Below are 57671 nucleotides of genomic sequence, written 5' to 3'. Positions count from 1 at the left end.
TTTATTTCAGCGCACACCAGGTAAAAGTGGTTCACATTTTGACCCCAGAAGTTCCTTGTTTAAACCTTCAGAAAAGTGGGATATTCTCACCAGCACTATCCTTTGGATTGGGATGGTAGGTTTGTTAGGTTTCCTTACCTATCAATGGGGTTGGATGTGGTTAATTAAATACTACGCTGGTCCTTACGTTGTGTTTGTAATTTGGTTGGATTTGGTGACATATTTACACCATACTGAACAAGATTTACCTTGGTATCGTGGTGATAATTGGACTTTTTTAAAGGGTGCAATTTCTACCATTGATAGAGATTATGGCATTTTTAACCATATCCATCATGATATCGGTACTCATGTTGCCCATCATATCTTTTTGAATATGCCTCACTACAATTTGTTGAAGGCAACGGAAGCAATTAAACCTGTGATGGGTGACTATTACTATAAGTCTGATGTTACTATCTGGAAGGCATTACTGCATTCTGCTAAGGTTTGTCGTTTTATTCCTGATGAGGGTGGTAAAGTTTATCACACTTATTATCAAGAGAATGCGAAGTAATTTTTAGGTTTTTGATGTTTATTAAGTCCGCCGAGTGCGGGCTTTTTTGTCTGAATCAGGATGTCCAGGATGTAAGGATTTACAGGATTTTAAGTGATTCAGTTGGCTATCAACTCCGAGGACGTTCAGGTATTTTTAAGTCATATAAAAATAAATGTAAAATTTCCAATGGTGACATTGGGGAAGCATGAATCATTAAGTCATCGTTGCCTGGATGTATATGAAATCGTTTTCCTTTATCATCATTATTATGTTCTGGTAAGTTCAAATCAAATCGCAAAAATTTTGTTGGGTTGTTTTCTAAAAATCTGATTTCAAAATCAAATGCAATAATTTCAGCAGGTTTTATATTTTCATCTACTAAAATTGCAAAATCAAACCAGCAACCATCACATCTTTCAAAATGGGGAATTTCTCTAATACGATCAAAGTTTCGCTTTCCTCCAGTTATTTCAATAATTCCTTTATCTTTAGATGGTGTTTTTTTTAATAAATTATGAATTTGATGAGATTCTGTTTTTAAAAACTTATCATCACGGGCTGCGATTAAAGATTTAAGAATTTCACTTCTTAAAACCTTAGCACTTTTTACTGTTAAGGGAGTTATTTTTAATAACCGTGCTTGAACATCCTCACAAATTTGCACCCAGTCACTTTGGTTACTCAAATTAAATCCCCCCGTTCCAGTAAAACAAGCCATTCAGCATATTCAGGTTCAGGTGGTAAAGTTCGCGTTTCAGCCATTTCAATTATTTGATAGTCTGTTAAACCTGACCATTCTCTGAGTGCTGCTAGTCTTTCCTGAATTTCTTCAACGCTGAGTAATTCTGTATCTTTTAAAAAAGAATATACCCTAGAACCAAGCCAACTTACAATGTTGGGAGCATAAGAAAACATAATTTTTGCTGAGTCGGGAGATAAAACAAGAACTACTCCGCGTTTTCTCATCAGTAAACTTCGCATACAATCCAATTCATACCAATTATTTTTATTCCATTGTTCAAAGTTCCAAAGAATTAAATAATCTTCATTTGCTTGAATAATTTTCTCTACAAAAACATTAGTTGCATCTTGAGCAGATAAACAACCTACTTCACATTCTGTAAAAATGCTCAGAGTTTCTTGTAAATCATCTACTAATTGCTGAATATATAGATTTGAAGTAATCAATGCTGACCAAGTATTTCCTGATGTTGGTTGTGAGCCAATTCTTTGTAATAATTGATCTATAGAAAGTGATTTAAGTAAATTAATCATTGAAATCCATTTTAATCTAAAATTTGTTGAATTAATGGTTTAATAGCTGGATGAATTGCATAACGTAATTTTGGATATCTATATTCAAGAATTACTCTTCTCACCAATAATCGCAAATCTTCGTCAGTTATAGGAATAAATTTTTTAGTTTTAAGCATCTGCTTAATAATTTTTAGTTCATTATCTGATAGGCCAAGTAGTTGATTTCTACCAATTGAATCAACAGCTTTTAAAACTTGTTTTTCTTGTACTTTCTCGTCACCCGATATGTATGTTTCTTCAAGAGATGCTTGTGTTAGCGTAATAAAGTCTCGTAAAACGCCACCAGAAAATTGAATTAAAGCTTTCATTGCTGATTCTTCTATAAAATCTTTGGATGAGCGATTTTTAAGAATTTGTTCAAAAAAATTATAAGCATCTTGGTCATTTTCTATATCAAAAAATGGTTGATAATAGAAGTAATCTAAAATTTTATCAACGGTATCACGATAGTTACCATAAATAGCTGTTAATGGACCAACTAACACTAGACCAATACCCGCAGATGATATTGCTTTTGCATCTGAAAATACAAGCTGCATAAATTTTTGAGCATCGTTTATTCTATCTAATCCATCAAATAAAATAACCAGATTTCCATACTTTTCAGACATAACTTTAGATAAGTTATTGACAGTTTCTACTAACTCTAAATTTATCCCATATCCCTCTACTTTTTTAGGAATAATACCTTTTACTGTAATCAACGTTTCGTAATCGTTAGGTTCGTCATAGTAGTCATAATCATAGTATGTATAACCATTTGCTCGCTTACGAATTAAATCAATTGATTGTATAACATTTTCATCTTTACTGTCTTTCATTAATTCAGCAAGTTCTAGACCTGCAATTGCAGTTAGAACACCAGTGGTTATTTTGGAAATATATGTATATTGACTAACATCTACATATATGGCATGAATATCTTCTATCTCATTCATTTGCTGACAAGCAACTAACAATTGAGTGGTTTTTCCAGAACCAATACCTCCTAAAAGCAGATGTGAAGAAGACGGACGTAAAGCTATTCTTGCTGATATTTCATCTACAAGTAATTTTCCTGGTGCATGGACATAATAACCGCTTTCAATCGCTGCTGATGGATCTGCTGCACCCTCAAAAGCTGCCATTCTTTCCCGAAAAAGCTTGAGACGGTTAGACATATAACTTCAACTCTCTATACAATTTGTTTCTAATGCGAGAAATAACTGAATATCTTTATTGACTATCTTAACTGATCAACAGTTCTGTTTCTCACTTGTAACTTCTAAAACCTACCATTTCCCTGGATGATATGCTTCACCGTTGTCAAGGTTTCCAAACTAATAAACCCTCTACGGTGTCCTTTTTGATTGGACATTCCCAAAAATACGGAATCTCCCCGTGAAGGGTTACGAGAAAACCGAGGGGAAGCATTGATATAAGTAGAGGCGCTATTGACTCCTAATGCAAATTGGCGACTTTCTTGGTAAGAGTCTGTAACTATTGCATCCGCATGACCGCTACTATATTGATTAATCCAAGCGATCGCACTTTCTAAGCTATCTACTAATTTAAACGCTACGGTTTTACTTAAATACGGTGTTCCCCATTCTCCGTCTTTTGCTAATTGTAATTGGGGAAAGGCTTCTACTAATTCTGCATCTGCTTTGAGTTCAAAGCCTTTTTCTTTTAAGCTATTCCACAGCACAGGCAAGGAAGATGGTAAAGCTTGACGATGAATTAAAACTTTTTCAATGGCATTGACTGGATCTGGTTCACTTTTATGGCTATCTAAAATCATCCAGCGTACCATTTCTAAACTACCATTGAGGGACCAGTACAGGTAACAATTGCCCATTGCTGACTTTAACACGGGACAGGTGGCTTGTCTGACTACTTGCTGAATTAAGCTAGAACGTCCGTAGGGTATGACTAAACTTAAATACTGGTCTTGAGTGACTAAATCCCGTAAAGAAGTACCATGTTCAGTGGTGACTAATTCTATACAACCTGGGGGTAAACCAACTTCACTAATGGCTGTTTGCAGAACTTCGGCGATCGCCGCATTAGAATGACTAGCTTCTGTACTGCCTTTGAGAATCACAGTATTACCAGTTTTCAAACAAAAACCAGCAGTGATCGCCCCTAGTTCTGGAAAAGCCTCATAAATAAACCCAATTACTCCCAAAGGCATCAACTGGGTATAACTTTGAGAATCTTCCTGTTGATAATCAGCATTTCTCACCCGTCGCAAGGGATCGGATAATTCCCCCAAACGTTGGAGAATCTCAACAGTATTCTCTAACCGAGAGGGAGTTAATTTCAGCCAATCCAAAATTAATTCTGGTACTGCCATTTCCCGACTAGCTTCTAGATCCAGGGTATTGGCTTCGAGAATGTCGTCAAAGGAGCGTTTTAGCGCCCGTGCCATTGCCAACACAGCGCGACTTCGGTCTGCCCCTTTGGTAGTTCCTAACTTCAGGGAAGCTTGATAAGCGCGTTTGGCGCTGTTCATTGGTTCGGGATAATCATCAAAAGCTTCAACAGTCATCCGATTTTGGATTTTAGATTTTGGATTAGTTCCTCGGATAAATCCGGGGCGCTGATGCAGTTAACGTCTGTAAGTAAGCCAGACCATAATTGCTGGCAGAATAGCTAATAGCACCGCCACTATTGCCCAAGCAATAATACTCGAACCATTTGCCAAGCGTAATGCTAACGGTAGCCATATAATGACTAACACGAAAATAATGCCCAACGCTATCGGCAGATAACTTTCTGCCAATTTTGGTTGAATCAGATTCCAGCTTTTCCCTGTCCAGCGCCAAGCCCGCTTATAGGGATAAGTGGTAGAAAGTTGCTCCAGTACATATCCATTATCTTCAACGACAAATATTTGCTGACAGCGATCGCAGCCAAATGCTTCTGTCAGGGTAATGGGAATTAACCGCCCCCGACGACGACAAGGACAAGTATAATCCGTATTGAAGTCTATTTTTTCCGGTTTTTGAGATGGCACAAGCAGTCTAAATAACTTGAGCGAGTTTTTGTTAACGGTTTTGGGTGGGAATGCCAAAAATTACTTTTTGGTCAACATCCCCACACTTAGCATTATTTCTAGTATATTTCTGCAAGCATTGTAGCCGCTATTTTCAATTAGACAAAATAGGAAGCAGGAGGCAGAAGGCAGGAGTTTATACAATTAAAAATTTTAGGTCTGAAAATCTAATCATGATTTCCCAGACCTAATGACTTTTTTGGTTACTTATTCTATTTCTATGTTATTATTTTCAGAGCGGGTAACGCGATTCGAACGCGCGACATCAACCTTGGCAAGGTTGCGCTCTACCACTGAGCTATACCCGCGACCTCAACATAATCTTAGTATTTCAGATTTATCTAGGTTTGTCAACCCCTATTGGAAATTTTTTTTTGAGAAGTCAGAAGTCGTAGAGGCGAAGCATTCGGACAAAAATATTGGGGAAAAATCGAGAATTGATCACCCGAATGCTTCGCCCGTACAGGAGGCAGGAGTCAAGAGTCAGGAGGTAAATATTTCTCCCCATCTCCCCAAACTCTCTTTTAAACTACTTCTGACTGTACCAATTTTTGGACTGATGCTGGTAAAGACTGAGAGTTACTGGCATAAGGTTCTGCTAGGTTGGAACGTAGTTGACGCATCAAACTGGCCATTTCTATGGCATTCATGGCATAATCCCAGCCATGATTACTTTTAATCCCTGCTCTTTCCAATGCTTGCTGCATGGTATCTGTGGTCAAAATGCCAAAAATCACAGGTACACCAGTTTGAAAGCTGGCTGCTGCAATACCCTTGGCTACTTCAGCAGATACATAATCAAAATGGGGTGTTTGTCCTTTAATTACCGCACCCAAGCAAATTATGGCATCATAACGTTGAGAGAGTGCCAACTGACGAGCGACGGTAGGAACTTCAAAACTGCCTGGAACCCATACATAATCTACTTGATTGCCTTGGGGGTCAGGATCTATACCGTGACGTTTTAGGCAATCTTGACATCCTTCTAAAAGCTTAACGGTAACTAGATCATTGAATCGACCGATCACCATTGCAAACTTTAAAGGTTCTGTTTGAGTAAAGTTGCCCTCAAAAACTGCCATGACTGCCTCTTATAACTATACTTCTTAGCCAATACATTTTTCTGGATGGAAATAAAGGAGCAGGAAAGCAATATCAGCACGGAAAAAGAACAAAGAAATTTTTGCTTCCCTTTCCTGTGAGTTCAGCTTTTCTGCTCCTCTGGTTTTTATGTTATGTGTGAACGCTTGTGTGCAGCCGTTGTCTACACCACAAAAAAGTTTAATAAACCAACTAAAAGCACTAAAGCAATCCAAACACCAGAACCAACCCACAGCAGCTTTTTAGATTCCACCCAGTTTTGAGGGGTTGCGTAAGCAACAGGAACACCAATAACCAGGACGAAGGACATCAGAACGAGAGATACTAAAGCAAATTGGAATACTATGGTCATTTTTACTTTTCCCAACACAGCGAAATCGTAACTTTCACCAAGACTGTCACGATATGATAGACAGACTAGGCTGATCAGTGAACCATTTAATTTAGGTCTTCTGAACAATTAATATTTTAAAGCTGCTTTGTAACAGTTGATCAGTTATTAGGAAAGAGGTAATGGGTAATGGGTAATGGGTTATTAACCTCCCCCTGCTCTCTTTTCTGTCCCCAGTCCCCAGTCACCAGTCCCCAATCACCTATCATGGATATAATTCTTTGTCACACAACTGCTGATTTTGACGCTTTAGGGGCGGCTGTGGGGTTAACTTGCCTCAAGCCAGGAAGTAAGATTGTCTTAACTGGGGGATCTCATCCACCGGTACGAGATTTTTTGGCTTTGTATCGGGATGAATATTCACTGATTGAAAGACGTTCTGTAAATCCTGAAAAAATACGTTCTTTGATGGTTGTAGATACTCAACAGCGCGATCGCTTAGGAAAAGCTGCTGTATGGTTAGATTTACCGCATATTCAAGAAATCATAGTTTATGACCATCATTTAACACAAGATAGCAATATTCCCACCACAAAATTATATATTGATAAAGTCGGTGCAACGACCACTTTAATGGTGGAAGAATTACAAAAACAGCATATTTCTATTAATCCTGCTCAAGCAACAGTAATGGCTTTGGGTATTCATGTTGATACAGGTTCTTTAACTTATGATCAGTCTACGCCCAGAGATGCTTTGGCTTTAGCTTGGTTGATGCAGCAAGGGGCAAGTTTATCTGTAATTGCAACTTACCGAGATCCAGGTTTATCTCCCCAACTACAAAAATTATTAACTCAATCTTTGGAAAATTTAGAATATATTTGTTTCCGGGGATATACCATTGGACGAGTTACTCTCAAAACTGATAATTTTGTACCTGGTTTATCAGCTTTAGCATCAGAACTGGTAGAATTAACAGAAATAGATGCTTTACTGTTAGCCCATGAATATCTTTTAGAAGATGGAGAAGTTAGATTAACAGTAATTGGTAGAAGCCAAATTACCCATACCAATCTTAATCTTTTATTTCAACCTTTCGATGGTGGTGGACATTCTCAAGCTGCATCTTTCAATATTAGAACCACTGATTCACAATCAATTTTACAACAACTATTAGCAGGGTTAAAATCACAAATTCCCCATCCTCCCACAGCCAGAGATTTAATGTCTTCTCCTGTGCGAACTATTCGCCCAGAAACCACTATTGCTGAAGCTCAAAGAATTTTACTGCGTTACGGACATTCTGGTTTATCTGTTGTCAATCATCAAGATAAATTAGTGGGTATTATTTCTCGACGTGATTTAGATATTGCTTTACATCACGGATTTAATCATGCACCAGTTAAAGGTTACATGACCACTAATTTAAAGACCATTACGCCAGACGCTACCCTACCACAAATTGAGTATTTAATGGTTACTTATGACATTGGACGTTTACCAGTTTTAGAAAATGAAAATCTCGTTGGTATTGTCACTCGTACTGATGTTTTAAGGGAACTGCATCAAAGTGATATAAGTGATGAAGAAATAGATCAAAAAAGCGAAAATAATATTACATTACCACAATTACAAGCTAAATTAAAGCCGCAACTTTGGCAATTATTAAATATAGCATCTCAAGCAGCTGAAAAACGTGGTTGGCATCTTTATTTAGTAGGTGGTGCAGTACGTGATTTACTATTAGCAGAAGGACAAACTGGCACATTAATGATTAATGATATTGATTTAGTGGTAGATGGTTTTCATCAAGCAGCGGATGTGGGTGCAGGTGTGGAACTAGCAAAAGTATTGCAGGAAGTTTATCAAAATGCACGTTTAGAAATTCATGGTGCATTTCAAACTGCTGCTTTATTATGGCATAAACACCCAGAATTAAATTCATTATGGGTAGATATTGCCACTTCAAGAACAGAATTTTATCCTTATCCCGCAGCTAACCCAGAAGTTGAAGCTAGTTCTATTCGTCAAGATTTATATAGAAGAGATTTTACAATTAATGCAATGGCATTAAGGTTAACATCTCCCCGTAGCGGTGAATTATTAGATTTTTTTGGTGGTTTATTAGATTTACAAGCTAAGGAAATCAGAGTTTTACACCCTAACAGTTTTATTGAAGATCCTACTCGTATTTATCGCGGAGTTCGCTTTGCTGTGCGGTTTGGATTTGCCATTGAACAGCGAACAAAAGAGTATATTAACTATGCCATAAATAGCGGAGTTTATGACAGAACAACTCAAGAAAATGTCAAAACTCCCGCTTTACAAACTCGGTTAAAAACTGAATTAAAACATATTGTAGAAGCTCCCTATTGGCAATCTGCTTTACAATTATTAGATGATTTGGGTGCTTTACAATGTATCCATCCTACCCTAAAATTAGATATTTATATTTTACGAGAATTACGTTTATTGGAAAAATTAATTATCATATATTTGCGAAGCTGTGAAAAACAACAAATATTACATCCTTTTTTACATCCTTGGCAAATGCGTTTAGATTTATTAATTGCCCATTTAGAACCGCAATATAGAACAAAGGTAGCTAAAAATCTACAATTAGCTGATGATAGTATTAATAGATTAAAGAAATTAGCAGAAATGCAAACAGAGGTAATTTCATTATTACCAAGTTGTGAATTACCGAGTCAAATAGTCCACTTATTGAAAAAATATGATGCACCAACTTTAATGTTAGTTGCCTTGAAAAGTCCCCGCCAAGTTAGACGGAAAATCTGGTATTATTTAACTAATTTGGCAAATGTCCAACCTTTGTTAAATGGCAATGATTTAAAACAATTGGGGTATAAACCCAGTCCGATTTTTAAACAAATTTTGGATGATTTATTGACTGCTACTCTTGATGGTATCATTAAGGATGAATCTGAAGCGCGGGAATTTTTAGCTAAACATTATCCTCGTTAATTTTAATATTGCCAGAATCAGGATGTCCAAGATTTGAGGATTTTCAGGATGTTGATTTAATGTTGATTTAAAAATTAGTAATTTGAATTAGTAATTTATATGTGAAAAAGTGCTGTTACCTAATTCTGAAAAATTCCACCTTAAACACCAACAAAAAATTAATCAATTACCATCCTGTACATCCTTTAATCCTGGTTATCCTGATTCTGACAAATTCTATTTTTTAAAACGAACCACAGAGTCACATAGAACACAGAGAAAAACAACATCATGTAAATCCTTAAATCCAGGAAATTCTGATCATGATCTAAAAATCATCTGCGTTCATCTGCGTTTAATTTTTGATATTTAATATTTAATCCTGTAAATCCTCTAATCCTGGACATCCTGATTCTGACAAATCCTGATTGTGACAATTTAAATTTAATTATTCTACTTAATTTAAATTGAACTAATAAATAGTTAATATTAAATTAAATATATTGCAATAAATATTTACGTATGTATTCATAATTATTTAGATATTAAAATTATTTAATAATTCCAGTATTTGAGGGATTACCAGCTAAAATTATACAAATTCATTAGCGTCCCAATACTGATAAAATTCTGAATGATAGTCAACACCTGATGCTGAATGCAAGTTATAATTTTCTTGCGGAGCAACTTTACAAAAATTTATGAGTAATCCTCTTGTGCAAGCCTTTTTTGTAGGCAGAGCAGTAGCAGAAGTAATTAATGAGCGTGTAGAAGTCGCCTTGACCGATGCTTTGAGCGAACTGGGTAAATTTGATGCTGAAGCCAGAGAACAGTTACGCCAGTTTACAGAGGAAGTCATAGCACGAGCTAATCGGGCTGCCGAAGCCTCAGCAACTGGAACAACCAAAGGTAGCGGTGCATCTGGTGTAGGTTCAACAGACTTACAAGCAGAAATTGACGAATTGCGGGCAGAAATCGCCTTATTACGCACTGAATTACAAAAATATCGCAGTGCGTCAAAATAGATAAAGGGAACGGGGAACGGGGAACAGGGAACAGGGAACAGGGAAAAATAACATTTATTACCCATTACCTATTACCCATTACCCATTACGAAGAGTGTCTGTTATTAGTGGAGATTCCGTGAATACCCAACGGTACGAAAAAAATATGGAACAAGGTTATTCAGGTAAGGCTTACCGTTGGAATCGGGAAAAATACTCTAGCAAACGCCGTTTTGTGGATATTTGGTCTTTTGTTCTGACTTTAATGTTCAAAATTTGGCGGTATAATAAAGCTTGGAGTTATCCTGGGGGTGTAACGGAAGCTAAACAAGCTGCTAGACGTAAAGCCCAAGCTATCTGGATTAGAGAGACCTTTTTAAATTTGGGACCGACTTTTATTAAAGTTGGTCAGCTGTTCTCTACCCGTGCTGATATCTTTCCTAGTGAATACGTGGAAGAGTTATCTAAGTTACAGGATAGAGTACCAGCCTTTAGCTATGAACAAGTAGAGGCAATTATTGAGCAGGAGTTAGGTAAAAAAATTCCTGAACTATTCCACAGTTTTGAACCAGTTCCCCTGGCTGCTGCTAGTTTGGGACAAGTTCACAAAGCTGTGTTACATTCTGGAGAATCGGTAGTTGTCAAGGTGCAACGTCCGGGACTCAAAAAGCTGTTTGAAATAGATTTACAAATTCTCAAAGGTATTGCCCGCTACTTCCAAAATCATCCTAAATGGGGACGGGGACGAGATTGGATGGGTATTTATGAAGAATGTTGTCGCATTCTCTGGGAGGAAATTGATTACCTAAATGAAGGGCGCAATGCTGATACTTTTCGCCGCAATTTCCGCGCTTATAACTGGGTGAAAGTACCCAGAGTTTATTGGCGTTATGCTACTTCTAGGGTCATTACTTTGGAATATGTTCCCGGAATTAAAGTGAGTCAATATGACGCTTTAGAAGCTGCGGGTGTGGATCGGAGAGCGATCGCTCGTTATGGCGCTCAAGCATATTTACACCAATTACTAAATAACGGTTTCTTCCACGCTGATCCCCACCCTGGTAATTTGGCAGTTAGTGCCGATGGTGCTTTGATTTTCTACGACTTCGGGATGATGGGAACAATTAAATCCAATGTCCGCGAAGGATTGATGGAAACTTTGTTTGGCATCGCTCAAAAAGATGGCGATCGCGTGGTACAGTCTCTGATTGATTTGGGTGCGATCGCACCAATAGACGACATGGGTCCGGTGCGGCGTTCTGTCCAGTATATGCTGGATAACTTCATGGATAAACCTTTTGAATCTCAATCAGTGGCCGCCATCAGCGAAGACCTGTATGAAATAGCTTACAATCAACCATTTAGATTTCCAGCAACTTTTACCTTTGTCATGCGGGCTTTTTCTACCCTGGAAGGGGTGGGAAAGGGTTTAGACCCAGAATTTAATTTTATGGAAGTTGCCCAGCCTTATGCAATGGAACTTATGACTAATAGTAGTGGTTCAGAGGGGAATAGTTTCTTGAATGAATTAAGTCGTCAAGCAGTACAAGTCAGTAGCACTGCTTTAGGTCTACCACGTCGATTAGAAGATACACTGGATAAACTAGAACGGGGTGATATTCGTCTGCGGGTTCGTTCCCTAGAAACAGAACGTCTGTTAAGGCGACAAACTAGTATTCAAATGGGAATGAGTTATGCTTTGATCATCAGTGGATTTACAATTTCTGCTACGATTCTTTTGGTGAATCATTATGTATGGTTAGCAGCAGTAGCAGGTTTAATTGCTGCCGGAGTTTCACTTGTACTTCTCCGCCTAATTTCACGCCTTGACCGTTATGATCAGAAGTATTAATTATTGCTGCACAAATTTATGAAACTTAACTTCGTCGGTTTGACCGATCCAGGACTTATTCGTTCTAATAATCAAGATGCTTACTATATAGACCCGGAAGGACGGTTTTTTATAGTTGCTGACGGTATGGGCGGTCATGCAGGAGGAGAACAGGCCAGTCACATTGCTACCCAAGAAATTCGGGGATATTTAGAAAAAAATTGGCAATCTTCTGAATCTACGCCAGAATTATTAAAAAACGCTTTATTGTTCGCTAATGAAGCAATTTTGCAGGATCAGCAAAATCATCCTGAACGTGCTGATATGGGGACTACTGCTGTTGTAGTGGTTTTTCGTGATTCAGATTTACCTTGGTGCGCTCATATCGGCGATTCAAGATTATATCGTTATCGGAAATCCCAATTAGAGCAAATCACAGAGGATCATACTTGGGTGGCCAGAGCTATCAAAATAGGCGATATCACTGAGGAAGAAGCTAGAGTTCATCCCTTCCGTCATGTTTTATCTCGCTGCTTGGGACGTGAAGACTTGCATCAGGTTGAAGGACAACCACTAGATATCCAGGTTGGCGATCGCTTACTTTTATGTAGTGATGGACTCACGGAAGAACTCGTCGCTCCCCAAATTAAAACTTGCCTTGACAATTTTCCCGTATTGGATAAAGCTGCTTTCTCTTTGGTTGAAGCAGCAAAAGAGGAAGGTGGACACGACAACATTACTGTTGTCCTTGTAGTTGTTGAGGAAAATTCATAATAGGGAATAGGGAATAGGGAATTAGGGATTGCTGATAGCGTAGCGTGGCGTTAGCCATATAAATATGAAAACTTTACGAAACTGTCACCTGTCACCTGTCACCTGTCACTGGTCTTTCACAGATAACTTTTTCAGCAAACCCTAATTATCTATTCTTCCCATATCCCTATCTTCCAATGCCCAAAAACCAACAAAGTAAATATACTCAGCATTTTGTTCAATTTGAGCATTTTTTATGTTAGCAAATTGCTAAAAATATCTTTAAGCCTTTCAATTCACCTGATGAGGCTAAATTTACATTAGACTTCTCCGAAAAAGACGTAGAGACAATTCATGAATTGTCCCTACCAAAGGCTTCAGGTTATGCTTATGTAATTCTCGGAGATATCTATTATTTAGAAAATTGAAATTTTGAAATTATCGCCCTTGTTAGTCCCAACTGCAAGGATCAACAATCAAGCTCAAATAAATCTACTGTAAAAATCCTTGATTGGTCCATAAGTCTATTTACATAAAACCTGCTTTCAGGAATCATGGGCTTAAAACATTAGATTTAAACGCAAGATTTAGAAACAGAAAAATTAACCGCAAGGTACTGGGCAATTTGTCAAACAATTGTTATCTTTCTTAATACAGAGGAAAAACAAATGCTGAAAACAAATATCAGCCCAAGTCTCACACCCTTGGCTTTTCTGTCACCAATATCACTGTTAAGCGTTGTTTTTTGAGGTTTTAACTATGAATCAACCAATAGAGCTTTCCTTGGAACAGCAATTTAGCATTTGTTCATTTGCTACACAGGTCAAGAACATGAGCCATGAACAAGCACAAGAGTTTTTGGTTAAACTCTATGAACAAATGGTTGTAAGGGAAGCAACTTATAAAGAGCTTCTCAAGCATCAGTGGGGATTAGATTCAGGTTCCACTATGGCATAGAGTAGGTTTGCTTTTGTCGCAGTGGGCGACCTCCTTCTCTTGCTTGGTTCCACCAGCGGAAAAAAGCTGGGGATGTTGGGGCGTCAACTTCGATTACCAGTCACCTAACTCTTGATCTCATAGGATCTGACACAGGTAAATTCAGTAATCATATTTCAGTCTAATAATGCCCAGACCAATTTTGTAGAAGATGCTATTGTATATAGCTGAAACTAATTTAGTGGAATACAAAAATTACCCAAAAAGCTCATATCTCAAAGAATAGAGCCGTTTGTTGTTTGCTTCCTCCTGCTGCCAAGGATGTCGACATCTTTTTATTATGTCGAGAGTGCAGTTAAGTTTAGCTTTCCATTTTATATAACTATAATTTGCGTTAATCAAGAAATTTTATTTACAAAACTTTACTTATTATCCAGATATATCAAAGGATGAACCAGTATCACTTGTTTGCAGTTTAGCTAATATTTGCCGTTTTATCTTTTCATACTCCTGTTTGAGAAAATTTTTACTAACTTGAGCATCTGCGGATGATGTCAATACTTTGCTGATTTCTAGCCACTCTTGCAGTCTTTCGCGTTGAATAGGGGCAATACTAGAGGAAAGAACATGAGTGCAGTGACCTTCCAGGAGTGAGTTTAGTGATTTGTTTCTGCCACGGGAGGGGATTGTCATTAACTGGAGTTTAGACTAGCTTTATTTGGACCTGTTTTCTCTGTGGTTAGTGGGGGAATAGGTACGATTTTGGTGGTGGTTGTGACGGCGATGATTTGGCCGGAGATCCGCAATTTGGGGGCGTTGCATGAGGATTTATAGGGGAAATAATCTCACGCAAATACGCAAAGAAAGAAGGAGTCTGAGAAATGAACTATTCATGACTTCTCTGGTTGAAAGTTGATGAATAATGAATTACATTAAAAATAATGCAATATAATGTTGTGCATTATTGAGGTAATTTCATGAGTACCACGAGTTTTCGGCTTGATGATGACTTACAAGAGAAACTTGAAATCACTGCCAACCGTACTAAGCGTTCTAAAGGTTGGATAATTAATGATGCTCTCCGTCGGTATATTGAGCAGGAAGAACTTAAACAAAGGATATTGGAAGAAACTCAAGAAGCTTTAGCTGATATTGAAGCCAGTCGCGTGGTATCAGGAGAAGAGGTGATGAAATGGTTGGAGACTTGGGGAACTGCGGCTGAAACTAAGGCTCCTTTGCTATGAAATTAGAGTTTTCGGAAAGTGCAGTTCAAGATTTGATTCGTCTACGAGAGTTTATCGCGGTTCATAATCCCAAAGCGGCAGAACGCATATCTCTGCGGCTGCGACAAGCGATCGCAAAACTTGTACTGCATCCCGATATAGGGCGTTCTATACCGGAACTTGAAAATGTCCGTGAACTTGTAGCTGGTGATTATGTTGTGCGATATTTACGTCTTGAGGATGGGATTTTTGTATTAAGAATATGGCACGGTAAGGAGTTTCGTGATTTTGGGTAAAAACTGAATCAGGTTAGAAAAAGCTCACACCAACTTGTATAATTCTATATGTTATGTTTATCTTGAGTAACCCAGTATGACTCAGCACCCAGAAATAGATTACAAGCACGTTTTATCTGAACTTTCGGTTAACCGTAAAGATCCTTGTGAGGTTATTCGTGAGTTAATATCTAATTCCTACGATGCTCAAGCATCAAGAATCGAGATTTATCCTCTGTTGCAGTATCAAGGCTTTATATTCTTTGATAATGGTATTGGTTTAAGCGAAACAGAAGAAGTTAATAGAATAACTCCCTATAGAGCATTTTTTTCAATTGGTAAATCTACTAAAATTCAAGGTGACTTTATTGGTTACAAATGCCAAGGCTCAAAGTTATGCTTTGCTGCTAAAAAATTTGCTTTGATCACACGCTGTAGTAATGAAGATAATTGGCGGTCAATATCAATAGATAATCCTAAAGATAATTTAAGTCCTCAATATAATATCCAATCTAATATAGATAATCATCCTTGGCAAACCCTCCAAAATTTATTCTCTATACCTAAGAGACAAAGTACAAACATTATAAATAATTTGAACGAAGATTTTTTTTACAAAAGATTTACAACAGGAACTATGATTATTGTCCAAGGCTTGGAGGTAGAAAGATTTTCAACCTACTATAATTCAGAAGAAGATGGCATTACAAAGTGGTCATATCTCAAACATTATATTCGGTTTAATACAAGACACGGAGATATGAGAATTCTCCGTTATAGCGAAACAGATTTTCCTGCTAATAAGGCAAAATCTTTTGAGCAATGTTCTGGATACAATGACCAAAATAACGCTGTACGATGGTATCTGGGCAAATCCAACCTTCACCTTCAATCTGTCCAAATATATTATGCTGAAGCAAAAAAGTATATTGGCGATCGCCTTCATGCAGTCTACCTTTATATTGGCAAGATATTTCTGAACGATCGCTACCAGGAAACACCAACTTTGTCGCCATAGAAAACCAATCATCACGATCCCAAACTACCAAAGTCATACCTTTAAAGCTGATCGGCATACTATTTCTTTCCAACCAACTTCCTTGCATGATCCAGCGTCCTGGTTCCAACAAAAAACTGTGAGCCACCTTATAAATTCCTTTGATTTTTTTCAACAACAATAATCTTAGGAGTCAGGAGTCAGGAGTTATTGATTTTGGATTTTGGATTTTGGTCAAGCAGTGAGTTCTTGGGGGTTTCCCCATGAGCAACTGCTGTTAGCGTAATGTGCCGGAGGCATCACCCGAAGGTATTGTTTTTGTGATTTCCAATCTAAAATCTAACATCTAAAATCTAAAATTTTCCTCACTTATCACCTGTCACCGGATGTACTTCTCCTAAAACCACTTCTTGATCTGCTCCAGTTGCAACGGGTAAATTACCAGGAAGACCTAACTGTCTCCAATAGGCTAAAATAGCGAAAGCGATCGCTTCTTTAAACTCTGCACTTACCCCGGCTTCATCTGTAGTTAAAACTTTTACTGATTTCAACAATAACTCTAACCTGTGTTTTAAGTAAAGATTCTGACTACCCCCTCCACATAATAATAAACATTTTGGCATTCGCGGTAAAAAAGCATGGTAACTATTAACAATCGAAGCAGCCGTGAGTTCTGTAATTGTTGCCAGCACATCTGCCGGACTAAGTTGATATGCTTGACAGTCTTGTAAACACTGATGTAGATAAGTTACACCAAATAACTCCCGACCCGTAGATTTAGGAGGTGGTAAACGAAAATAATCTTGACTTAGCCATTTTTCTACCAATGGATAACAGGGACTACCACTAGCAGCCCAACTACCATTTTCATCATAACTTTTAGCACCATTGCTAAAATATTGCACTGCCAAATCCAAGAGACTATTTCCAGGACCAGTATCCCAAGCCAGAATTTGATTTAACCAGTCATCACGCCGGGGAGGTAGATAAGTTACATTGCCAATACCACCAACATTTTGAATACAACGTGCTTCCTGGGGATGACTCAGTAAATAGGCATCGACTCTAGGAACAAGAGGCGCACCATGACCACCAACAGCAATATCAGCCACACGGAAATTACTAATAGTAGTGATGCCTGTCAGGCGAGAAATTAAAGCACCCCGGCCAAGCTGCAAACTGTAACCTAATGATTGGGGATAGGGGAATGGTGACTGATGACTGGGTAAAATATTTCCTGAAACAGAATTTTCTGAAATAGAAAATCCTGGAGGTCGATGGTAAACAGTTTGACCGTGAGAACCGATAAGGGTGGCAGGGGGATAACCGACTTGAATATTTTGGGCTGCTTGCCGCTGATGCGTATTCATAAACTACTTGGGAAATACCGTGAAAACCGGGGTTACTGATTCCTGATAGGGATATGGGATAAGCTAGGGCGATCGCACTAGGCACTAATACTATGATCGGATGAATCAGTAGGACGACGCTGGCCAGAAATATTTCCCGTTGTTCTATTTTGCGTCCTAAAAATTCGGGGGTGCGTCCTACCATTAACCCAGTTATAAAGACGGTCAGGATCAGATAAATAAATAGGTAGGCTGTTCCTGTTCCTTGTCCTCCCCAGATTATCTGTACAAATAAATTGAATAAGCTAGAAAATATACCTTGGGGCATTAAGGAATCGTGCATTCCGTTAATTGCACCGGTCATGGTAGCGGTGGTTGTCACCGCCCAAAATGCTGTTTCTGCCCAGCCAAATCTTACTTCTTTTCCTTCTAAATTCGGTAGTTCTGTATTTAAAGCTTGGTTAATAATGGGATTTCCTTGCAGTTCACCCACTGCTGTAACCCAGATCATAACTATGAAGATTACAAACACCATCCAAAACAGTAACCAAGTTTGTTTCTGGTTATTGGCAAATACACCGTAGGTATAAATTAAGGATGAGGGAATTGCCATCATGGCAATGATTTCTAGTAAATTAGAAGCACCATTGGGATTTTCAAAGGGATGGGCTGAGTTAGCTGCAAAAAAGCCGCCGCCGTTGTTGCCTAACAGTTTGATAATTTCAAAGGAAGCAACAGGACCTCTGGCTATGTACTGTGTTCCTCCGTCTAGGGTTTGGACAACTAAAGTACCTTCTAATGTTTGTGGTACACCTAAAGCCAGGAGAGCGATCGCCCCAATAATTGAAAGGGGCAACAATATCCTAGTAATGGCAAGGGTAATATCAACGTAAAAATTCCCTAACTTTCGACCTGTTAACCCCCGAATAAATGCTATTCCTACTGCTAAACCAGTTGCTGCTGAGGTGAACATTAAAAAGCCTAAAGCTGCTGTTTGGCTAAAATAGCTTAATGTTGTTTCCCCTATGTAATGTTGCTGGTCAGTGTTAGTCAAAAAGGATATGGTAGTATGTAGCACTGTATCCCATGTAGGCATTACTAAACCGTTGGGATTCCAAGGCAGTATTCCCTGAAAAGAGATTAGTAAATACACAGAAATTGCCATGATTAAGTTACTACTGATGACTGCCCGGATATACTGCCAAGCTGTCATCTCCTCTTTTTTACTTACACCCCCCACTAGGTAGAAAATTTTTTCTATCGGGTTCATGATGGGATCAAGTATTGTGCTTTCTCCCAAAAAAACACGGGCTATGTATTGTCCCAATCGGGGTGTGATAGCTATGACAATACATAGGGTTAACGCAATTTGTAAAAAACCTTGTCCCATTTATTTATTACTCGATTACACTGAAGTTATAGCCAGTCAATATTGAAAAAATCACCGAAGTTACTCTTACATTAGATTGCTAGGTTTGGATAATGTCTCAATATCACCTCAATTTATCAATCTTGTTTTACTATTTTCTGGATGTTTGTGGGATTTAGTATTAAGAATATTTCATTTTTACTATTACTCATCTATTTTGCTGGTTATATTACTGATATTTTTTTATACAAAAAATGCAGTAAGCTTATACTTTCAAAAATATAAAAACTCCTGATAATTTTATTACATCTTTATTGGTTCCTAGTATAAGACTACACTTTTAATATATCGGATGCCAACCATAACAAAGGTTAGCAGATAATTATATTCTCTATTTCCGAGTTTTGGTAAAAATTATTAGTTGTGCAAGAAGATATAGGGAAATTATATATGTTGGCACATAGAGATTGTAAACAGGAATACAAGGGTTATTGGTTATGCCAATGTTGATTTTTGATTTTAGATTTGATTATTGTTATAAATTCTGAATTTTTACTGGATGACTAATTAACTGTTTTTGTAAAGCTACGGTAACAGCAGTCTGGCGATCGCCAACTCCCAATTTATGTAAAATAGCATGAACATGAACCCTCACAGTACCGGTGGTAATATAAAGAATTTCTGCTATTTGATGGTTAGTTTTTCCTGCCACTAAAAGTTGGAGAATTTCTATTTCTCGATGGGTGAGAGGATTGAGAGTTTTTGAGTTATTTTCTGAAGATAAATGAGCAGAATTTAAAGTCAAGGAAGAACGAATTGCTTGAGTTGCTATTTCATCCCACCAAGATGCACCAGCCGCGACAGAACGGAGAGCTAAAATCAATGTTTCCGCAGCTACACCTTTGAGACAATAACCTTGAGCGCCCGCAGTAATTAACTGTGTAATTAGAGATTTTTGAGAATGGGAAGTAAGAACTAAAACTGGTAAATTAGGGTATTTTTGTTTAATTTGATAACAAGCATCAAGACCGCCAATTCCTGGTAAACCAATATCTAATAATACCACATCCAGGGAATATTTATTAACTAAATCAATAGCTGTTTCTCCATCTTCAGCTTCAGCGATAATATCCAAACCAATTTCCTGTTGCAATCGTACACGCAAACCTAAACGAAAAAGTTCATCATCTTCAACAAGCAGAATTTTAATAGTGGTAGAAGACATTTTACCTAGATATTAGATATATTTAAAACTTCAGCAGACTGAAATAGAGAGTATCCCCATTTTGGGAAATAAACGCAGCAACACTAAAAAATCTCTCACAACCTCTTACCTTTGTGTCCTTTGCGTTCTTTGCGGTTCATATCAAGTTTTGGATCACTTTATTTCCCCAGTGAAAAATAAACTTACACATTTGGGATGCTCCCCTGAAATGGTAAAACAGGGAGCTTGAAGCCAAAAATAGCTCCATTGGGAACTCTGTTTTCTGCCCATATTATACCGTGATGGGCTTCAATAATTTGTCTAGATAAATAAAGTCCTAATCCTGAACCTTTAGCTTGACGTTGGGAAAGACTGCCATAATCATCATGTACTTGATAAAATCGCTCAAACAAGTGGGAAAAATGTTCTGGAGGGATACCAGCGCCCGTATCCATAATTTTTACAACTTGATAGGAAAGTAGGGATTCTAAGACCACTTCAACGCGATCGCCTCTTCGGGAATGATTAATAGCATTAATTAACAGGTTATCAATAACCCGTTGTAATTGTAGTGCATCACCAAGCACCCAGAGCGATCGCTTCCAATCAGAATCACCATAGTTTAATGATATATGAATACGACGATTTGCTGCTAATTCCATCAAAGTAGAAACTGCTGTTTCCGCCAAAACAGCTAAATCCACAGGTGCTAAATTTAGCTTTAATCCGTCAATATCATTACGATAAACATCTAACAAAGTTTCCAATAAAACCAAAGATGTTTGATGACTACGTGCCATTGTTGCTAAAACTTTTTCTTGACTTGGTGAAACCGCACCAAATTTTTCTTGTTGAAAAGCTTTTATAGTTTCAATTGCCCCTAAAAGTGGAGTTTTTAAATCATGGGTAAGTGTAGAGGCGAAATCTTCTCGTAGTCTCATTAATTGTGCTTGATTTTCTAATTGGGTTTGAGTGAGTGAAACAGCTTGTTGTGTGATTCTCAATCTTTGACTTAAAAATCCTGTAACTATCAATGCTATAGCTGCAATTACCCGATTAGCAATAGTAAAAAACTGAATTGATTCATTTCCAGGTATCCAAATATTGAAGATAGTTAAAAAAACAGCCAAAAATGTAGCACCTATTGTTGCTATTCCTCTAAACCAATAATTAACTAAGACAATTGATCCACTATAAAGATAGCCAAAAACATAATCATTGGGGGTAGAATATTCTAACAACACTAAACAGATAAATATAGTAATAATTATCAAAATTTTCCCCGTATACAATTTATTAGTTAATAATTTAAGCTGTAAATTTTTCATTTTGCACCCAAATGACATCATGATATTAATTTACATTTTATATAAAAACGACCCTTTTTACTCCTGACTCCTGAATTCTGCTGTAGCGTTTAGATTTTAACTAAACGCCCTAAACAATGATATATACCTGGCAATAAACACATAAATAGAAAAAATAAACATTTTTTATATCCTTGTATCCCTTGTTTTCTACCTCAAAATCAATAATCATATAAATTCATCAAGCCCAGATCACGGCAGTATCCCAAATGTGTAAGTTTATTGTTTTGGAATCTTGAAATTACTACTTGATACGATTGAACCGCAAAGAACGCAAAGAACGCAAAGGACACAAAGGTAAGAAGGTTTAAGAGAGTTTTTAGTATCGCTGTGTTCATTTTTTTAATTGGGATGCTCCCCAGATCACAGCTATTTGATTTAGTCTTTAAGGAGTTTTAATCATTCATGATACAAGGTTTATTACAAATAGCATTGACATTAATAATTGTCATTGCCACCACTCCCTTACTAGGAAAATATATTGCTCATGTTTTTCTAGAACAAAGAACAGTATTAGACAAAGTTTTAAATCCCATAGAAAGAATAATTTACAAATTGATTGGAGTTACTATTGAAGATAAAATGACAGGTTGGCAATATGCAAAAGCCGTACTTTATAGCAATATTGTCATGGCAATTTTGGTATTTTGTATATTTATTACTCAAGGATTTTTACCGCTTAATCCTACAGGATTAAAAGCACCAAGTTGGGATTTAGCATTACACACTACCATCTCATTTTTAACTAACACAGATCAACAACATTACTCTGGAGAAACAACCTTTAGTTATGCCAGTCAAACCTTCGCTATAGGTTTTTTAATGTTCACATCAGCAGCTACAGGTTTATCGGTAGGAATTGCCTTTATTCGCGGTTTAACAGGCAGAAAATTAGGTAATTTTTATATTGATTTAACCAAATCAATTACCCGAATTTTATTACCTCTATCTATTGTAGGGGGATTATTATTAATCATAGCTGGTGTACCAGAAACCATAGCAGGAGTAGCAACAGCAACAACATTAGAAGGATTAACACAAGCTATAGCTCGCGGACCAGTTGCCCACCTGGAAATTATAAAACAAATTGGTGAAAATGGGGGTGGTTTTTTTGGTGTTAACTCAGCCCATCCCTTTGAAAATCCCAATGGTTTTTCTAACTTATTAGAAACTTGGGCAATGATTTCTATTCCTTCAGCCTTGATTTACACCTATGGGGTATTTGCTAATAATATCAAACAAGGATGGTTAGTATATTGGATGGTATTTATCATCTTTGTTTTCTTAGTCATGATCACAGCTATTGGTGAATATCAAGGTAATCCTCTTGTTAATTCTGTATTAGGATTACAACAACCTAATTTAGAAGGAAAAGAAGTAAGATTTGGTTTCGCGCAAACAGCACTTTGGGCAGTGATGACAACAGCAACAATGTGTGGCGCAGTTAACGGAATGCACGACTCATTAATGCCTACTGGGGGATTTTCTACCCTTGTAAATATGTTTTTACAAATTATTTGGGGAGGACAGGGAACAGGTACAGCTTATTTATTTATCTACTTAATTTTGGCAGTATTTCTCACAGGATTAATGGTAGGGAGAACACCGGAATTTTTAGGGCGAAAAATTGAAAAACAAGAAATAGTTTTATCCAGCGTAGTGTTATTAGTTCATCCTTTTGCTGTTTTAATTCCTTGGGCGATAGTTTTTGCCTTTCCTGATGCTATTTCAGGTATTAGTAACCCAGGATTTCATGGTGTTTCTCAAGTAGTTTATGAATATGCTTCTGCTGCTGCAAATAATGGTTCTGGGTTTGAAGGTTTGGCGGATAATACCCTGTGGTGGAATCTTAGCACTAGCGTCAGTATTTTAGTCGGTCGTTATATTCCCATTATCGCATTATTGTTATTAGCAGATGGTATTTCTAGAAAACAACCAGTACCCATAACTGCCGGTACTTTGAGAACTGACACTCGTTTATTTACTGGAGTTACAGGGGGAGTAATTTTAATTCTGGGGGCGTTAACTTTTTTTCCTGTATTAGTTTTAGGTCCGATTGCTGAATGGTTTTTGATTAGTAAATAAACTTCAGATCCCCGACTTCTGAGAAAAAATCAGAATTTATAGAAAAGATTTAATCAAGAAGTCGGGGATCTTAACCTCACCAATAAAAAAGATATGAAAATTACAAAAACCCGACAAGAACGTAAACATACACCCAAAATTAAAATTTCTGGGCTTTATCCTAGCGCATTTAAACAAGCATTTGTTAAACTAAACCCCCGCCATCTAATCAAAAATCCCGTGATGTTTTTGGTGTGGGTAGGGACAATTATTACAGCTTTGGTAACTATTGATCCTCATCTTTTTGGTGTTACTTCTGGGAATAATCCGCGATTTTTTAATGGTTTAATTACCATAATTTTATTCTTCACTCTTGTTTTTGCTAACTTTGCAGAAGCTGTTGCTGAAGGTAGAGGAAAAGCTCAAGCTGATTCTTTAAGAGCGACAAAATCAGATGTTACAGCTAGAAAACTTCTTCCTGATGGTTCTATTCAAGAAATTAATTCTAGTCTTTTACGTCGTGGTGATCAAATTAAAGTTATTTCCGGTGATGTGATCCCCGCAGATGGAGAAGTAATTTCTGGAGTAGCTTCTGTTGATGAATCTGCTATTACTGGAGAATCTGCACCAGTATTAAAACAACCAGGAACAGATATTGCTAGTTCTGTCACTGGAGGAACACGCATTACTTCTGATGAATTAATCATTAAAGTTACATCAGATCCGGGACAAAGTTTTATTGATCGAATGATTTCTTTAGTTGAGGGTGCAGCGAGAACTAAAACCCCTAATGAAATTGCTTTAACTGTGCTTTTAGCAGTTTTAACTCAAGTTTTTTTAGTGGTAATTGCCACTTTACCTACCGTGTCAGTTTATGTTAAATCACCTGTGAGTATTGCGGTATTAATTGCTTTATTAGTGGCATTAATTCCTACTACAATTGGCGGTTTACTGAGTGCCATTGGTATTGCGGGTATGGATAGAGTCGCTCAATTTAACGTCATAGCTACTTCTGGAAGGGCTGTAGAAGCCTGTGGAGATATTAATACTTTGGTTTTAGATAAAACGGGAACTATTACTTTAGGCAACCGCATGGCTGAAGAATTTATTCCCATCCAAAATCATCCTTTAGATGAAATTGCGAAAATTTGTTTAGCATCCAGTATTTTTGATGAAACTCCCGAAGGAAAATCTATTGTTAAATTAGCAGAATCATTAGGAGCAAAATTAGATTTTAACCCCCAAACTGCGGAGGGTATAGAATTTTCTGCCAAGACGCGCATGAGTGGAATTAATTTACCCAATGGTGTGGAAATTCGCAAAGGTGCGGTAGATGCAATTAAAGGATTTGTGCGTTCTCGAAATGGGCAATTAACACCAGAACTTGATGTAGCCTATGAGCGAGTTTCTAAATTAGGTGGTACACCCTTAGCAGTTTGTCAAAATGATGAAATTTACGGTGTAATTTACCTCAAAGATATTATCAAACCAGGGATTAAAGAACGATTTGCACAAATGCGAAAAATGGGTATTAAAACTGTAATGTTAACAGGAGATAACCGCCTTACAGCTTCAGTTATTGCCCAAGAAGCAGGGGTTGATGATTTTATTGCGGAAGCAACTCCAGAGGATAAAATTGAAGTCATTCGCAGTGAACAAGCTCAAGGAAAATTAGTTGCTATGACTGGAGATGGTACGAATGATGCACCAGCTTTAGCTCAAGCAAATGTGGGTGTGGCGATGAATTCTGGTACACAAGCGGCAAAGGAAGCTGCTAATATGGTAGATTTAGATTCTGATCCTACAAAATTAATTGATATCGTTACTATTGGCAAACAATTACTCATTACTCGCGGAGCATTAACAACTTTTTCTATTGCTAATGATGTCGCTAAATACTTTGCAATTATTCCGGCGATTTTTCCTGGTATTGGTGTGAATGGATTAAATATTATGGGTTTAGCAAGTACCCAATCTGCTGTGTTATCAGCTTTAATTTATAATGCTTTAATTATTCCGGCTTTGATTCCTTTAGCATTAACTGGTGTGAAATTTCGTCCTTTAACTGCTGATCAACTTTTGCAAAGAAATATCTTTATTTATGGTTTGGGTGGTGTGGTTGCTCCTTTTATCGCTATCAAAATTATTGATGTTTTAATTGTGTCTGTGGGTTTAGCTTAATCAATTTTAGATTTGGGATTTGAGAATTATGGAATATTTATCACTGGCATTTTCTAAACGTAATCGTTTTCCTCTGATTTTATTTTTATTACTTTGCGTTAATGTCTTATTAGCACCAGCAGTACGAGCAACAACACCGGGAGCAGAATCACGTTTTTTTGCTTACACAATTACTTTATTAGGACTTGTCACCCTCAGTTTTTGTGTTTATTTATTTGTTGTGATTTTTCAACCTGAGAGGTTTTAATTACTAATTTGTAATTCGTAAGTTGGGTTAAGCGATAGCGCAACCCAACAAAAACTTTAATATTTTTGAAATGGAGAGGTTTTAATATGCGTCAGAGATTTCAAGTTAGTAAAGCGATTCGTGCAACTTTAGTTTTATGGGTGCTAACAACCTTTATCTATCCCTTATTTATGTTAATTTCAGGACAGGTTGCTTTTTCTTTTCAAGCAAATGGCAGTTTAATTACAAATTCCCAAGGTGTGGTGATTGGTTCTGCTTTGATTGGTCAACCTTTTACCAGTGAAAAGTATTTCTGGAGTCGTCCTAGCACTACTAACTATAGCACTGCTGACCCCAAAAATGATGAGGCTGGTATTTTGAAAACTGGTGTATCTGGTGCTAGTAATTTAGCTCCTAGTAATCCCGCATTGTTAGTAAGAATTAATGGTAATGAAGGTGAAATTAATAAACTAAGAAAAGCAGAAATTCAACCGACGGCTGATTTAGTTTACACTTCTGGTTCTAGTCTTGATCCTCACATTACTCCTGAAAGTGCAAAGGTGCAAATTCCCAGAATAGCTAAAGCTAGAGGAATTGAACCCCAGCAATTAGAAACTTTAATTTCTCAAAACACAGATGGGCGTTTTTTAGATATATTTGGTGAACCAGGAGTGAATGTTTTTAAGTTAAATCTAGCATTAGATAAAATCAGGTAAGGTATTTCCAGAAAATAAATTATCCTCAATCTTGTGGGATGGGCTTATAGCCCGTCGGAATTTAAGGGCAGGCAAGACTTGTACTGAGCGTGTCGAAGTATGCCTACCCCACATAAATTAATTGAATTGAATAGAATATTTTTTTATTTGAAAGTCTCTAATTATTAAGAAATTAACTCATGTTTTATTCTTCTACTCGATCCCCTGATAGTCATTATATCCGTCCTGCTCGTCGAGGGAAACATAAAATTTTTATTGGCATGGCTCCCGGTGTGGGTAAAACTTATAAAATGCTAGAGGAAGCACATCAACTGAAACAAGAGGGGATTGATGTTGTTATTGGTATTTTAGAAACTCATGGACGTAAAGAAACTGCTCTTAAAGCACAAGGATTAGAAGTTATTGCTAGAAAATCCATTATTAAAGAGAATATTAAACTGCAAGAAATGGATACTCAAGCAATTTTAGAACGCTCTCCCCAACTGGTGTTAATTGATGAATTAGCTCACACAAATATACCGGGTTCTGAACGAGAAAAACGCTATCAAGATGTAGAAGAAATTTTAGCATCTGGCATAGATGTTTATTCTACTGTGAATATTCAACATTTGGAAAGTTTAAATGATTTGGTGGCAAGAATAACAGGTGTTGTAGTGCGAGAACGCATTCCAGATCGGGTGCTGGATGAAGCGGATGAGGTGGTTGTAATTGATGTGACTCCAGAAACTTTGGAAGAGCGTTTGCTTGAAGGAAAAATCTATGCTGCTGATAAAATTGAACAGTCTTTAGAAAACTTTTTTCAACGTCGAAATTTAATAGCTTTGCGAGAATTAGCATTAAGAGAAGTTGCAGATACGGTAGAGGAGGAGGCAAATACTTCAATTACTACTGGACAAGTTTATAATATTCATGAACGGGTTTTAGTTTGTGTTTCTACTTATCCTAATTCTTTGCAATTATTACGTCGGGGGGCGCGACTTGCTAATTATATGAATGCTCCACTTTATGCTGTATTTATAGCTGATCCTGAAAGATTTCTCACTAAACAAGAAAGTTTACACATTGATACTTGTGAAAAACTTTGTCGAGAGTTTGGTGGTGAGTTTCTGCACGTTAAAAGTAGTAATGTTCCTAAAGAAATAGCTCAGGTTGCTGCTACCCATCACATTACACAAATCGTTATTGGTGAAAGTCAACAACCTAAATGGAAAAGATTTATTAAAGGTTCTTTTACTCAGCGATTAATGGATTTAATCAGAGATAAAAAAATAGATTTACATATTATTGCTACTGAAAAATGATAACAATATAGCAGGAGTCAGGAGTCAGGAGTCAGGAGTTATTGATTTTGGATTTTGGATTTTGGATTGTTTTTGTCAACTTCAATCTAAAATCTAAAATCTAAAATCTAAAATTTTCCTCCCTATTCCCTATTCCCTATTCCCTACCTCAACGGAAAGACTTTCTCAGTAACCCCTACATAATATTAATGGGATCGACATCAATAGTTAAGCTGACTGAAGCAGGACAAAGTTTTCTGATTTCTTCCCAATCTGGTAAATTAGGCAGTGCATCAGGAGCAAATTTTAATAGTATTTGCCAGCGATAACGATTAGCTACTCGTAAAATACTAGCTGGTGCTGGTCCTAATATCTCTAGTCCTTCTTGTTCGCTAAAATTTGTCGCTATGAGTTGGGCTATATTTTCCACTTTTATGGGATCAGAACTACTCAAACGTAATAATATTAATCTGCCATAGGGGGGATAATTAAGTGCTTCCCTTTGTTCTAATTCTGCATCACAAAAAGATTGATAATCATGGGTTTTCACTGCTTCAATAACTGGATGTTCTGGGGTGTAGGTTTGGATAATTACTCTACCGGGATCTTCTCCTCTTCCCGCCCTTCCTGCAACTTGGGTTAAGGTTTGAAAAGCTCGTTCACTAGCGCGATAATCTGATAAATGTAGCAACCCATCAGCCGCAACTACTCCTACAAGGGTAACTTGGGGTAAGTCTAAACCTTTGGTGAGCATTTGTGTACCCACTAATAAGTCTGCTTCACCGTTGGCAAATTGGCTGATCAGGGTGCGATGTGCGCCTTTTTTGCGGGTGGTGTCGCTATCAAAACGAATTGGTTTAATGTGGGGAAATTGGCGTTGTAGTTCCTGGGTTACTCTTTGAGTACCACTACCAAAGAATTTGAGGTAGGGTGAACTACATTGAGGACAGTTTTTAGGGTGTGGTTGACCATAATTACAATAATGACATTTTAATAACTGGGGTGCGCCTTCTTCTACATGATGATAAGCCAAGGATACATCACAGTTGGGACATTCCAGCACATAACCACAGCTACGACAGGAAACAAAGGTGCTATGTCCCCGACGATGAATAAATAATATTCCCTGTTGTTTCCTTTGTTTTAATTCTTCTAAAGCTTGTTGTAGGGATCTACTAAATATTGATCTATTTCCTTCTTTCAACTCTTGACGCATATCCACTATTTCTATAGGTGGTAGGGGTTTGGAGTTGATGCGTTCAGGAAGGGAGAGGTATTGGTGATTGGTGATTGGGTTGTTGATCTCTCCCTGCTCCCTGCTTCCTGCTCCCCTGCTTTCTTTGATACTTACCCAACTTTCAAGGGAGGGGGTAGCAGAACCTAAAATTAGGGGGCAGTTTTCTAGTTCTGCACGCCATTGGGCTACTGTGCGGGCGTTGTAAGTGGGGATGGGTGAGTCTTGTTTAAAGCTGCTGTCGTGTTCTTCGTCGAGGATAATTAATCCCAGGTTGGGTAAGGGGGAAAAGATGGCGCTGCGTGTTCCTATGACTACTTGGGCTTCTCCGGTAAACATTTGTCGCCAGGTGTCGTAGCGTTCACCGTCGGAAAGGGCGCTGTGATAAACTTGCACTTTGTTACCAAAACGGGCGCGAAATCTGTCTGTGAGTTGGGGTGTGAGGCCAATTTCTGGGACTAATACTAGGGCTGATTTTCCTTGGTTGAGTAGGGGGGCGATCGCCTGTAGGTAAACTTCGGTTTTTCCTGAACCTGTTACCCCATGTAATAAAATTTGAGAAAATCCGTTTAATGATTTGATGGTTTCTAAAGCATTAGTTTGGGCTGGTGTTAATAATTTGGCTTGATCCCCGGCTATTTTGGGTCCTTGTTCTCTGCGTAGTTTTTCCCGTTCTTCAATGACAATACAACCTTTTTGTTCTAATCCTCTTAAAGTAGGTAGTGTAGTTTGACATATCTCTACACACTCTGTCACCCATAATTCACCACCATGATCTCCCAGTATTTTCAATATTTCTTGTTGCCGTTTAGTGAGATTCATGTATCTTCCATGATCAACTAGCGTTACTGCTAGTTTCATTTGTGGTTTAGATTGAGTGAATTTGAAATAGCTTTCTGCCCAGTTTCTATCTATTAATTGTTTTTTTGCCCAATAAAAACCTTTGACTTGACGTTTGAGGTATTGAAAACTGTAATCTCCATCTGGTTGCGATTCAAGTATTGTCAGTATTTCTTTGGCAGCTTGAGAACGTAAAAATTCGGCTGCACCATTGGGAATATTTTCTGGTTTTAGTCGCAGACGACTTTGCGATCGCCCTAATAATCCTGGTGGTAATGCTACCCGAATGACTTGAATTAATGGTGTGTAGTAATAGGCGGCGATGCGATTCAGTAATTCCCAATAGGTGCTAGAGAAAAATTCTTTGCTGACTACATCTTGTACTTCCCGAATTTTCTCTAGTCCTAAATTTGCTGGTGGTTGGGATAATAAACGAATCGCTATTCCTCCTAACAGTTGTGTCCTCCAGGGAACTGTTAAAATATCCCCCGGTTTAATATCTAAATGTTCTGGTATCTTATAAATCAATAGGTCCTTGTTAGATAGTTCATCAACTGATAATTCCTGTTCTGGTATGGCATCATTTAATAAATCTTTTTCTACTGTTTCATCAATTGCTACATTCTCTTCTGGTGTTTTATTTGTCGTCGGCGCTAAAGTTTTTGACAAATCTACCAATACTTCAATCCAAGGATAACGATTTGTTTTGGACTGGTATGATGATCCTGGTTCAGCTACCAATAGAGAGGATAAACTTACATCCTGAATATACATAATTTTTGGCTTTTTTAATAGATATTTGCTCATCTGAATGAATCAAATTCACCAGACGCACTTAACGTTTAACTCCTATTTTACTACAAACAAACTGTATTTCGCAATACTTTTATTACTCATGATAGTTGATAACTTTGTTTATATGTCATCTTATAGACAAAATAATTTCTACAATACGTGCAATAAATATTTTATGCTAACTACACAAATGAAAGTATATCCGATAATAATGAGTTGTTTTTGTCTACTAAATAGGTAGTAGAGTTTTTCCACCTATTGATAGATATTCAATAGTTTTTGTATGTGAGATGCTTTGATACAATCAAGATTGTCCGGATTTTAAGCTACCATTTTTGTAATTTGGATCATTTGGGAAGCTTTAACTTAGGAAGCTTTAACTTTTTTACTCCAAATCAAACAAAACTTCATGGAAATACATAAAAATTTAACGTATAGGGTCTTTAGATGGAATTTTTATATTTGTTAAGCTGGAGAATGTTTGAGGGGGGTTTGACATATTTGGTGATGAAGAAAAAAATTAGAAATATGTCTGCTGGTAGTGGGGAAAGATGGTATTTTGGATGCAAAGACCATATAAATTGTATCTAGATGTAACCAAAATATGGCAGACAGATACATATTTTCTTTCCGAATCAAGAATTTTCAAGAAGATTGTATTTGGCTGGGTAAATGGGTGTATATGTCGGTAAAAACTAACTATTCTCAAACGAGCAGCTGTCACTAAATTTATGTACCAAACCAAGCAACTATCCCAAAAGGAAACTATGAATCTTGCTGAATTGGGAACAATGGAAATACTGGATAACGCTGCTGATCATGAAGAACCATCACTTGATAGTTTAGATGCAGTAGTATTTGAAGACTCTTCAATTGTGGAAAATTTGGAGTCAGATGAACGAGATGGGGATGAAATGGCAGCGGCACGTCCTTCGGGATATAATAAAACCGAACATGACGATGCTGTGGGCGCATTTTTTAAGGAAATGGCGCGTTATCCTCTCCTTAAACCTGACGAAGAAGTAGAGTTGGCGCATAGGGTAAGATTTTTAGAAGAAGTAAAAGACTTACAAGCTGCTTTAGAAGCAGAACTGGGACACAACCCCAGCAAAAGCGAGGTAGCTGCTAAGTTTGATATGACGGAAAAACAACTGGAAAGTCGGTTGTATCAAGGTAGGGTAGCGAAGCGGAAAATGATTCGCTCTAACTTGAGATTAGTAGTATCTATTGCTAAACGATATCTTAATCGGGGAGTGCCTTTTCTAGATCTAATTCAAGAAGGTGCTATGGGTTTAAATCGCGCTACAGAGAAGTTTGATCCCGATAAGGGCTATAAGTTTTCGACTTATGCTTATTGGTGGATTCGACAGGCGATTACACGGGCTATAGCTAATGATGCCCGCACTATCCGCCTACCAATTCACATTGTTGAAAAACTCAACAAACTTAAAAAAGCCCAAAGAGAACTTAAACAAAAACTCGCTCGCAACCCGACAGAAGCGGAAATGGCCGAGTCGTTGGAAATAAGCGTTCAACAACTGCGTCAACTGCAACAACTACGCCGGCAAGCATTATCTTTAAATCACCGTGTTGGTAAAGAAGAAGATACAGAATTGATGGACTTGTTGGAAGATGAAGATAACCAATCTCCAGAAGCAAAAATGAATGAAAATATGATGCGTCAGGAGATATGGGAGGTTTTAGGTGATGTTCTCACCCCCAGGGAAAAAGACGTAATTTCTTTACGCTATGGACTGACAACCAGCGAACCCTGTACTCTGGAAGAAGTGGGGAATATGTTTAACCTTTCCCGTGAACGAGTACGGCAAATTCAAAGTAAAGCGATGCGAAAATTACGCCGTCCTCATATCGCTAAACGTTTAAAAGGTTGGTTAATTTAAAGCAGGAGTCAGGAGTCAGGAGTCAGGAGTCAGGAGGCAGGAGGCAGGAGAGGTTAACCCAGTCCCCAGTCCCCAGTCCCCAGTCCCCAGTCCCCTGTAAACTAGAGATTGTGGACTAGAGAATAAGACTCATGACTTTTGATAGTGATTTAATTATCCGGTTTGCTGAACCTGGTGATAGTGCTGTATTATTTGAATTAATTCAGGGCTTGGCAGAATATGAAAAATTATCTGCTGCTGTCACTGGTAATGCTCAAGCATTAAATGAGCATTTATTTGGTGAACGAAAATATATAGAGGCGATTTTAGCAGAAGTCACAGGTAAAGCTGTGGGTTTTGCTTTATTTTTTCACAATTATTCTACATTTCTCACCAAGCCAGGAATTTATTTAGAAGATATTTTTGTTTTACCTGAATATCGTCGTCAAGGTATTGGTAAAGCACTGCTGACTAAATTAGCAAAAATAGCTGTTGAAAGAAATTGTGGGCGCTTAGAATGGAGTGTTTTAGATTGGAATGTTTCTGCACAGGAATTTTACCGGACTATGGGGGCTGATATTTTAGAAGATTGGCGAATTTGCCGAGTCAGTGAACCAGCAATTACTAGATTAGCGAATCAATAAACATCTTTTCACCTAAGCATTCAGCCTTCATCAGTCGATTTCCGTCAGTAAAAGCCTGAAAAATATAGCAGGAGTCAGGAGTCAGGAGTCAGAGTAAAACCCTTGTGTACTAAGATTTTCATGATAAATTGATGTTCTAACTAGGGTTTGCTGAAAAAGTTATCTGTGAAGGCTAGGTGACAGGTGACAGGTACTACGCCACGGTGACAGTTTCAAGAGTTGGATAGGAAGGATTTTTTCTTTAAGTAGGAATTAAGTGCAGGGTTTTTCACTTGCCACCTCATAAAAGCTGGCACTTTTTGAAAGCACTTCGGCTTACTTCGACTGCGCTCAGTACAAGTCGCTCAGTACAAGTCAAAATAGCTAAAACCCTTTACCTGTAAAGTTTTCTGATTTATATGGCTAACGCCACGCTACGCTATCAGCAAACCCTATTTTATGTTTAATTATTTTGACATAATTATTAGCATTAATCTTAGCATTTTTTAGATATGAATTTTTAATTTTTAGTTAAGAATGATTTTTTTGTGACTTAAATTTATGTTTAATATAAATTAATATATATTCCCAACCATTGCAATAATAAGTATTACATCTATTATGCTCAATAATTTAGTTCAATTTTTACAGTTATTCTTTTGATTTATACAAGACAATAAAAAGAGAATTATGGAGCAAGTACCTCCTAATCAGCAATTGTTGTAGAGAGAACACAAAATGAAAAAGATTATTTCTGTATTACTATTAGGCATCACTATCTTCACCTTTGCCTTCATTAATCCTGCTTTCGCTGCTGACACTGGTGCTGGAGAAAAAATATTTACAGCTAATTGTGCTTCTTGTCATGCAGGTGGTAAAAATTTAGTTAATGCTGCTAAAAGTTTGAGTAAGGCAGACTTAGAAGAGTACAATATTTACTCTGAATCTGCTATTATTGCTCAAGTTACAAACGGTAAAAATGCTATGCCAGCTTTCAAAAATAATTTGTCAGCTGATGATATTGCCAATGTAGCTGCTTACGTCATGGAAAAAGCGGAAGCTGGCTGGTAAATAGATTTGTCAGTGAGTTAATAATAGTTATACCTGAAAGGGTAAGACAAGAGATTCCCAACTGTTTTGGCAGTTGGGAATAATGCTTGATAATTCAAAAATTATGAATCAGAATTACTATTTAGCGGTTGCTGAAAAAGTGATCTGTAGAGGCTAGGAAACACTGACCTTTACATAAATTTACATTTACTGCAAACCCGTGATATAAAAAGAACGTCAGGTAAATTTTGCCAAAATGACCTCCAAGTTTTACAGCTTGTCGTTTGACTGATACAACAGAATCCAAAGAAAATTATGAAGCATATTGCACCAACTCAACGATTGTTGTAGAGAGAACACGAGATGAAAAAGATAATTTCCGTATTACTGTTAGGCATAACCATCTTCACTTTTGCCTTCAGTAGTCCCGCTTTAGCAGCAGATACAGTTGCTGGAAAAGCAGTATTTACAGCTAATTGCGCTCAATGTCATGCGGGGGGTAAAAATTTAGTTAATGCTGCTAAAAGCTTGAAGAAAGCAGATTTGGAAAAGTACAATATGTACTCTGCTGAAGCTATTATTACTCAAATTACAAACGGCAAGGGTGCGATGCCAGCCTTTGGTAAGCGCATAAAAACCGAAAACATTGAAAATGTAGCTGCTTATGTGTTGGAACAAGCAGATAAAAATTGGAAGTAATACAATTTACTTTCTGAATTGAAATAATTATTGGCGGGGCTTTTTGTCTCGCTAATTAATCCAATTATTAGATAAGTAGAAACAACTAATAAATTATAAAAACATAAACAATAATTAAAATATGGGTTTTTCGATTGTAATTGTAGAGCAGCGAGAAAAAGAAGCTAAAGCACTTAAATCTTTTTTATTTTGTAGTCTCATCGCTTCTTTAGTATTTCATATTGGGGTTTTAGCTTTAGGGATTGGCAAATTTATACAAAGAGTTTCTCAAACTCAAGAAGAACCAATTGAAATCACAATTGTGGAAACTGTTCCGGAAATAATAGCCAAACCACAAGAGATAAAAAACTCTCAACCAAAGATAAATTCTGCTAGTGGTGGTAGTGGTGGTAGTGGTGGTAATAACAATTTTAAAAGTTCTCTTCCAGAAAAAACTACCTTGAGCGTGAGTAATGCTGCTATTCAACCTGTAGTTAAACAAACCCAACTGAAAACTACTCAAAATTTTGTTGTCAAACAACGCCAAACACTAACTATTCCTGAAAAGACGATAACACAACCAAGTTTAACAACTACACCTATTACTAAAACTATTCCTGAACCGACGATAACACAACCAAGTTTAACAACTACACCTATTACTAAAACTATTCCTGAACCGACGACAACACAACCAAGTTTAACAACTACACCTATTGCTAAAACTATTCCTGAACCGACGACAACACAACCAAGTTTAACAACTACACCTATTTCAAAAATAACTGAAAAAATAACTGAAAAAGTAGAAACTGAAACAACCACTCAACCCACAGTTGAACAACCTGAACAAACTGTCATACCAGATACAAAACTTTCAAATGTTCCAGCACCAAAGTTAATAACTCCTAGCAGTGTTAGTGTTAGTTCCAACAATACTTTTACTACTTCATCTAGTCAAAATAGTTTAAGTAATTTAGGTAATCGTTTGCGGTCTGGTTTAAGTAAAGGTACAGAAAATGGGACTGGAAATGGTGAGGGTAGCGGTACTGGAGATGGTATTGGAAATAGTGCAGGTAAAGGTACTGGAAATGGCACTGGAAATGGTATTGGAAATGGTGCAGGTAAAGGTACTGGAAATGGTATTGGAAATGGTGAGAGAAATATTGCGATCGCACCAAAACCACGTCCTGTCAATGGGACAAAATTAAATCGTGCAGATTGTATTAGATGTGATATCAAATATCCCAATAAAGCCAGAAGGCGGGGTATAGAAGGTCGTGCTGAAGTTGCTCTTGATACGGATGCTAATGGTAATGTTACCTTTGTGCGGTTAATTCGTTCTAGTGGTGATAGTGAACTAGATGAAGCTGCTCAACAAGCTGTACAAGAGTGGAAATTAACACCTTTAGATGGTGGTAGACAAGGTGTGACAGCATCAATTAATTTTGCAATCCAAGGGTCACAGCGTCATCGTCAAATCAAAGAAAGACAAAGAGAAAGACAGAGAGAAGCTTCTCAACCAAAACCAAAAATTACCAATCCTCAAGAATCTACATCTTCACTAGAACCAGTCAAATCTGATACAGAAAATCAGGTTGATGAAAGTAAAACCCAGGAAGTAACACCACCTGATTCTACCTCTTCTGAGTCTAATAGTGATTTAGAAAATAATTAGGTGATCTGAAATATGACAGCTTGTCTTTTGACAGTTTTTATATAAACAGAGAGAATACCTACATTTGTTTTTACCAAGTGTGAGTTGAGAAAGATGAATAATAATTTTGTTTTCCTGCCAGTTTTTTTACTGAGTTTACTGGTAGCTTTTCCTGCTGTCGCTAATAATAATAAAACTAAAGATCAGGTAGTAAATTCAGATATTCCTAGTTTAAATGAAATTCAACTACCTGCCACAAATGCGAACTTATTAACTCAACAACCTGCGGAAACCGAAGTTAAAAAAAACACAGAAACAGATTTAAGTCCTACAGAACCTACAGAGGATACAGATATTTCCATTGAAGCGATAGGAGAAAAAGACGCTTTACCCGAATCTACACCAACTCATGTAATTGAAAAAGAAGAAATCGCAAAACAAGGTGCTACTAGCGTTGCTGATGTTTTAAAAAAAATGCCTGGTTTTGCTATTAATAATGTGGGACATGGTGCGGATATTCACACCGGAACATATTATCGCGGTGCTTCGATTAATCAATCTGTATTCTTAATTAATGGCAGACCATTTAATAATGATATTAGCACTTATCATGGTGCTACTGACTTAAATAGTATTCCTGTGGAGGCAATTGAAAGGGTAGAATTATATAGCGGTGCGGCTTCATCTTTATATGGTTCTTCGGCTTTTGGTGGAATTGTGAATATTATCACCAAAGCAGGTTTTAGAAAGCCCAAATTAACTGGTAGTGCAGAATTTGGATCTTTAAATTTAAATAATCAACAGGTTACTTATTCTGGTTCTGCTAATAAAGTCAAATACAATTTCAGTTTTGAAAGATTCTTTATAGACAACCGTTATCGTGTTCCTGTGGGTGCAGCAAATCGTAATCCTGCGGATGGTTATTTATTTAATGCTGATACTGCCACCAGTACCTATTTTGGTAGTATTGGTTTAGATTTAGATGCTAAAAATTCTGTGAATTTAGATTTTAAGACCCTCAGTAGTCGTAGGGGTTTAATTTATTTTGGTTTTCCTTTACAAAGAGATAGATTAGATCATGATAGTTTAAATATTGGGTTATCCTGGAAAACTCGACTGGGTAAAGATAACGATTCAAATTTAACAACTACTATCGGTTATAATCAAAATTACTTTAGTACATACGGACCGGGAACAGGAGGAACAGTTTATCGTACAGGAATTTTAGATACTAAACAAATTACTACTAGGGTAGATCATGAGTGGAAACTGAGCGACAATAATCAATTGCGTTGGGGTTTAGATTTAAAAAACACTGATTTAAATGGTGATGTTGTCAGTATAGGTAATCTTGCTGATAAAGATGAAAAGGAAGATAGAAGTGTTTTAAATACGGCTTTGTTTGCGGTAAATACTTGGAAAGTTAGTGATGATTTTCTGATTGATTTGGGTTTAAGACAAAGCTTTGACAGTCAGTTTGATAGTTATTTCAATCCTAGTTTTGGTTTCCGTTATGCCATGAATCCTGTGGTTGCTGTCCGTGGCAGTTGGGCAGGGGCGCAACGTAATCCTGGTTTAGATCAATTATATGTTTTTGATAATGTTCATAATTGGAATCCAAACCCAAATTTAAAACCCGAAACTGGTTCTACTTGGACTGCGGGAGTGGATTTTAATTTATCTAGTAATTTGCTGGCGCAGTTGACTTATTTTGGTAGTAGTTTGGATAATCGTTTGGCTATTGATAATCGTACTAGAACATGGACAAATGTGGGTTTGGTAGATACTAATGGTTTAGAAGCTGCTTTGCAATTAAAATTAGCTCGTGATTGGTCTACTTTTATCAACTACACTTATACAGATGCCGAAATTAAAACGGGAACGGAAAAAGGGTTACAATTAGGTTTGATTCCTTATTCTTTGCTGCAAGGTGGAATTGGTTATCAAAAGCATGGATGGGAAGCTAATTTGTATCTGACTTATAATAGTGGTACTCGTCGGGCTGTGTTTGCTAATACCGCTGCTGGTGAGAGACCTACAGATTTTTCACCTTCTTTTGTAAATTTAGATTTGAGTGGTCGTATTCCTGTGAGTCAAAATTTAGGATTGACTTTTTACTTGGAAAATTTGTTCGGTGAACAATATGAAAAGGTGAATCGTATCTATAGTCCTGGTTTTACTTTTCGTTTGGGGTTAACTTCTAGTATATAGTTGATTTTTAGATTCCCCCAACCCCCTTAAAAAGGGGGGACTAAATTCTTTAAAGTCCCCCTTTTCAATGAGGTTTTAGGGGGATCTGAAAATATTTGATACATCATGAGAGACTTTTCAAACATCCTCTAAGAAGCTACCAGTTGATGTAACTCTTCTGGTGTTAAGTGAGAGTGTACAACTTTTCCATCACGAAACCAAACAATGCGATTGGTTTGACTAGCAACTTCCGTTTCATGAGTCACCATCACAACTGTAATTCCCGTGCTATTTAATTCACCAAAAATATCTAAAACTTCTTGAGTTGTGCGAGAGTCTAAAGCACCGGTAGGTTCATCTGCTAAGAGTACAACAGGACGGTTGACAATTGCACGAGCGATCGCTACTCTTTGTTGTTGTCCTCCTGATAACTGAGTAGGTTTATTATTTAAACGTTTTTCTAACCCTACTTTTATTAATGCTTCCGCAGCACGTTCTTTTCTTTCACTGGGTTTTACCCCAGCATAAACCATTGGTAACATCACATTTTCTAAAGCTGTAAGTTGGGGTAATAAATGAAATTGTTGAAATACAAAACCCAGCTTTTTATTTCTAATGTGTGCTAAGTCCTGATCATTCATTTGGGCAACATTGACATTATCTAAATAATAATTACCAGAACTAGGACGATCTAAACAACCGATAATATTCATCGCTGTTGATTTTCCCGACCCAGAAGGACCCATAATGGCACAATATTCACCTTCATGAATAGATAAGTTGATATCATTTAATGCTTGTACTTCTGTTTCCCCCATTCCGTAGACTTTAAATATATTTTCTAAACGGATAATTTCTGATTTTGGTTCAGAGTTAGGAGAAAGAGAATCATGAATAGTGAGAGTGTTAGACATAGAGATTTAATTTTCTAATGATTAGTTTACAAAAGTAGTTTTTTGTAATTACAATATTATAATAGAACTCTTGCAGAATTCATTGATAATTTGTAAATCCTTAAATCCTGGAAATCTTGATTCAGACATTTTCAATTACTCACGCACTCCTCAACGCCACAATAGGATCAAGTTGTGCAGCACGACGCGCAGGAACAACCCCAAAAAATAAACCAATACCCCCAGAAATACCCACCGCCATACTAATAGAAACAAAAGAAATACTTGCTTCTAAAGGACTTACAGCAGCGACTAACATTATACCCCCAACTCCCACAGCAGTACCAACTACACCACCAATGACAGAAACAATAACTGCTTCAATCATGAACTGAAGTAAAATATCTTGTTGGGTAGCACCTATCGCTTTTCTTAAACCAATTTCTTGGGTACGTTCAGTTACAGAAACCAACATAATATTCATAATTCCAATACCACCAACAAATAAGGAAATAGCCGCAATTCCTGTTAACATAATTGTCAAAGCACCGGAAATTTGACCGACTGTTTCTAAAGCATCTTTTTGGGTACGAATAGTAAAGTCATTTTCCCCCACTAATTTATGTCTTTGTCGCAGTAAATTAGTAATTTGAAATTCTGCTGCATCCACACTATCAGCATCTTTAGCAGAAGCAACAATATAAGTTACTTCTAAACCATAAGGTGAGGTTTTACCCACTAAACGATTTGCTGCTGTCATAATGGGCACTAATGCAGAATCATCATAATTTACACCCAAATTTGAACCTTTTTCTGTTAAAACACCAATTACTTGAAAGCTGGTATTTTTGATTCTAATTGGTTGACTAATAGGATTTTTATCACCAAAAAGTTTTTCTTTTAATTTCCCACCTAAAACCACAACTTGGTTACTGCGCTTCATATCTATGTCGGTGAAAAATCTTCCTGTTGCTACTTCAAAATCACGTACTTTCAAAAAACTAGGAGTTGTACCAATAATATTCACATTGGTATTTCTGTTTTTATAAGTAACAACCTGTCTACTATTTAATTCTGCTGTTGTTTCTGCTATGGTCGGTACTTGAGTATCAATTGCATTCGCATCTTCTAAAACTAAAGTTCTCACAACATCCCTAGAAACTCGCTGAACTTCTTCATTACCAGGAATCACAAATACAACATTTGGACCCAAGGAATTTAATTGGTCAGATACAAATTTTTGTCCACCTTCACCAATACCAATCATCGCAATTACTGAGCTATTGCCAATAATAATCCCCAGCATTGTTAAAACACTTCTCAGTTTATTAGATATCAGGGTTTTACCTGCCATTTGTACACTTTCTAGAAAATTCATAAGACGTTTGATTTTGGATTTTAGATTTTGGATTTTCAGAATTATTCTTCTTTCTCTATTTAACTCCTAACTCCTGTAAGGGCGAAGCATTCGGGCGATAAATTATCAATTTTTATCACAGGTTATTTTCCGAATGCTTCGCCCCTACGACTCCTGACTCCTGTCACCTATTTTTTCTCTTTTTTAATCTTGTAATCTTTTGGAGGATTAATAAATATTAAATCACCTGTTTTTACACCCTCTAAAACTTGAGTTTCATTTTTAATTTGTGTACCAATAGTAATTTCTCGAAACTGGGGTTTATTATTTTCATCTGGTACTAATACCCCTGTTTTGCCATTTTCCGTGAGAATAGCGACAGTGGGTATAGTTAAAGCGTCATTAATGCGATCGCCCAAAAATGTCACATCCACATTTAAACCAGAACGCAATTTATCCACACCACTATCAATATTTATCCGCACCTGAAATGATGTTACACCTTGTTCTACAACTGCTTCAGGAGCAATTAAACGTACACTCCCTTTAAACACCTGATCAGGATAAGCATCAGCGACAATTTCTACTTCTTGTCCTTGTTTAATTCTCCCAATATCAGTTTCAGGAACATTCGCCAAAATTTCTAAACCTCTAGCTAAAGCAATAATTGAAGTGGAAGTAGCAGAAGCATTACTAGAAGCAGAAATAGCAGGACTAACATAACCTCCTAATGTGGCATATCTTTGGGTAACAATTCCAGAAAAGGGAGCGCGGATAATTGTATCTTCTAACTGTACTTGTTGCTGTCTTAATTGAGCATTGGCAGCTGTTACAGCTGCTCTCAAACGAGCAATTTCTTCAGGACGACTACCATTTTCTAACTTTCGCAATGCTTCCCTTTCTTGGGTAACAACTGCTTGTTGTCTTTTGATATCTTCATCACGGTTTCCAGCTTTTTGCAAAGATAATCGCTTTTTTGCTTCTTCTAAACTGGCTTTTGCTCTTCTATCTTCAGTAATGTACTGGTCTAAAGTATCTTGAGAAATAGCACCTTCTTTAGCTAAAGCTTGGTAACGCTTTACCCTGGATTGAGTTAGTTCTACCTGAGCGTTAGCAGCATCTACAGCCGCCCTAGCTTGATCAATTTCCTGCGAACGATTACCAGCACGAATTACAGCTAGTTGAGCTTGCGCTTGTGCTAACCTCGCTTTTGCTTGGGCAATTTCTTCAGGACGACTCCCTGCTTCGCTTTCTGCTAGTTGTGCTTTGGCCTGTTCTAAGTTAGCTTGATACTGAAGTATCCGCATCTTGATTTCGGAATTATCCATGCGGGCTATAATTTGCCCCTTTTGGACTGTTTCTCCCTGTTCAACGTTTAATTCTGCTAATAATCCCGGACTTTTCGGGCTAATATTCACGCTTTGTACTGGTTGCACTTTCCCACTCGCTGTAATTCTCACTGTGACGCTTTTTGCTTCCACGGGAACAGTGAGTTGAGAAATGTCTTGTTTGCTGTTTTCCCGGTTTACTACTTTTAGGACTGTTGTTGTCCCCACAACGAAAACACCAGCAGCGACTAAACCCATCAGCCAGCGTAATGGATACTTAACTTTTTTGCCTATCAGTGGAATTTCTGTGTAGCTAGTCATATTATTATTTGCCTTCTTATTTGTCTAAAATTTCGTAAATTACCCAATTTATCAAGTTTTGATCTCAATACTAAACAATCTTTTGCTATTAACTGACAAATAACTAAGATGAATAGATGTAAGTTCTTATTTATACTAAAAGTTTAGAGAATGGTGCGCCCTCACATCATAGGGTGAATTTTACTGGTGTTGAGGAAAGACGAAACGTGGGTGTAATCACTAATCACCAATCTCAAACCACAACAATAAAATGTAAGTAATCACTTATTAATTGATAATTGACAGTTGATAATTGACAATTGTTTCATTCAAGGTTTAACACCTCCTCTTTACAGGGTAAAAAAGCCAAAAATTCCGCTTTTTCAAGACTCTGACTTTCAGGGAAAGGTAATTGTCAATTGTTCATTGTTAATTGTCCATTGTTGAATAATTGCCCAAATTAATTGGCTAAAAATATTACACTCACTTGTGCAATTAATATTGAGATTAAGTAGGTGAAATTCCCTGCCAAACTATCTCTATGAGATTCTGGACAAATAAGAGTTCATCTGTAGGTCGTTCTCCTGTGGGGTGTATATGCTCTAAGAAAACATAATTCATCAGTGATCCTAACAATATCATAGCAATAGTTTGGGGATCGCAGGGGCGCAGTCTTCCTTGTGCTATTTCCCTTTCTAGAAAATTGGTAAATGTTTTCAAATCTCGGCTAGGTCTAGAATCTGCGCGATTGAACATTTCTGGGATTAAATTACCACGCGATCGCAACATCATCAAACGTGGCATTACTTGACGATTAAATTCTAGAATCTCTAGACTCAAATCTATAAGATTTTGTTTCAGATTTCCTTTTCCCACCAAAGCGTCAAGTTTCTTTCCCCAAGGTGATTTTTCAGGAATACCCATTGATGCAAAGAAAAGTTCTTCTTTAGTGGAAAAGCGTTTGAAAATAGACGCTTCTGAAATTCCAGCTTTTTGAGCAATTTCCAAGGTTGAAGCCCCAAAACCTTGCTCAAGAAATATTTCACGGGCTGCATCTAATATTTGCTCATTGGTAATTTTTGGTGTCCGTGGCATAAATAAGTATGTTATTACTTATTAATATAACAAATTTTCACAATTAATGTCAATTGGGAATTGGGTTATTCATCCAATCACCAATCACCAATCACCAATCACCAATCACCAATCACCAATCACCAATCACCAATCACCAATCACCAATCACCAATCACCAATCACCAATCACCAATCACCAATCACCAATCACCAATCACCACTATTCTGTAAAATTTACCTGTCGTCTACAGTGGAAATCGTCTAAGCTAACGGTAAAGATAAATTGATTTGTGGCTAAGAGGCGGTAGTGTGCCAAAACACCTTAATTTTATTTCTTTTCTAATTGTCTGTGGTTTATGGAATCTGCCCCAAGCAGTTCACGCACAGGCGCTAATACCTCATACAGTAGAGATTGATACAGCTAAGTTAGAGAAGCAGGGTTTGAGCTTGGCTCAAGAAGCTGCTCAATTAGCTCAGTTTCAGCAAATTGATATGGCCTTGCCAAGAGCGAGGCTGGCGACTCAACTAGCTCCTAAAAATGATAAAGTATGGTTCCTGTTAGGTGGATTACATCTGCAAACAAAAGAGTTTGATGCAGCGATCGCAGCTTTGAAAAAGGCACAAACTCTCAATCCCAAAAATGCGGATGTTCTTTTTGCTATAGGTTCAGCTAATTTTCAGAAAGAAAATTATCAAGCTTCAGCCAACTATTATCAAGCTGGGTTGAAGTTACAACCCAATGATCCAGAAGGGTTGTTTGATCTGGGTAATGCTTATTATATGCTCGGTCGTTTACCAGAGGCGATCGCCAAATTTAATGAATCTGTATCCCAGGATAAAAAATTCTGGCCAGCAGTTAACAACATTGGCTTAATTAAATACGAACAAGGGGATGTTGAAGGCGCAATAAAGAAATGGCAAGAGGCAATTGCTATTGACAAAAAAGCAGCAGAACCTTTATTAGCACTAGCAGTAGCACTGTATACTAAAGGCGATAGCCAACAAGGTTTAGCAATAGGGCAAGAAGCACTCCGCATAGACCAACGCTATGCAGAATTAGACTTTCTTAAACAAAACCTTTGGGGTACACGCCTGTTACTAGATGCCAAAAAGTTCTTGGATTTACCTCAAATGCAATCAGCCCTATATCCACAGGAAGATGTAATCATCCCCGATCCACCGACTGCACAGTAGATTCTTTCCCAAAATACAAATATTGCCAAATCTTGATGGGTGAACGTTGCTAATATCAGTTATCAATACTCAAAGCTAGTTTTTGGGGAGAAGTTCCATGATTTGCTCAACAAATTGCTGATGGTCAACAACTGGTTTTGAGATGTAGCCATCAGCACCACTTTGTTTAAGAAAGTTCTCGCGGTCGCCTTCCATAGCGTGTGCAGTCACTAAAATCACAGGTAAATTTGCGGTTTGTGGGTCAGATTTTAACATTTGTGTAATTTTGATACCATCAACAGACTTGCCTTGATAAATACTACGTGACAGAGAAACATCCATTAAAATCAAATCAGCTTCCCCAGCTTGGGCAATTTTTATTACTTCTTCCACATCTTCCGTGTGTTTTACCCCCAAGCCACCACGTTTGGTCAAAATCTTGGAAAAAACACGAGCATTAATCAGATCATCTTCGACAATCAAAACTGTTTTCATGAGAATTTAAGAATTTAAATTAGGGTGAATATGGGAGGATTACAAGCAATATTGGATTTCTGCTTTGGGATTTTCGATGGGAAAGTGTTGATGGTTAAGGTGTTTCCACAATTTGAAACAGTATAACCGCTACCAATTTGGTATAAGACGTTATGCAGCAAATAATATTTGCCACCCGTTTAATAATCAATGTGTATCCCCAACATCAAGGATAATACTACGGTTTTTTATCCTCTGAGAATCAAAATTGTGTGAGGAATGCTATTTCATTGGTAATGCTGTGGTTGTTACAGTGGTAAGTTACAGCGATTTTTGTATAGTTAGAATTCAGGGAAAAAACTCATGGCACAACAGTTAAACCTTCTCTCCACGGGACAGGTAATTCCAACACCCCTGCACACCGAGATGCAACGGTCTTATCTAGAATATGCCATGAGTGTGATAGTTGGGCGAGCATTACCGGACGTGCGTGATGGCTTAAAGCCTGTGCATCGGCGGATTTTGTATGCCATGCACGAACTCGGTTTAACACCAGATAGACCTTATCGCAAATGCGCTCGCGTAGTTGGTGACGTATTAGGTAAATACCATCCCCACGGGGATCAAGCTGTTTATGATGCTTTGGTCAGGTTAGTACAAGATTTTTCCAGCCGTTACCCCTTACTAGCCGGACATGGTAATTTTGGCAGTGTGGATAATGACCCACCAGCAGCAATGCGTTATACAGAGACGCGCCTTGCACCAGTGAGTCATGAAGGAATGCTGGCAGAAATTGGCGAAGAAACTGTAGAATTTATCGGAAATTTCGATAATTCACAACAAGAACCCACAGTATTACCTGCTCAGTTACCATTTCTCTTACTTAATGGCTGTGCTGGTATTGCTGTGGGAATGGCTACAAATATTCCACCCCATAATTTAGGGGAAATAGTCGATGGTTTAATAGCTTTAATTGATAATCCAGATTTAAAGGATGAGAAGTTATTTGAGCTAATTCCTGGACCTGACTTTCCTACAGGTGGGGAAATTGTTGGTAACTCAGGCATTCGAGAAGCATACACTACCGGTAAAGGTGGGATCGTTCTCCGGGGTGTAGCTACCCTAGAAGAAGTTATGCCAACTAGGGGAAGTAAGCGCCGGACAGCGATTATCGTCACAGAATTACCGTATCAAGTGAATAAAGCTGGCTGGATTGAAAAAGTCGCTGATTTGGTCAATCAAGGTCGTTTACACGGCATTTCTGATTTGCGAGATGAGAGCGATCGTGAAGGAATGCGAGTAGTCATTGAACTCAAACGCGATACCAACCCCCAGGATGTCCTCCAACATCTCTACCACCAAACAGCCCTACAAACTACCTTTGGCGCAATTCTTTTGGCTTTGGTGGATGGACAACCCCGCCAGTTAAGCTTGCGGCAAATGTTACAGGAATTTCTCAATTTCCGAGAACATACCCTTAATCGTCGCTACAGTTATGAGTTAGGTAAAGCTGAAAATCGTTTAAATATCGTCACTGGTTTATTAACAGCTTTATCTAACTTAGATGAAGTAATTGCTATTTTAAGGCAAGCTACCGATGGTAGTACAGCCAAAATGACTCTTTGTAGCCAATTAGATTTGAGTGAAGTACAAGCGGATGCCATTTTAGCCATGCCATTACGCCGTCTCACCAGTTTAGAACAACAAAATTTACAGCAGGAATTTAGTGACCTCAACGCGCAAATTACCTCATTGCGGAGATTACTGGAAGACCGACGGGAATTACTGAAGTCTTTGAAAAAGGATTTGCGAACTCTCAAACGCAAATATGAAGATGCTAGAAGAACTAAAATTTCTTCCATCAGCGATATCCCAGTTAAACAAGAAAAGGGCAAAACAGAAACAGAGGAAAATTCCAAATCTGAACAACCCTCAGAAGAAGCTATTTTAGAATTTACTCAACGCGGTTATGTACGTCGTCTTTCTCCTCATGGGAAGAAACCAAAAACTGAAAACAGTTTGCATGAAAATGACTTCATTATTCAAACAGCGGTAACTGATACCAATCAAGATTTGCTCATCCTCAATACTGGGGGCAAAGTTTACCCTGTGAAGGTGGGAGATATTCCCGCCACAACTGGACGTTCTCCACGGGGAACACCATTAATTACCATGCTTACCAGTACGGCTCAAGCCAATGTAGAAGGTATTGTTAGCCGCTTTGTGCTGCCAGAAGATCCTGAAATTAATCAAATTATACTGCTGACAAAACAAGGGCGCATTAAGCGTCTGGCTTTGGAGGAATTTGCTAATCTCAGTCGGCGCGGAATTACGATTTTAAAACTCAAAGATAATGATGAATTGTCTTTTACTGAGTTTACCACCACAGGTCAACATCTGATTTTAGCTAGTTCTGGCGGCCGCTTGTTGCGATTTGCCGTTAATGATGAACAGTTACCTCTTATGGGACGTGCGGCAATGGGTTTACAAGCTTTTCGCTTGGTAAAAAATCAGCAAATGGTCGGCTGTGCGAATGTTGGTAAAGATGATCAGTTATTGCTGGTTACTCAAGAAGGATACGCCAAGCGAATACCCGCCAGCAATTTAAGAGCAGCTAATCGTGGTGATTTAGGTCTACAAATCCTCAAGTTTCATAACAAAACTGATCATTTGGCGGGAATGGTACGTGCTATCCCTGGTACAGAGGTGGCAATAGTTACTAATAAGGAGCGAGTGGTCAGAATACCTGTGGACTCTGTGCCGATGCTAGATAGAGATGCTAAGGGTGAAAGTGTTTTACAAGTCAACCGAGATGAGGTAATTATCAGCGTTTTTGAGGTGCGATCATAAATTTAGAAGTTTAGCTTGGAAGTTCAGGGTGACAACATTCTTGTCACCTGTTGGCTAATCAATTTATAAGATTTGTTAAATTATGTTCACAAATCTCTACACAAACATAAATCAATATTGCATTTCTGAAAAAAATTGTTATATTAGTTTACATAAGGCAATAAAGCTTAGTAAATATAGTTTGGAGTGCGAACCATGACTAATGCAACAAAAACTATTACTTCTGTACCTGAAGATCGCAATGCTTGGCGTTGGGGCTTTACTCCCCAAGCTGAAATTTGGAATGGTCGCTTGGCAATGATTGGCTTTTTAGCAGCAACTTTAATTGAGTTGTTCTCTGGCCAAGGCTTCCTGCACTTCTGGGGTATTCTGTAAATTTTGAAATGCAAATTTTTCTGTAAACTAAAAAACCTGGTGGTTGTAATTAACTACCAGGTTTTTCAGTTTTTAGGAGTCAGAAGGCAGGAGTTCAAGGAGTCAGAAGTTCAAGGAGTCAGGAGAAAGATAAATATTTCCTGTTTCTTGTTTTCACAGTCACCAGTCACCAGTCACCAGTCACCAGTCACCAGTCACCAGTCCCCAGTCACCAGTCACCAGTCCCCAGTCCCCAGTCCCCTTACCGAATATACTCCTTGAGGACGCTGTTACGATTGGGGTGACGTAACTTGCGGAGTGCTTTGGCCTCTATTTGGCGGATGCGTTCACGGGTAACGTTGAAAATCTGTCCGATTTCTTCCAAGGTTTTCATGCGACCATCATCTAAGCCGTAGCGTAATCTCAACACATCTCTTTCACGAGGACTGAGACTATCGAGGACTTTTTCTAGGTCTTCACGGAGTAAGTTCTTAGAAACTTGATCTTCTGGTGTTTCGCCATCAGATTCAATAAAATCGCCTAACCGGGAATCTTCTTCTTTACCAATGGGTGTTTCTAAAGAAATTGGCAACTGGGCTGACTTAGCAATAAACCGCAGTTTCTCAATAGTCATTTCCATGCGAGTCGCAATTTCTTCTTCCGTAGGTTTGCGACCCATTTCTTGAGATAATAGCTTGGTAGTTTTCTTGATCCGTGATATAGTTTCGTAGAGGTGAACTGGTAGACGAATAGTACGAGATTGATCAGCGATCGCTCTTGTAATTGCTTGTCTAATCCACCATGTAGCGTAGGTAGAAAACTTATAACCTTTCTCATGGTCAAATTTTTCTGCTGCCCGAATCAAACCCAGGCTACCTTCTTGAATTAAGTCTTGGAAGGATAAGCCACGATTCATATATTTTTTAGCAATAGAAACCACAAGCCGCAGATTCGATTGCACCATTTTATCTTTCGCCCGACGGCCTACGTGCAGACGATAACGGAAAGTTGGTAATGGCAGTTGTACCGCTTCTGCCCATTCCTTAAATTCGGGTTCTCGTTCTAACTGTTCGTACAGATGATCCCGTACTCTTTCTAATTCCAGTAAATCAGCGATTTTCCGCGCCAGTTCAATTTCTTCGTCTGCGCGTAATAAACGAATCCGACCGATTTCTTGCAGGTAAAGGCGAATCGAGTCTTCGGTAAAGTGTTTTTTCTTGCTTTGTGTCCGACGACGCGATTTAGCGGCTTTTCCAGACTTTGCGTCGTCCTCATCAGTCTGAGGCTCTAAAAAATCATCAATATCGCCGTCATCAACTAGCAGTAAGTCCTCTTCATCCTCGATTAATAAGAGTTCTTCTTCGATATCAGGCGTATTTATTTCTAGGTCAGGCCGATAATCAATATCGAGTACGTTGTTAGCCTGGTTCATGCCGCGTTCCTCATGCTCCTTGCAGAATCAATTACTCAAAATGTGGTTACTGCTCTTGTGATCGAGCTTTTTTTCACCGAAATATAGGCTTTTGGCTAATTTGCCTATGATCTTTCCCATTTCCTCTCAATGGAGGCGCAGTTGTTTACTTTAATGGCAAAAAATCACTTTTATGTGAGTTGCTCTGAAAAAGTAAAACTAATCGCTGTTGCCGTTATACAGAACTTCTGATTCACTGGTCTATAACCAGATACACCTTAATCAAGAAATTAACCACTTCAGACATAATGGATATGACTGCGGGCAGATTTACCTGTTAAGACTGTTCTGATTGTAGCCTGTTTCACAGAAATTGTAATCTTTTTGTGTGTTAATAACGAACTCATTTACCAAGATGAAGCCACTTTTATCAAAAAGACATTAAAAACGGTAGTCACACCATTAAATCTTGTTGGAAACTTTTTGAATTTGCAGTGGCATTCTCATTAGATTAAAAGGTAGGCGCACTTGCTATGGGGAGATTTTCAACCCCAAGTAAAACAATAGTTTTCTGAGTTTCCTGGCAACAGCACATTGGAGGTTCACTCAAGTTAGCAGTTATTGATGCACCCCCATGTTTACCATTCCTTCATAAATTACTTATTTGAGATAGCAAAACTAGGCTAACCGCTGAGTATATAGGGCAATAGTGTAACAGTGGTGGTGCTTGTTTCCAGACACCAAGCCTTGTATATGCTATGTTCATAACCTCAACTAAGGAGTTAAGGTTTTGGGAGAATAAGCCGATTGACAGATGAATTTAGAGTTTTCTCTTTTCGGCCTTATTAACACATTAGCGCAATGTGAAGATTTCAACCCTATGCAGCTTGACAAACTGTTCCTATTGTATACAAAGATATTTTAATCAGTCGAGAAATAATTTGTCATTGGATATGCTAAACAATTTACCTACTTATGAAAAAAGTGCATAGGATACATAATACAAATCGCCAGCTTTCAGCTATCAGTAAGTGGCGACGCTATGCGGCCTTCGGAGCTTTCGCTGTCTTCGATACGCTAACAGCAAATCTATATTCTTTACCATAGCGGTATATGACAATATTGGCAAATATATTGTTAGTAGTTTCACTGGGTAGAGGTATATATTAGCACCTTAGTATTTTAAATGACTGCTATTTTTATTTGCCAAGCAGGGTATTTTTACTTGTTTTATAAGTATTTTATAAGTATACTACATTTATTTTCCAAAACTTGCTTCATTATAAGAAAATCGAGTGAGCCAAAACCACGCCCGATAAAGTATCGGAACTTGGTGGAGATACTTGATCGTACTTGATGCGGTGGATGTAGGCGAACGGCTTGTTAAATACTAGTATTTTAACACAGCTATTAGTAATTAATCTCACCCATACATCCATTGGATGTAGGGCGAGTTCTATAACTAGATTCAAGATAACAAATTAGATATCTAGATCTGTGAGGTTTAGTTTAGAACCATAGGTTTCAATAAACTCCCGTCTGGGTGCAACGCGATCGCCCATTAAAATGGTAAATATTCGATCTGCTTCCGCTGCGTCTTCTATCTCTACTTGTTTTAGTGTCCTGGTTTCTGGGTTCATGGTTGTTGTCCACAGTTGTTCGGGCATCATTTCCCCTAAACCTTTAAAACGCTGGATGGTATAGTTAGCGTTAGCTGGTAAGGTGGCAATGTGTTGTTGTAATTCGCGATCGCTATAACAATACTGGTAGTTTTTGCCCCGTTCTACTTTATATAGTGGTGGACAAGCAATATAGATGAAACCTTGTTCAATGAGCGATCGCTGATAACGATAGAAGAATGTTAACAACAAAGTTCGGATGTGCGCCCCATCTACGTCAGCATCAGTCATAATTACCACACGATGATAGCGTAATTGTGAGGCATCAAATTCTTCACCTTTAACGCCTAAACCCAATGCTGTAATTAAAGATTGAACTTCGTTGTTTTTGTAGATTTTTGCGTCGTCGGTTTTTTCAATGTTGAGAATTTTACCACGTAGGGGCAGGATAGCTTGAGTTCGGCGATCGCGTCCTTGTTTCGCGCTTCCACCCGCTGAATCACCTTCCACGATGAATATCTCCGATTCAGCGGGGTCACGAGAACTACAATCTGCTAATTTACCGGGTAAAGGGGATGATTCCAGTACAGATTTTCTTCTAACTAACTCTCTTGCGTGACGTGCTGCTTCTGCGGCTTTAAAAGCTTGAATAGCCTTATCTAGAATAGAATCAGCGACAGTAGGATGAAATTCTAGGTATTCAGTCAGGACCTCTCCTACGAAAGAATCAACAATACCCCGGACTTCCGTATTACCAAGTTTAGTTTTAGTTTGTCCTTCAAACTCAGGATCAGGGACTTTAACGGAAATAACTGCGGTTAAACCTTCGCGGACGTGTTCACCACTGAGATTAGATTCATTTTCTTTAATTTTATTCCGCTTGCGGGCGATCGCATTTAAAGTTCTAGTCAGAACAGTTTTTAAACCTTCTAAATGAGTACCGCCGTCAATAGTACGGATATTATTAGCAAAACCTAAGACATTATCAGTATAGGCATCAGTACACCATTGTAAGGCAACTTCCACCTGAACATTATTCCTTTCCCCTTGCACATAAATAATTTCTTCGTGTAAAGGTTGTTTTTCCCGGTTCATGTAGGCGACGTATTCTTTAATACCGCCTTTGTATTCATAAGTTTCTACCTTGGGTGCATCACTTTTGATAACTTCTAAACGATGATCTGTAAAGGTAATTTTTACACCTGCGTTGAGATAGGCTAACTCCCGCAGACGACCTGCTAAAGTGATATAATCAAATTCAGTACCAGTAGTAAAAATTTGCTCATCTGGTTTAAAAGTAACAGAAGTACCGGTCTGGGGTTCTTTATGTGGTTTTGCTTGCAGATCAGTAACAGGTATACCCCTTTCATAGCGTTGGTTGTGTACCTTGTGATCACGCCAAACAGTTACTTCTACAAACTCAGAAAGGGCGTTAACAACAGAAATACCCACACCGTGTAAACCACCAGATACTTTGTAGCCACCGCCACCAAACTTACCACCAGCATGAAGAACAGTTAACACCGTTTCCAAAGCTGATTTTCCAGTTTTCGGGTGAATATCCGTAGGAATACCCCGACCATCATCTGTAACTGTAACAGAACCATCAGCATTGATATCCACTTCAACATGAGTACAATAACCAGCCAAAGCTTCATCAACAGAGTTGTCCACTACCTCGTAAACTAAATGATGTAGTCCTCGCGGCCCTGTAGAACCAATGTACATCCCTGGTCGTTTACGGACGGCTTCCAGACCTTCCAGAACTTGAATCTGATCGGCACTGTAACTGCTCGTCATGAAAATTCTCCTGATAAAAAGGGGTTTAATTCGCCAAAAGGCTAAAAAAGTAAAATCACCCCAAAATTATAACACAAAAGCCTTAATGCCGTCTCTAGAGCAATTTAATAGCAAATTTATATAGGGGGTGGAATAGGCTGGGGACTGGGGACTGGTGATTGGGGACTGATGAAGATTAATATAACCCAATGACTAATAACTAATTACTAATGATTAAATTAATTGTGATTTGTGGTGCGACAGCTACAGGAAAATCTGGATTAGCGTTAAGTTTAGCAGAAAGATTAGGTTCTGTCATTCTCAGTGCTGATTCCCGTCAAGTATACCGCGAGTTTGACATTGGAACCGCTAAACCAACGCGGGAAGAACAGAAATTAATCCCCCATTATTTGATTGATATCTGTGAACCGACTGAAACAATGACAGTAGCAGATTATCAGGAACAAACACAACAGTTAATAGATAATTTGGGAGTTTCTCCATTATTGTTGGTAGGTGGGACAGGTTTATATATACGTGCTATAGTGCAGGGAATGAAAATTCCCAGAGTTTCACCACAACCAGAATTGCGATCCCAACTAGAATCATTAGGTCAACATCAACTTTACCAGATGTTAAAACAAGTTGATCCTATAGCAGTGCAAAAAATTCATGCTAACGATTTAGTGCGGACATTAAGAGCATTAGAAGTATATTATATCACGGGCTGTCCCATGTCTGAGCAACAGGGAGAAAACCCCCCAAATTATCCAATTTTACAAATTTATTTAGATTGTGAACCAGAAATTTTAGATGTAAGGATTCGCCAACGTACAGAACAAATGATAGCAGATGGTTTAGTGGCAGAAGTTAAAGATTTATGTCAAAAATATGGTGTTGATTTGCCATTATTGAATACTTTAGGTTATCAAGAAATCAAACAATATTTAGCAGGAGAAATTAATTTAGAGGAAGCAACAGATTTAATAGCTTTGCACACACGACAATTTGCCAAACGTCAACGCACTTGGTTTAGACAAACTCAGAATTTGGAATATTTTAATGTTGCGGATTCTGATTTATTAGAAAAAGTTTGGCAGAGAGTAAATGAATTTATAGATGAATCATAATTATCAGGAATTAATGGTATGGATATATCTGAAAAAATCATGTTTTTGATAGGGGGATTATTCTTTGTATTGATAGGTATTTGTTTACTGATTTTATCATTAGAGGATTTGAAATTATTTGTAAACTCTAAACAAAAGAGAATAGGAAGTATCAATCCTGGAGAAAAAGTATTTATCAGTGGTTACATAGATGATCATCCAAAATTATATAGTCCAGTCACTCAAAAAAAATGTGCAGCGTGGGAAGTTTGTGTTTATAGCGATAATGGTAAAAATAAAAATATATTACTATATTCATCTTCTAATGAAAACATAACAATTACAGATGAAATTGATAGTATAAGTGTAAATATTGTTCTAAATACCCCATTTAATATAATTGAAAATATCCCGGTTAAATCAGTGTTACAAATCTCCCAAAAACATACTTTTAGAGATCATCAAAATACATTCTCTAAATTTAGAGATCAGCGAAGTTATGATTTTTTAGAAGAATATAATTTTAAAAAAGTAAATTTGATAGGTTTAGGTCGTCAACTAACAATAGAGGAAAAAAAACTGCTTGCTGGAGATAAAATATTTGCTTTGGGGGAAGTCATCATAGATGGAAATCAGAAAGTATTAAAAGCTAAGTTAGCATCAGATAGTTTGTTTTCACAAATATCTATGATAATCTTCTTGTTAGGCATGGGTTTAATATTGTTGATTGTGGGTTTGGGAATGTGTCAACAGGTTTTTCTTTATTAGGTTTATGGAAACATTACTCCAGTTTTTATTCTGGATAGTAACAATATTGAAATCCTTAAATCCTCAACATCCTGATTCTGACAAAAATCCTAAAAAACCGAAATTCAAATAAACAAACTAGGAGAAACCTTAAAATATTCTCCCAAAGCTTTAGCTTGTGCTTTACTAATGGAACGTTTACCATTAACCATTTCCGAAACCACACCACTACTAGAACCGAGAATACGCACTAAGTCAGCTTGACGAAGGCCACTAGATTCCATGATGTGTTGTAAAATTTCATGAGGTGTAGATTTATCCATTGGATAATTTTCTTCCTCATAATCTTCAATTAATTTCACAAGCAATTTATCTAATTTTCGCTCTTCTGGAGTCAGATTTTTCTTAAAAGTTAGAAATTCAGCAATTTTTAAAAGACGTTCATACTCTTCCTCAGTTTCAAGTACTTGAGGAGCGACCTCTGCTAGTAATTGACTATAGGTTTTATTATCAAAAGTAATCATCATTTTTCCATTTCTCTTTACTATATTCAGCGTGAGTTAGCAAGTATTTGTAGAAAACCTTTTGTGTTGCATAATTAATCCCGACAATTAAACGGTAATCATTACCTTTGATATTGAAAACAGTGAAATTACCAACTGCTTCAGTATCACGGTAAACTTTACGCACATCCTCTAAATTTTGCCATTCTGCTTTTTTAACAGTTGCATACCATCTATCAATTTGTTTTTTGATATCTGGATATTTTGCTGAATCTTTACGGAGCTTGAGAATTGAAATAAGGTTCATGTAAAAAGCCTCTTGTTTTATACTTTATATCAGTCATAGATATGCCTCTTCGTTTTGTTTGAGCTTGAAAGATTATGGATGGATATGGGTGGTTATAGGTGGATTTGAAAATGTTGAGTGGCAATACGGTTCTTTTCTTTCAAGCAAAAATGGAAATTTTTGGAATGATAATGAAATATTGATTCTCGCTTTCTTTTATTTGAAAAGAATTTCAATTATCAATTTTATTGAAGCCGTTGTATATATACTCTCATTTTGAGAGAAACCTGTCAAGAGTCAATCAGGACTCATGAAAAATCCCTCAAAAACCCTCTTCCCTTCGCTTCCTCAGCGCCTCTGCGGTTCATTCCTCCAAAACCCTTGACACCCAACGACAATCAAGGTATAATACACATCAAATCGAAGGGGAGTAGCTGCTGGCAAAAGCCAGTGCATCTGAATCAACATACTGGTGATGAGCCTGGTTCAGATGGCGAATAAAAAAGTATTTGAAAGCGAGACCTTCACTGAGTTCACACAAAAACAGTGTGTGAGCTTCAGTGAGGTCATAAAAACTCTCATTAGAAGCTCCACACAGGTAAAAAATCCTACAGGAGCAACAGAGAGTGTTAACAGCCTTCACCGCAGGTTTATTATTAATTACCATATCCGAACTAGGTGATAAAACCTTTTTTATCGCCGTCATTCTCTCTATGCAGCACTCCAGAAAAATAGTGTTTGCAGGGGTAACAGCAGCCTTAGCAGCAATGACAGTATTATCAGTGATATTTGGGCAAATACTGTCAATTTTAACACAAGGTTCAAAAATATATGTACACTATGCAGAAATAGTATTATTTATCGCTTTTGGCTTAAAACTGCTTTACGATGCTTGGAAAATGCCAGCTAAAGCCGATGAAGAAGTGATGGACGAGGCAAAAGAAGCAGTAGAAAAGGCGGAGTTAGACAGTAAGCAGAAAAGTACCTGGTCAATATTACTGAAATCCTTTGTATTAACATTTATAGCCGAATGGGGCGATCGCACACAAATAGCCACCATAGCCCTAGCAGCAAGTAACAACGCCATCGGTGTCACAGCAGGAGCAATATTAGGACATTCAATTTGTGCAGCGATCGCCGTCATTGGTGGTAAATTAATTGCAGGTAGAATTTCCGAAAAACAAATAACCCTCCTGGGAGGCATTTTATTTATTATCTTCGGTATCGTCGCCGCCATAGAAGGAAACTAGGAGACAGGAGGCAAAAGGCAGGGGAAGAAGCAGGGGAGCAGGGAGCAGGGAGCAGGGGGAAATTATTTGTAAGCTGTTGTGCATTTAATTTGTATAAGTGGAACAGGCATCTTGCCTGTTAAACAAGAGTTCAGAATATTAGGATTATACA

General features: G+C 37.7%; 49 protein-coding genes, 1 tRNA gene and 4 pseudogenes (1 of these 54 running past the window's edge). 29 read left to right on the top strand and 25 right to left on the bottom strand.

From position 1 onward, the window contains the following. Positions 1-556, top strand: partial view of a DUF3474 domain-containing protein gene (locus H6F47_RS04400; protein ID WP_190647827.1) — the 3' portion only. It extends 524 nt beyond the left edge of the window; 556 of the gene's 1080 nt are visible here — the last part of the coding sequence; its start codon lies beyond the left edge, outside the window; its stop codon occupies positions 554-556. 109 nt (positions 557-665) lie between these two features. Here H6F47_RS04400 and H6F47_RS04395 read toward each other — a convergent pair whose 3' ends face one another. The 8 genes from H6F47_RS04395 to psbZ all read right to left on the bottom strand — a co-directional run bounded on the left by H6F47_RS04395 (position 666) and on the right by psbZ (position 6345). Then, complete coding sequence (locus tag H6F47_RS04395) at positions 666-1223, bottom strand: hypothetical protein (RefSeq protein WP_190647826.1); 558 nt, start codon at positions 1221-1223, stop codon at positions 666-668. Then, positions 1220-1813 (bottom strand): ABC transporter permease, encoded by a 594-nt coding sequence (locus tag H6F47_RS04390; RefSeq protein ID WP_190647825.1) that lies wholly within the window; start codon positions 1811-1813, stop codon positions 1220-1222. The genes H6F47_RS04395 and H6F47_RS04390 overlap by 4 nt, the downstream gene beginning before the upstream one ends. An 11-nt stretch (positions 1814-1824) precedes the next feature. Beyond that, positions 1825-3015: a hypothetical protein gene (locus H6F47_RS04385; protein WP_190647823.1), complete on the bottom strand. Its 1191-nt coding sequence runs from the start codon at positions 3013-3015 to the stop codon at positions 1825-1827. A 104-nt stretch (positions 3016-3119) separates the two neighbouring features. After that, positions 3120-4385, bottom strand: a complete 1266-nt coding sequence (locus H6F47_RS04380) for a glutamate-5-semialdehyde dehydrogenase (RefSeq protein WP_096568906.1) — start codon at positions 4383-4385, stop codon at positions 3120-3122. Positions 4386-4445: 60 nt separating this feature from the next. Then, the gene (locus tag H6F47_RS04375) at positions 4446-4853 is read right to left on the bottom strand and encodes a hypothetical protein (RefSeq protein WP_190647821.1); all 408 of its coding nucleotides are present in this window, start codon (positions 4851-4853) and stop codon (positions 4446-4448) included. 275 nt (positions 4854-5128) lie between these two features. Further along, positions 5129-5200, bottom strand: a tRNA-Gly gene (locus H6F47_RS04370). Positions 5201-5416: 216 nt separating this feature from the next. Beyond that, on the bottom strand, positions 5417-5974 hold the full coding sequence (gene ribH, locus H6F47_RS04365) for a 6,7-dimethyl-8-ribityllumazine synthase (RefSeq protein ID WP_190347619.1): 558 nt from the start codon (positions 5972-5974) through the stop codon (positions 5417-5419). 182 nt (positions 5975-6156) lie between these two features. Further along, positions 6157-6345 carry a photosystem II reaction center protein PsbZ gene (psbZ, locus tag H6F47_RS04360; protein WP_096568955.1) on the bottom strand — a complete coding sequence of 63 codons (189 nt, stop codon included), beginning with the start codon at positions 6343-6345 and terminating at the stop codon, positions 6157-6159. Positions 6346-6591: 246 nt separating this feature from the next. Here psbZ and H6F47_RS04355 point away from each other — a divergent pair, with 246 nt between their 5' ends. From H6F47_RS04355 to H6F47_RS04335, 5 genes are all read left to right on the top strand, one after another. Beyond that, positions 6592-9309: a CBS domain-containing protein gene (locus tag H6F47_RS04355; RefSeq protein WP_190647842.1), complete on the top strand. Its 2718-nt coding sequence runs from the start codon at positions 6592-6594 to the stop codon at positions 9307-9309. A 680-nt stretch (positions 9310-9989) separates the two neighbouring features. Next, positions 9990-10313: a DUF6825 family protein gene (locus tag H6F47_RS04350; protein WP_137666737.1), complete on the top strand. Its 324-nt coding sequence runs from the start codon at positions 9990-9992 to the stop codon at positions 10311-10313. Positions 10314-10458: 145 nt separating this feature from the next. Then, entirely contained in the window at positions 10459-12144 is a 1686-nt protein-coding gene (locus H6F47_RS04345) for an AarF/ABC1/UbiB kinase family protein (RefSeq protein ID WP_137666745.1), read from the top strand. An 18-nt stretch (positions 12145-12162) separates the two neighbouring features. Further along, complete coding sequence (locus H6F47_RS04340) at positions 12163-12897, top strand: PP2C family serine/threonine-protein phosphatase (protein WP_096568968.1); 735 nt, start codon at positions 12163-12165, stop codon at positions 12895-12897. Between the two features lie 738 nt (positions 12898-13635). Continuing rightward, positions 13636-13833, top strand: a complete 198-nt coding sequence (locus H6F47_RS04335) for an NblA/ycf18 family protein (RefSeq protein WP_096568971.1) — start codon at positions 13636-13638, stop codon at positions 13831-13833. Positions 13834-14241: 408 nt separating this feature from the next. On the opposite strand, the gene H6F47_RS04330 is transcribed toward H6F47_RS04335, so the two are convergent. Next, positions 14242-14505, bottom strand: a complete 264-nt coding sequence (locus H6F47_RS04330; RefSeq protein WP_190347618.1) for a hypothetical protein — start codon at positions 14503-14505, stop codon at positions 14242-14244. Between the two features lie 284 nt (positions 14506-14789). Between H6F47_RS04330 and H6F47_RS04325 the strand changes: the two genes are divergently transcribed. From H6F47_RS04325 to H6F47_RS27755, 3 genes and pseudogenes are all read left to right on the top strand, one after another. Next, on the top strand, positions 14790-15056 hold the full coding sequence (locus tag H6F47_RS04325) for a CopG family ribbon-helix-helix protein (RefSeq protein ID WP_096568974.1): 267 nt from the start codon (positions 14790-14792) through the stop codon (positions 15054-15056). Then, positions 15053-15331: a type II toxin-antitoxin system RelE/ParE family toxin gene (locus H6F47_RS04320; protein WP_190647819.1), complete on the top strand. Its 279-nt coding sequence runs from the start codon at positions 15053-15055 to the stop codon at positions 15329-15331. The genes H6F47_RS04325 and H6F47_RS04320 overlap by 4 nt, the downstream gene beginning before the upstream one ends. Positions 15332-15407: 76 nt before the next feature. Beyond that, positions 15408-15773, top strand: a pseudogene (locus H6F47_RS27755) (ATP-binding protein); the annotation flags it as partial. A gap of 379 nt (positions 15774-16152) precedes the next feature. Here the strand turns inward: H6F47_RS27755 and H6F47_RS27750 are convergent. From H6F47_RS27750 to H6F47_RS04295, 5 genes and pseudogenes are all read right to left on the bottom strand, one after another. Next, positions 16153-16455, bottom strand: a pseudogene (locus H6F47_RS27750) (hypothetical protein); the annotation flags it as partial. 217 nt (positions 16456-16672) lie between these two features. Further along, positions 16673-17659, bottom strand: a pseudogene (locus tag H6F47_RS04310) (anhydro-N-acetylmuramic acid kinase); the annotation flags it as partial. Between the two features lies 1 nt (position 17660). Then, positions 17661-19046, bottom strand: a pseudogene (gene kdpA / locus H6F47_RS04305) (potassium-transporting ATPase subunit KdpA); the annotation flags it as partial. 514 nt (positions 19047-19560) lie between these two features. Continuing rightward, positions 19561-20250: a response regulator transcription factor gene (locus tag H6F47_RS04300; protein ID WP_096568998.1), complete on the bottom strand. Its 690-nt coding sequence runs from the start codon at positions 20248-20250 to the stop codon at positions 19561-19563. Between the two features lie 182 nt (positions 20251-20432). After that, positions 20433-21557 carry a HAMP domain-containing sensor histidine kinase gene (locus H6F47_RS04295; RefSeq protein ID WP_190347614.1) on the bottom strand — a complete coding sequence of 375 codons (1125 nt, stop codon included), beginning with the start codon at positions 21555-21557 and terminating at the stop codon, positions 20433-20435. 444 nt (positions 21558-22001) lie between these two features. Here H6F47_RS04295 and kdpA (H6F47_RS04290) point away from each other — a divergent pair, with 444 nt between their 5' ends. The 5 genes from kdpA (H6F47_RS04290) to H6F47_RS04270 all read left to right on the top strand — a co-directional run bounded on the left by kdpA (H6F47_RS04290) (position 22002) and on the right by H6F47_RS04270 (position 28084). Next, a complete protein-coding gene (gene kdpA, locus H6F47_RS04290) occupies positions 22002-23681 on the top strand; it encodes a potassium-transporting ATPase subunit KdpA (protein ID WP_190347613.1) in 1680 nt (559 codons plus the stop codon). A gap of 93 nt (positions 23682-23774) precedes the next feature. Then, positions 23775-25841, top strand: a complete 2067-nt coding sequence (kdpB, locus tag H6F47_RS04285) for a potassium-transporting ATPase subunit KdpB (RefSeq protein WP_190347612.1) — start codon at positions 23775-23777, stop codon at positions 25839-25841. Positions 25842-25869: 28 nt separating this feature from the next. Then, a complete protein-coding gene (locus H6F47_RS04280; RefSeq protein ID WP_096569011.1) occupies positions 25870-26088 on the top strand; it encodes a potassium-transporting ATPase subunit F in 219 nt (72 codons plus the stop codon). Between the two features lie 86 nt (positions 26089-26174). Further along, entirely contained in the window at positions 26175-26783 is a 609-nt protein-coding gene (kdpC, locus tag H6F47_RS04275; protein WP_190347610.1) for a K(+)-transporting ATPase subunit C, read from the top strand. 179 nt (positions 26784-26962) lie between these two features. Then, positions 26963-28084, top strand: coding sequence for a universal stress protein (locus H6F47_RS04270; RefSeq protein WP_190647817.1), 1122 nt, complete (start codon positions 26963-26965; stop codon positions 28082-28084). Between the two features lie 175 nt (positions 28085-28259). On the opposite strand, the gene priA is transcribed toward H6F47_RS04270, so the two are convergent. Then, entirely contained in the window at positions 28260-30911 is a 2652-nt protein-coding gene (priA, locus tag H6F47_RS04265) for a primosomal protein N' (RefSeq protein ID WP_190647814.1), read from the bottom strand. Between the two features lie 752 nt (positions 30912-31663). On the opposite strand from priA, the gene H6F47_RS04260 reads away from it, so the two are divergent. The 7 genes from H6F47_RS04260 (at position 31664) to H6F47_RS04235 (ending at position 39031) form a co-directional block, all read left to right on the top strand. Continuing rightward, positions 31664-32833: an RpoD/SigA family RNA polymerase sigma factor gene (locus H6F47_RS04260; RefSeq protein WP_096569022.1), complete on the top strand. Its 1170-nt coding sequence runs from the start codon at positions 31664-31666 to the stop codon at positions 32831-32833. Beyond that, positions 32821-32952: a hypothetical protein gene (locus H6F47_RS28390; protein ID WP_277877129.1), complete on the top strand. Its 132-nt coding sequence runs from the start codon at positions 32821-32823 to the stop codon at positions 32950-32952. Before H6F47_RS04260 ends, H6F47_RS28390 begins: the two co-directional genes overlap by 13 nt. Before the next feature lie 12 nt (positions 32953-32964). After that, positions 32965-33456 carry a GNAT family N-acetyltransferase gene (locus H6F47_RS04255; protein WP_096569025.1) on the top strand — a complete coding sequence of 164 codons (492 nt, stop codon included), beginning with the start codon at positions 32965-32967 and terminating at the stop codon, positions 33454-33456. A gap of 717 nt (positions 33457-34173) precedes the next feature. Then, positions 34174-34506: a cytochrome c6 PetJ gene (gene petJ / locus H6F47_RS04250; RefSeq protein WP_096569028.1), complete on the top strand. Its 333-nt coding sequence runs from the start codon at positions 34174-34176 to the stop codon at positions 34504-34506. 342 nt (positions 34507-34848) lie between these two features. Beyond that, positions 34849-35184 (top strand): cytochrome c6 PetJ, encoded by a 336-nt coding sequence (gene petJ / locus H6F47_RS04245; RefSeq protein ID WP_096569031.1) that lies wholly within the window; start codon positions 34849-34851, stop codon positions 35182-35184. A 121-nt stretch (positions 35185-35305) separates the two neighbouring features. After that, complete coding sequence (locus H6F47_RS04240) at positions 35306-36841, top strand: energy transducer TonB (RefSeq protein WP_190347608.1); 1536 nt, start codon at positions 35306-35308, stop codon at positions 36839-36841. Positions 36842-36934: 93 nt separating this feature from the next. Then, positions 36935-39031 carry a TonB-dependent receptor gene (locus tag H6F47_RS04235; protein WP_190647813.1) on the top strand — a complete coding sequence of 699 codons (2097 nt, stop codon included), beginning with the start codon at positions 36935-36937 and terminating at the stop codon, positions 39029-39031. A 128-nt stretch (positions 39032-39159) separates the two neighbouring features. On the opposite strand, the gene H6F47_RS04230 is transcribed toward H6F47_RS04235, so the two are convergent. The 4 genes from H6F47_RS04230 to H6F47_RS04215 form a co-directional block, all read right to left on the bottom strand. Then, on the bottom strand, positions 39160-39924 hold the full coding sequence (locus H6F47_RS04230) for an ABC transporter ATP-binding protein (protein WP_199291057.1): 765 nt from the start codon (positions 39922-39924) through the stop codon (positions 39160-39162). 139 nt (positions 39925-40063) lie between these two features. Next, the gene (locus H6F47_RS04225) at positions 40064-41281 is read right to left on the bottom strand and encodes an ABC transporter permease (RefSeq protein WP_137667785.1); all 1218 of its coding nucleotides are present in this window, start codon (positions 41279-41281) and stop codon (positions 40064-40066) included. 167 nt (positions 41282-41448) lie between these two features. Beyond that, positions 41449-42909: an efflux RND transporter periplasmic adaptor subunit gene (locus H6F47_RS04220; protein ID WP_096569046.1), complete on the bottom strand. Its 1461-nt coding sequence runs from the start codon at positions 42907-42909 to the stop codon at positions 41449-41451. A 486-nt stretch (positions 42910-43395) separates the two neighbouring features. Then, complete coding sequence (locus tag H6F47_RS04215; RefSeq protein ID WP_137667783.1) at positions 43396-43983, bottom strand: TetR/AcrR family transcriptional regulator; 588 nt, start codon at positions 43981-43983, stop codon at positions 43396-43398. A gap of 46 nt (positions 43984-44029) precedes the next feature. On the opposite strand from H6F47_RS04215, the gene H6F47_RS04210 reads away from it, so the two are divergent. Together H6F47_RS04210 and H6F47_RS04205 are read left to right on the top strand one after the other, a co-directional pair. Beyond that, positions 44030-44230, top strand: a complete 201-nt coding sequence (locus H6F47_RS04210; protein ID WP_190647810.1) for a hypothetical protein — start codon at positions 44030-44032, stop codon at positions 44228-44230. A 44-nt stretch (positions 44231-44274) separates the two neighbouring features. After that, positions 44275-45159 carry a tetratricopeptide repeat protein gene (locus H6F47_RS04205; RefSeq protein ID WP_096569052.1) on the top strand — a complete coding sequence of 295 codons (885 nt, stop codon included), beginning with the start codon at positions 44275-44277 and terminating at the stop codon, positions 45157-45159. Positions 45160-45234: 75 nt separating this feature from the next. On the opposite strand, the gene H6F47_RS04200 is transcribed toward H6F47_RS04205, so the two are convergent. After that, on the bottom strand, positions 45235-45633 hold the full coding sequence (locus H6F47_RS04200) for a response regulator (RefSeq protein ID WP_096569055.1): 399 nt from the start codon (positions 45631-45633) through the stop codon (positions 45235-45237). 342 nt (positions 45634-45975) lie between these two features. On the opposite strand from H6F47_RS04200, the gene gyrA reads away from it, so the two are divergent. The 3 genes from gyrA (at position 45976) to H6F47_RS04185 (ending at position 49098) form a co-directional block, all read left to right on the top strand. Beyond that, positions 45976-48462, top strand: a complete 2487-nt coding sequence (gene gyrA, locus H6F47_RS04195; RefSeq protein ID WP_190647809.1) for a DNA gyrase subunit A — start codon at positions 45976-45978, stop codon at positions 48460-48462. Between the two features lie 195 nt (positions 48463-48657). After that, positions 48658-48837, top strand: coding sequence for a chlorophyll a/b-binding protein (locus tag H6F47_RS04190; protein ID WP_096569061.1), 180 nt, complete (start codon positions 48658-48660; stop codon positions 48835-48837). 39 nt (positions 48838-48876) lie between these two features. After that, entirely contained in the window at positions 48877-49098 is a 222-nt protein-coding gene (locus H6F47_RS04185; protein ID WP_190647847.1) for a hypothetical protein, read from the top strand. On the opposite strand, the gene rpoD is transcribed toward H6F47_RS04185, so the two are convergent. The 3 genes from rpoD to H6F47_RS28385 all read right to left on the bottom strand — a co-directional run bounded on the left by rpoD (position 49079) and on the right by H6F47_RS28385 (position 53835). Next, positions 49079-50248 (bottom strand): RNA polymerase sigma factor RpoD, encoded by a 1170-nt coding sequence (rpoD, locus tag H6F47_RS04180; protein WP_096569065.1) that lies wholly within the window; start codon positions 50246-50248, stop codon positions 49079-49081. The genes H6F47_RS04185 and rpoD overlap by 20 nt on opposite strands. A gap of 1460 nt (positions 50249-51708) precedes the next feature. Then, entirely contained in the window at positions 51709-53646 is a 1938-nt protein-coding gene (gyrB, locus tag H6F47_RS04175) for a DNA topoisomerase (ATP-hydrolyzing) subunit B (protein WP_137668426.1), read from the bottom strand. Between the two features lie 66 nt (positions 53647-53712). Continuing rightward, on the bottom strand, positions 53713-53835 hold the full coding sequence (locus tag H6F47_RS28385) for a hypothetical protein (protein ID WP_277877128.1): 123 nt from the start codon (positions 53833-53835) through the stop codon (positions 53713-53715). Positions 53836-53855: 20 nt separating this feature from the next. On the opposite strand from H6F47_RS28385, the gene miaA reads away from it, so the two are divergent. Both miaA and H6F47_RS04165 read left to right on the top strand, forming a co-directional pair. Beyond that, positions 53856-54755 (top strand): tRNA (adenosine(37)-N6)-dimethylallyltransferase MiaA, encoded by a 900-nt coding sequence (gene miaA, locus H6F47_RS04170; protein WP_190647807.1) that lies wholly within the window; start codon positions 53856-53858, stop codon positions 54753-54755. An 18-nt stretch (positions 54756-54773) separates the two neighbouring features. Continuing rightward, positions 54774-55502, top strand: coding sequence for a hypothetical protein (locus tag H6F47_RS04165; protein WP_190647806.1), 729 nt, complete (start codon positions 54774-54776; stop codon positions 55500-55502). Between the two features lie 104 nt (positions 55503-55606). On the opposite strand, the gene H6F47_RS04160 is transcribed toward H6F47_RS04165, so the two are convergent. Continuing rightward, positions 55607-56008, bottom strand: coding sequence for a helix-turn-helix domain-containing protein (locus H6F47_RS04160; RefSeq protein ID WP_190647804.1), 402 nt, complete (start codon positions 56006-56008; stop codon positions 55607-55609). Continuing rightward, on the bottom strand, positions 55992-56291 hold the full coding sequence (locus tag H6F47_RS04155; protein ID WP_190647802.1) for a type II toxin-antitoxin system HigB family toxin: 300 nt from the start codon (positions 56289-56291) through the stop codon (positions 55992-55994). The genes H6F47_RS04160 and H6F47_RS04155 overlap by 17 nt, the downstream gene beginning before the upstream one ends. Positions 56292-56896: 605 nt before the next feature. Here H6F47_RS04155 and H6F47_RS04150 point away from each other — a divergent pair. Beyond that, complete coding sequence (locus H6F47_RS04150; protein WP_190647801.1) at positions 56897-57520, top strand: TMEM165/GDT1 family protein; 624 nt, start codon at positions 56897-56899, stop codon at positions 57518-57520. The last annotated feature ends 151 nt before the right edge of the window (positions 57521-57671 follow it).

The sequence above is a fragment of the Sphaerospermopsis sp. FACHB-1094 genome (assembly GCF_014696195.1).
In the GTDB taxonomy this organism is placed as follows: Bacteria; Cyanobacteriota; Cyanobacteriia; order Cyanobacteriales; family Nostocaceae; genus Sphaerospermopsis; species Sphaerospermopsis kisseleviana.
The sequence above is the reverse complement of the archived record's forward strand: the minus strand, read 5'-3'. Positions and strand labels throughout refer to the sequence as shown.

Bases quoted from the DNA above. Each gene is read 5' to 3' on its own strand.
- petJ (WP_096569028.1), top strand. From the start codon at position 34,174: ATGAAAAAGATTATTTCTGTATTACTATTAGGCATCACTATCTTCACC.
- H6F47_RS04255 (WP_096569025.1), top strand. From the start codon at position 32,965: ATGACTTTTGATAGTGATTTAATTATCCGGTTTGCTGAACCTGGTGAT.
- H6F47_RS04390 (WP_190647825.1), bottom strand. From the start codon at position 1,813: ATGATTAATTTACTTAAATCACTTTCTATAGATCAATTATTACAAAGA.
- H6F47_RS04330 (WP_190347618.1), bottom strand. From the start codon at position 14,505: ATGACAATCCCCTCCCGTGGCAGAAACAAATCACTAAACTCACTCCTG.
- H6F47_RS04355 (WP_190647842.1), top strand. From the start codon at position 6,592: ATGGATATAATTCTTTGTCACACAACTGCTGATTTTGACGCTTTAGGG.
- H6F47_RS04215 (WP_137667783.1), bottom strand. From the start codon at position 43,983: ATGCCACGGACACCAAAAATTACCAATGAGCAAATATTAGATGCAGCC.
- ribH (WP_190347619.1), bottom strand. From the start codon at position 5,974: ATGGCAGTTTTTGAGGGCAACTTTACTCAAACAGAACCTTTAAAGTTT.
- kdpC (WP_190347610.1), top strand. From the start codon at position 26,175: ATGCGTCAGAGATTTCAAGTTAGTAAAGCGATTCGTGCAACTTTAGTT.
- H6F47_RS04295 (WP_190347614.1), bottom strand. From the start codon at position 21,557: ATGAAAAATTTACAGCTTAAATTATTAACTAATAAATTGTATACGGGG.
- H6F47_RS04385 (WP_190647823.1), bottom strand. From the start codon at position 3,015: ATGTCTAACCGTCTCAAGCTTTTTCGGGAAAGAATGGCAGCTTTTGAG.
- H6F47_RS04210 (WP_190647810.1), top strand. From the start codon at position 44,030: ATGTCAATTGGGAATTGGGTTATTCATCCAATCACCAATCACCAATCA.
- H6F47_RS04190 (WP_096569061.1), top strand. From the start codon at position 48,658: ATGACTAATGCAACAAAAACTATTACTTCTGTACCTGAAGATCGCAAT.
- H6F47_RS04270 (WP_190647817.1), top strand. From the start codon at position 26,963: ATGTTTTATTCTTCTACTCGATCCCCTGATAGTCATTATATCCGTCCT.
- H6F47_RS04165 (WP_190647806.1), top strand. From the start codon at position 54,774: ATGGATATATCTGAAAAAATCATGTTTTTGATAGGGGGATTATTCTTT.
- H6F47_RS04350 (WP_137666737.1), top strand. From the start codon at position 9,990: ATGAGTAATCCTCTTGTGCAAGCCTTTTTTGTAGGCAGAGCAGTAGCA.
- H6F47_RS04300 (WP_096568998.1), bottom strand. From the start codon at position 20,250: ATGTCTTCTACCACTATTAAAATTCTGCTTGTTGAAGATGATGAACTT.
- H6F47_RS04235 (WP_190647813.1), top strand. From the start codon at position 36,935: ATGAATAATAATTTTGTTTTCCTGCCAGTTTTTTTACTGAGTTTACTG.
- H6F47_RS04380 (WP_096568906.1), bottom strand. From the start codon at position 4,385: ATGACTGTTGAAGCTTTTGATGATTATCCCGAACCAATGAACAGCGCC.
- H6F47_RS04260 (WP_096569022.1), top strand. From the start codon at position 31,664: ATGTACCAAACCAAGCAACTATCCCAAAAGGAAACTATGAATCTTGCT.
- H6F47_RS04230 (WP_199291057.1), bottom strand. From the start codon at position 39,924: ATGTCTAACACTCTCACTATTCATGATTCTCTTTCTCCTAACTCTGAA.
- H6F47_RS04160 (WP_190647804.1), bottom strand. From the start codon at position 56,008: ATGATGATTACTTTTGATAATAAAACCTATAGTCAATTACTAGCAGAG.
- rpoD (WP_096569065.1), bottom strand. From the start codon at position 50,248: ATGAACCAGGCTAACAACGTACTCGATATTGATTATCGGCCTGACCTA.
- gyrB (WP_137668426.1), bottom strand. From the start codon at position 53,646: ATGACGAGCAGTTACAGTGCCGATCAGATTCAAGTTCTGGAAGGTCTG.
- H6F47_RS04240 (WP_190347608.1), top strand. From the start codon at position 35,306: ATGGGTTTTTCGATTGTAATTGTAGAGCAGCGAGAAAAAGAAGCTAAA.
- H6F47_RS04155 (WP_190647802.1), bottom strand. From the start codon at position 56,291: ATGAACCTTATTTCAATTCTCAAGCTCCGTAAAGATTCAGCAAAATAT.
- H6F47_RS04200 (WP_096569055.1), bottom strand. From the start codon at position 45,633: ATGAAAACAGTTTTGATTGTCGAAGATGATCTGATTAATGCTCGTGTT.
- H6F47_RS04225 (WP_137667785.1), bottom strand. From the start codon at position 41,281: ATGAATTTTCTAGAAAGTGTACAAATGGCAGGTAAAACCCTGATATCT.
- kdpA (WP_190347613.1), top strand. From the start codon at position 22,002: ATGATACAAGGTTTATTACAAATAGCATTGACATTAATAATTGTCATT.
- H6F47_RS04345 (WP_137666745.1), top strand. From the start codon at position 10,459: ATGGAACAAGGTTATTCAGGTAAGGCTTACCGTTGGAATCGGGAAAAA.
- gyrA (WP_190647809.1), top strand. From the start codon at position 45,976: ATGGCACAACAGTTAAACCTTCTCTCCACGGGACAGGTAATTCCAACA.
- psbZ (WP_096568955.1), bottom strand. From the start codon at position 6,345: ATGACCATAGTATTCCAATTTGCTTTAGTATCTCTCGTTCTGATGTCC.
- H6F47_RS04280 (WP_096569011.1), top strand. From the start codon at position 25,870: ATGGAATATTTATCACTGGCATTTTCTAAACGTAATCGTTTTCCTCTG.
- miaA (WP_190647807.1), top strand. From the start codon at position 53,856: ATGATTAAATTAATTGTGATTTGTGGTGCGACAGCTACAGGAAAATCT.
- H6F47_RS04325 (WP_096568974.1), top strand. From the start codon at position 14,790: ATGAGTACCACGAGTTTTCGGCTTGATGATGACTTACAAGAGAAACTT.
- H6F47_RS04335 (WP_096568971.1), top strand. From the start codon at position 13,636: ATGAATCAACCAATAGAGCTTTCCTTGGAACAGCAATTTAGCATTTGT.
- H6F47_RS04340 (WP_096568968.1), top strand. From the start codon at position 12,163: ATGAAACTTAACTTCGTCGGTTTGACCGATCCAGGACTTATTCGTTCT.
- petJ (WP_096569031.1), top strand. From the start codon at position 34,849: ATGAAAAAGATAATTTCCGTATTACTGTTAGGCATAACCATCTTCACT.
- priA (WP_190647814.1), bottom strand. From the start codon at position 30,911: ATGTATATTCAGGATGTAAGTTTATCCTCTCTATTGGTAGCTGAACCA.
- H6F47_RS04320 (WP_190647819.1), top strand. From the start codon at position 15,053: ATGAAATTAGAGTTTTCGGAAAGTGCAGTTCAAGATTTGATTCGTCTA.
- H6F47_RS04220 (WP_096569046.1), bottom strand. From the start codon at position 42,909: ATGACTAGCTACACAGAAATTCCACTGATAGGCAAAAAAGTTAAGTAT.
- kdpB (WP_190347612.1), top strand. From the start codon at position 23,775: ATGAAAATTACAAAAACCCGACAAGAACGTAAACATACACCCAAAATT.